The sequence below is a fragment of the Croceicoccus esteveae genome, from assembly GCF_031846435.1.
GTDB lineage: Bacteria > Pseudomonadota > Alphaproteobacteria > Sphingomonadales > Sphingomonadaceae > Croceicoccus > Croceicoccus esteveae.
Genome location: NZ_JAVRHS010000013.1, coordinates 1 through 56463, shown reverse-complemented (window position 1 = coordinate 56463; position 56463 = coordinate 1). Strand labels below are relative to the sequence as shown.

55 protein-coding genes, 2 tRNA genes and 3 pseudogenes (1 of these 60 only partly in view) are annotated in these 56463 nt (G+C 59.8%); 40 read left to right on the top strand and 20 right to left on the bottom strand.

Annotated elements, in window-relative coordinates; translation table 11 throughout:
• Positions 1-551: the 5' portion of an NAD(P)H:quinone oxidoreductase gene (gene wrbA, locus RM533_RS12330; RefSeq protein ID WP_311341527.1), read on the bottom strand. The gene continues 49 nt to the left of window position 1, outside the view; 551 of the gene's 600 nt are visible here — the first part of the coding sequence; it begins with the start codon at positions 549-551; its stop codon lies off the left edge, out of view.
• A gap of 28 nt (positions 552-579) precedes the next feature.
• Positions 580-1308, bottom strand: a complete 729-nt coding sequence (locus RM533_RS12325; RefSeq protein ID WP_311341526.1) for a pirin family protein — start codon at positions 1306-1308, stop codon at positions 580-582.
• Between the two features lie 95 nt (positions 1309-1403).
• On the opposite strand from RM533_RS12325, the gene RM533_RS12320 reads away from it, so the two are divergent.
• The gene (locus RM533_RS12320; protein ID WP_311341525.1) at positions 1404-2303 is read left to right on the top strand and encodes a LysR family transcriptional regulator; all 900 of its coding nucleotides are present in this window, start codon (positions 1404-1406) and stop codon (positions 2301-2303) included.
• Between the two features lie 221 nt (positions 2304-2524).
• Here RM533_RS12320 and RM533_RS12315 read toward each other — a convergent pair whose 3' ends face one another.
• Positions 2525-3352, bottom strand: a complete 828-nt coding sequence (locus RM533_RS12315; RefSeq protein WP_311341524.1) for a M90 family metallopeptidase — start codon at positions 3350-3352, stop codon at positions 2525-2527.
• A gap of 266 nt (positions 3353-3618) precedes the next feature.
• Between RM533_RS12315 and RM533_RS12310 the strand changes: the two are divergent.
• From RM533_RS12310 to RM533_RS12300, 3 genes and pseudogenes are all read left to right on the top strand, one after another.
• Positions 3619-3966 (top strand): annotated as a pseudogene (locus tag RM533_RS12310) (transposase); the annotation flags it as partial.
• A complete protein-coding gene (locus RM533_RS12305; RefSeq protein ID WP_311341537.1) occupies positions 3950-4174 on the top strand; it encodes a hypothetical protein in 225 nt (74 codons plus the stop codon). The pseudogene RM533_RS12310 and the gene RM533_RS12305, both read left to right, overlap by 17 nt.
• Before the next feature lie 396 nt (positions 4175-4570).
• Entirely contained in the window at positions 4571-4807 is a 237-nt protein-coding gene (locus RM533_RS12300; protein WP_311341523.1) for a hypothetical protein, read from the top strand.
• Positions 4808-5171: 364 nt separating this feature from the next.
• Here RM533_RS12300 and RM533_RS12295 read toward each other — a convergent pair whose 3' ends face one another.
• Positions 5172-5669 carry a hypothetical protein gene (locus tag RM533_RS12295; RefSeq protein ID WP_311341522.1) on the bottom strand — a complete coding sequence of 166 codons (498 nt, stop codon included), beginning with the start codon at positions 5667-5669 and terminating at the stop codon, positions 5172-5174.
• Positions 5670-6067: 398 nt separating this feature from the next.
• Here RM533_RS12295 and RM533_RS12290 point away from each other — a divergent pair, with 398 nt between their 5' ends.
• The 6 genes from RM533_RS12290 to RM533_RS12265 all read left to right on the top strand — a co-directional run bounded on the left by RM533_RS12290 (position 6068) and on the right by RM533_RS12265 (position 11615).
• Positions 6068-6505, top strand: a complete 438-nt coding sequence (locus RM533_RS12290; protein ID WP_311341521.1) for a hypothetical protein — start codon at positions 6068-6070, stop codon at positions 6503-6505.
• Positions 6502-7143 (top strand): hypothetical protein, encoded by a 642-nt coding sequence (locus tag RM533_RS12285; RefSeq protein WP_311341520.1) that lies wholly within the window; start codon positions 6502-6504, stop codon positions 7141-7143. Before RM533_RS12290 ends, RM533_RS12285 begins: the two co-directional genes overlap by 4 nt.
• A gap of 210 nt (positions 7144-7353) precedes the next feature.
• On the top strand, positions 7354-7656 hold the full coding sequence (locus RM533_RS12280) for a plasmid mobilization protein (RefSeq protein WP_311341519.1): 303 nt from the start codon (positions 7354-7356) through the stop codon (positions 7654-7656).
• Positions 7653-9356, top strand: a complete 1704-nt coding sequence (locus RM533_RS12275; RefSeq protein ID WP_311341518.1) for a relaxase/mobilization nuclease domain-containing protein — start codon at positions 7653-7655, stop codon at positions 9354-9356. The genes RM533_RS12280 and RM533_RS12275 overlap by 4 nt, the downstream gene beginning before the upstream one ends.
• Positions 9357-9506: 150 nt before the next feature.
• Positions 9507-10415, top strand: coding sequence for a tyrosine-type recombinase/integrase (locus tag RM533_RS12270; RefSeq protein WP_196845874.1), 909 nt, complete (start codon positions 9507-9509; stop codon positions 10413-10415).
• 6 nt (positions 10416-10421) lie between these two features.
• Positions 10422-11615, top strand: coding sequence for an IS91 family transposase (locus tag RM533_RS12265; protein WP_311341517.1), 1194 nt, complete (start codon positions 10422-10424; stop codon positions 11613-11615).
• 393 nt (positions 11616-12008) lie between these two features.
• On the opposite strand, the gene RM533_RS12260 is transcribed toward RM533_RS12265, so the two are convergent.
• Positions 12009-12902, bottom strand: a complete 894-nt coding sequence (locus RM533_RS12260; protein ID WP_311341516.1) for a LysR family transcriptional regulator — start codon at positions 12900-12902, stop codon at positions 12009-12011.
• A 157-nt stretch (positions 12903-13059) separates the two neighbouring features.
• Here RM533_RS12260 and RM533_RS12255 point away from each other — a divergent pair, with 157 nt between their 5' ends.
• From RM533_RS12255 to RM533_RS12230, 6 genes are read left to right on the top strand one after another with little or no spacing between them, the layout of a single operon-like run.
• Positions 13060-14043 (top strand): aldo/keto reductase, encoded by a 984-nt coding sequence (locus RM533_RS12255; RefSeq protein WP_311341515.1) that lies wholly within the window; start codon positions 13060-13062, stop codon positions 14041-14043.
• A gap of 14 nt (positions 14044-14057) precedes the next feature.
• Complete coding sequence (locus tag RM533_RS12250) at positions 14058-14648, top strand: flavodoxin (RefSeq protein ID WP_311341514.1); 591 nt, start codon at positions 14058-14060, stop codon at positions 14646-14648.
• A gap of 36 nt (positions 14649-14684) precedes the next feature.
• Complete coding sequence (locus tag RM533_RS12245; protein ID WP_311341513.1) at positions 14685-15773, top strand: alpha/beta hydrolase; 1089 nt, start codon at positions 14685-14687, stop codon at positions 15771-15773.
• Positions 15770-16915 carry a (R)-mandelonitrile lyase gene (locus RM533_RS12240; protein ID WP_311341512.1) on the top strand — a complete coding sequence of 382 codons (1146 nt, stop codon included), beginning with the start codon at positions 15770-15772 and terminating at the stop codon, positions 16913-16915. Before RM533_RS12245 ends, RM533_RS12240 begins: the two co-directional genes overlap by 4 nt.
• The gene (locus tag RM533_RS12235; protein ID WP_311341511.1) at positions 16912-18072 is read left to right on the top strand and encodes an aldo/keto reductase; all 1161 of its coding nucleotides are present in this window, start codon (positions 16912-16914) and stop codon (positions 18070-18072) included. Before RM533_RS12240 ends, RM533_RS12235 begins: the two co-directional genes overlap by 4 nt.
• 1 nt (position 18073) lies before the next feature.
• A complete protein-coding gene (locus RM533_RS12230; RefSeq protein ID WP_311341510.1) occupies positions 18074-18817 on the top strand; it encodes an SDR family oxidoreductase in 744 nt (247 codons plus the stop codon).
• Positions 18818-18985: 168 nt separating this feature from the next.
• Here the strand turns inward: RM533_RS12230 and arsH are convergent, their stop codons facing one another.
• Genes arsH through RM533_RS12205 form a run of 5 tightly spaced genes read right to left on the bottom strand, consistent with a single transcriptional unit; the run spans position 18986 to position 22126 of the window.
• Positions 18986-19726: an arsenical resistance protein ArsH gene (arsH, locus tag RM533_RS12225; protein ID WP_311341509.1), complete on the bottom strand. Its 741-nt coding sequence runs from the start codon at positions 19724-19726 to the stop codon at positions 18986-18988.
• 13 nt (positions 19727-19739) lie between these two features.
• Positions 19740-20810, bottom strand: coding sequence for an ACR3 family arsenite efflux transporter (gene arsB, locus RM533_RS12220; protein ID WP_311341508.1), 1071 nt, complete (start codon positions 20808-20810; stop codon positions 19740-19742).
• A gap of 21 nt (positions 20811-20831) precedes the next feature.
• Positions 20832-21260, bottom strand: a complete 429-nt coding sequence (gene arsC / locus RM533_RS12215) for an arsenate reductase (glutaredoxin) (RefSeq protein WP_311341507.1) — start codon at positions 21258-21260, stop codon at positions 20832-20834.
• Complete coding sequence (locus tag RM533_RS12210; RefSeq protein WP_311341506.1) at positions 21257-21790, bottom strand: arsenate reductase ArsC; 534 nt, start codon at positions 21788-21790, stop codon at positions 21257-21259. The genes arsC and RM533_RS12210 overlap by 4 nt, the downstream gene beginning before the upstream one ends.
• A 30-nt stretch (positions 21791-21820) precedes the next feature.
• The gene (locus tag RM533_RS12205; protein ID WP_311341535.1) at positions 21821-22126 is read right to left on the bottom strand and encodes an ArsR/SmtB family transcription factor; all 306 of its coding nucleotides are present in this window, start codon (positions 22124-22126) and stop codon (positions 21821-21823) included.
• A 212-nt stretch (positions 22127-22338) separates the two neighbouring features.
• Between RM533_RS12205 and RM533_RS12200 the strand changes: the two genes are divergently transcribed.
• The 11 genes from RM533_RS12200 (at position 22339) to RM533_RS12150 (ending at position 36817) form a co-directional block, all read left to right on the top strand.
• Entirely contained in the window at positions 22339-25782 is a 3444-nt protein-coding gene (locus RM533_RS12200; protein ID WP_432265075.1) for a response regulator, read from the top strand.
• Positions 25782-26606 (top strand): CheR family methyltransferase, encoded by an 825-nt coding sequence (locus RM533_RS12195; protein ID WP_432265074.1) that lies wholly within the window; start codon positions 25782-25784, stop codon positions 26604-26606. The genes RM533_RS12200 and RM533_RS12195 overlap by 1 nt, the downstream gene beginning before the upstream one ends.
• Positions 26603-27166: a chemotaxis protein CheB gene (locus RM533_RS12190; protein ID WP_311341504.1), complete on the top strand. Its 564-nt coding sequence runs from the start codon at positions 26603-26605 to the stop codon at positions 27164-27166. Before RM533_RS12195 ends, RM533_RS12190 begins: the two co-directional genes overlap by 4 nt.
• Positions 27166-28302, top strand: coding sequence for a hybrid sensor histidine kinase/response regulator (locus RM533_RS12185; protein ID WP_311341503.1), 1137 nt, complete (start codon positions 27166-27168; stop codon positions 28300-28302). Before RM533_RS12190 ends, RM533_RS12185 begins: the two co-directional genes overlap by 1 nt.
• A 326-nt stretch (positions 28303-28628) precedes the next feature.
• On the top strand, positions 28629-29594 hold the full coding sequence (locus RM533_RS12180) for an exonuclease domain-containing protein (protein ID WP_311341502.1): 966 nt from the start codon (positions 28629-28631) through the stop codon (positions 29592-29594).
• Between the two features lie 136 nt (positions 29595-29730).
• Positions 29731-30216, top strand: coding sequence for a hypothetical protein (locus RM533_RS12175; RefSeq protein ID WP_311341501.1), 486 nt, complete (start codon positions 29731-29733; stop codon positions 30214-30216).
• Positions 30217-30299: 83 nt separating this feature from the next.
• On the top strand, positions 30300-30884 hold the full coding sequence (locus RM533_RS12170) for a hypothetical protein (protein ID WP_311341500.1): 585 nt from the start codon (positions 30300-30302) through the stop codon (positions 30882-30884).
• 53 nt (positions 30885-30937) lie between these two features.
• The gene (locus tag RM533_RS12165; protein ID WP_311341499.1) at positions 30938-31726 is read left to right on the top strand and encodes a hypothetical protein; all 789 of its coding nucleotides are present in this window, start codon (positions 30938-30940) and stop codon (positions 31724-31726) included.
• A gap of 92 nt (positions 31727-31818) precedes the next feature.
• On the top strand, positions 31819-33429 hold the full coding sequence (locus tag RM533_RS12160; RefSeq protein ID WP_311341498.1) for a site-specific DNA-methyltransferase: 1611 nt from the start codon (positions 31819-31821) through the stop codon (positions 33427-33429).
• Positions 33429-36041 carry a DEAD/DEAH box helicase gene (locus RM533_RS12155; protein WP_311341497.1) on the top strand — a complete coding sequence of 871 codons (2613 nt, stop codon included), beginning with the start codon at positions 33429-33431 and terminating at the stop codon, positions 36039-36041. The genes RM533_RS12160 and RM533_RS12155 overlap by 1 nt, the downstream gene beginning before the upstream one ends.
• Positions 36038-36817, top strand: a complete 780-nt coding sequence (locus RM533_RS12150; protein WP_311341496.1) for a hypothetical protein — start codon at positions 36038-36040, stop codon at positions 36815-36817. Before RM533_RS12155 ends, RM533_RS12150 begins: the two co-directional genes overlap by 4 nt.
• A gap of 7 nt (positions 36818-36824) precedes the next feature.
• Here RM533_RS12150 and RM533_RS12145 read toward each other — a convergent pair whose 3' ends face one another.
• The 3 genes from RM533_RS12145 to RM533_RS12135 all read right to left on the bottom strand — a co-directional run bounded on the left by RM533_RS12145 (position 36825) and on the right by RM533_RS12135 (position 39040).
• The gene (locus RM533_RS12145) at positions 36825-37364 is read right to left on the bottom strand and encodes a site-specific integrase (RefSeq protein ID WP_311341495.1); all 540 of its coding nucleotides are present in this window, start codon (positions 37362-37364) and stop codon (positions 36825-36827) included.
• Complete coding sequence (locus RM533_RS12140; protein ID WP_311341494.1) at positions 37348-38865, bottom strand: hypothetical protein; 1518 nt, start codon at positions 38863-38865, stop codon at positions 37348-37350. Before RM533_RS12140 ends, RM533_RS12145 begins: the two co-directional genes overlap by 17 nt.
• 98 nt (positions 38866-38963) lie before the next feature.
• A tRNA-Pro gene (locus RM533_RS12135) sits at positions 38964-39040 on the bottom strand.
• Between the two features lie 156 nt (positions 39041-39196).
• Here RM533_RS12135 and thyA point away from each other — a divergent pair.
• Positions 39197-40153 (top strand): thymidylate synthase, encoded by a 957-nt coding sequence (thyA, locus tag RM533_RS12130; protein WP_311341493.1) that lies wholly within the window; start codon positions 39197-39199, stop codon positions 40151-40153.
• A gap of 103 nt (positions 40154-40256) precedes the next feature.
• Positions 40257-40333, top strand: a tRNA-Asp gene (locus tag RM533_RS12125).
• A gap of 98 nt (positions 40334-40431) precedes the next feature.
• Here the strand turns inward: RM533_RS12125 and RM533_RS12120 are convergent.
• The 4 genes from RM533_RS12120 to RM533_RS12105 all read right to left on the bottom strand — a co-directional run bounded on the left by RM533_RS12120 (position 40432) and on the right by RM533_RS12105 (position 42004).
• Positions 40432-40653, bottom strand: a complete 222-nt coding sequence (locus RM533_RS12120; RefSeq protein WP_311341492.1) for a DUF2842 domain-containing protein — start codon at positions 40651-40653, stop codon at positions 40432-40434.
• Positions 40650-41252, bottom strand: coding sequence for a 5-formyltetrahydrofolate cyclo-ligase (locus RM533_RS12115; RefSeq protein ID WP_311341491.1), 603 nt, complete (start codon positions 41250-41252; stop codon positions 40650-40652). The genes RM533_RS12120 and RM533_RS12115 overlap by 4 nt, the downstream gene beginning before the upstream one ends.
• Before the next feature lie 198 nt (positions 41253-41450).
• Positions 41451-41783 carry a cell division protein ZapA gene (locus RM533_RS12110; RefSeq protein WP_311341490.1) on the bottom strand — a complete coding sequence of 111 codons (333 nt, stop codon included), beginning with the start codon at positions 41781-41783 and terminating at the stop codon, positions 41451-41453.
• Positions 41780-42004 carry a hypothetical protein gene (locus RM533_RS12105; protein WP_311341489.1) on the bottom strand — a complete coding sequence of 75 codons (225 nt, stop codon included), beginning with the start codon at positions 42002-42004 and terminating at the stop codon, positions 41780-41782. The genes RM533_RS12110 and RM533_RS12105 overlap by 4 nt, the downstream gene beginning before the upstream one ends.
• Before the next feature lie 246 nt (positions 42005-42250).
• Here RM533_RS12105 and tkt point away from each other — a divergent pair, with 246 nt between their 5' ends.
• The 4 genes from tkt to RM533_RS12085 all read left to right on the top strand — a co-directional run bounded on the left by tkt (position 42251) and on the right by RM533_RS12085 (position 47504).
• Positions 42251-44239 (top strand): transketolase, encoded by a 1989-nt coding sequence (gene tkt / locus RM533_RS12100; RefSeq protein ID WP_311341488.1) that lies wholly within the window; start codon positions 42251-42253, stop codon positions 44237-44239.
• Between the two features lie 14 nt (positions 44240-44253).
• Positions 44254-45261, top strand: coding sequence for a type I glyceraldehyde-3-phosphate dehydrogenase (gene gap / locus RM533_RS12095; RefSeq protein ID WP_311341487.1), 1008 nt, complete (start codon positions 44254-44256; stop codon positions 45259-45261).
• Between the two features lie 101 nt (positions 45262-45362).
• Positions 45363-46562, top strand: coding sequence for a phosphoglycerate kinase (locus RM533_RS12090; RefSeq protein ID WP_311341486.1), 1200 nt, complete (start codon positions 45363-45365; stop codon positions 46560-46562).
• 48 nt (positions 46563-46610) lie between these two features.
• Positions 46611-47504 (top strand): fructose bisphosphate aldolase, encoded by an 894-nt coding sequence (locus RM533_RS12085; RefSeq protein WP_311341485.1) that lies wholly within the window; start codon positions 46611-46613, stop codon positions 47502-47504.
• On the opposite strand, the gene RM533_RS12080 is transcribed toward RM533_RS12085, so the two are convergent.
• Positions 47501-47851 carry a hypothetical protein gene (locus tag RM533_RS12080; RefSeq protein WP_311341484.1) on the bottom strand — a complete coding sequence of 117 codons (351 nt, stop codon included), beginning with the start codon at positions 47849-47851 and terminating at the stop codon, positions 47501-47503. The genes RM533_RS12085 and RM533_RS12080 overlap by 4 nt on opposite strands.
• 140 nt (positions 47852-47991) lie before the next feature.
• On the opposite strand from RM533_RS12080, the gene thiE reads away from it, so the two are divergent.
• The 3 genes from thiE to trxB all read left to right on the top strand — a co-directional run bounded on the left by thiE (position 47992) and on the right by trxB (position 51045).
• On the top strand, positions 47992-48645 hold the full coding sequence (gene thiE / locus RM533_RS12075; protein ID WP_311341483.1) for a thiamine phosphate synthase: 654 nt from the start codon (positions 47992-47994) through the stop codon (positions 48643-48645).
• Between the two features lie 219 nt (positions 48646-48864).
• Entirely contained in the window at positions 48865-49935 is a 1071-nt protein-coding gene (locus RM533_RS12070; RefSeq protein ID WP_311341482.1) for a L,D-transpeptidase family protein, read from the top strand.
• A gap of 126 nt (positions 49936-50061) precedes the next feature.
• Entirely contained in the window at positions 50062-51045 is a 984-nt protein-coding gene (gene trxB / locus RM533_RS12065; RefSeq protein WP_311341481.1) for a thioredoxin-disulfide reductase, read from the top strand.
• Here trxB and RM533_RS12060 read toward each other — a convergent pair whose 3' ends face one another.
• On the bottom strand, positions 51046-51330 hold the full coding sequence (locus tag RM533_RS12060) for an acyl carrier protein (protein ID WP_311341480.1): 285 nt from the start codon (positions 51328-51330) through the stop codon (positions 51046-51048).
• Positions 51331-51405: 75 nt separating this feature from the next.
• Here RM533_RS12060 and RM533_RS12055 point away from each other — a divergent pair, with 75 nt between their 5' ends.
• The 4 genes and pseudogenes from RM533_RS12055 to RM533_RS13720 all read left to right on the top strand — a co-directional run.
• A complete protein-coding gene (locus RM533_RS12055) occupies positions 51406-52980 on the top strand; it encodes an AMP-binding protein (protein ID WP_311341479.1) in 1575 nt (524 codons plus the stop codon).
• 3 nt (positions 52981-52983) lie between these two features.
• Complete coding sequence (locus RM533_RS12050) at positions 52984-54213, top strand: pyridoxal-dependent decarboxylase, exosortase A system-associated (protein ID WP_311341478.1); 1230 nt, start codon at positions 52984-52986, stop codon at positions 54211-54213.
• A 147-nt stretch (positions 54214-54360) separates the two neighbouring features.
• A complete protein-coding gene (locus tag RM533_RS12045) occupies positions 54361-55056 on the top strand; it encodes a hypothetical protein (protein WP_311341477.1) in 696 nt (231 codons plus the stop codon).
• 80 nt (positions 55057-55136) lie between these two features.
• Positions 55137-55454, top strand: a pseudogene (locus tag RM533_RS13720) (IS701 family transposase); the annotation flags it as partial.
• A gap of 389 nt (positions 55455-55843) precedes the next feature.
• On the opposite strand, the pseudogene RM533_RS12040 reads toward RM533_RS13720, so the two are convergent.
• A pseudogene (locus tag RM533_RS12040) lies at positions 55844-56251 on the bottom strand (DUF6692 family protein).
• Positions 56252-56463: the final 212 nt, after the last annotated feature.

The following is a 56463-nucleotide window of genomic DNA, read 5'->3' as shown; positions in this document are numbered from 1 at the left end:
CGGGCACCGGCGAGATCTGGATCGGTCGGTTGCAGGCTGCCGTCGCCGCCGGCAATGGTCGATGCACCATATGGCGACCCGCCGCGCACGCTGCTGTTGTCCATCTGCTCCTGGAAGCCATAGTCCAGCCCGACGATGGTCATGCCCATGTGAAGCAGGTTGGTCAGAATTGAGAACTGCGTCGTTTCCTGTCCGCCATGTTGCGTCGCGGTGGAGGTAAAAGACGCGCCAACCTTGCCGATCAGCTTGCCCTGCGCCCACAAACTCCCTGTCTGGTCCCAGAACGCTGCCATCTGGCTGGCCATCCGGCCATAGCGCGTGCCCACTCCGACGACGATCGCGTCATAATCGACAAGTTCGTCGACCGTCGCGATGGGCGCTTTTTGATCGAGCTTGTAGCCCGAAGCCTTGGCAACCTCTTCAGGCACAGTTTCAGGAACGCGCTTGACCACCACATCGACATTCTCGCCGCGCGCGCCTTCTGCCACTGCATGCGCCAGTGTTTCAACATCGCCGTAGGTGGAATGATACAGCACCAGAACTTTTGTCATTGTTTACGTTCCTTGCGTTCGTATGAATTTAGTGAATGAGGCCGAAAGCATCGACAAGCACGAATTCGCTGTCTTCTGTTGCCGTGATCTCGACGACTCCTTCCTTGATGGCGATCCCGTCGCGGGCATTTACCGTGGTACCGTTGACGGTGATCTGCCCCCGCGCGGGGACCAGATAGGCGCGGTTGTTTTCCGCAACCTGGTGCGTGATGCTCTCACCCGCTTTCAAGGTTGCGCCATGGACCCGCGCATCTGCCCGAATCGGCAATGCGTCGTCATCTTCATAACCGGATGCCAGAACCTGCAATTTGCCGGAACGGTCGCCTTTGGGGAACGGCTTTGCGCCCCAGCCCGGTGCACCGCCGCGTTCGCGCGGCATGATCCAGATCTGGAAGATGCGCGTTTCTTCGTCTTCCATGTTGTATTCGGAATGCTGTACGCCAGTTCCGGCACTCATCACCTGCACATCGCCTGCTTCGGTGCGGCCTTCGTTGCCCATGCTGTCCTTGTGGGTGATTGCGCCTGTGCGTACATAGGTGATGATCTCCATGTCGGAATGGGAATGCGGCGGGAAGCCGGTCCTGGGCGCGATCAGATCGTCGTTCCAGACGCGCAGCGGCCCCCAGTTCATCCGCGCGGGATCGTGGTAACCGGCAAAGGAAAAATGGTGATGGGCATCGAGCCAGCCGTGGTTTGCCCCGCCAAGGCTATCGAAGGGGCGCAACTCGGTCCTGGCAAGCTCGGTGGTGGAGGTCATGGCTGTTTTTCCAACTGTCGTTTGAATGCTGGCCCCAAGATAGGCGGCACCTATCCTGCTTGAAATAGAAACCTCGGCAACGTATCGTTTCCTCTATGAGCATCTCGGACGCGCAAGGCTGGATAGTTTTCGCCAAGGTGGCGGAGCTTGGAAGCTTTTCCGAAGCAGCCACGGAGCTGGGAATTGGCAAAGCAACCGTGTCGAAGACAATTGGTCGTCTGGAAACCAATCTTGGCTTGATGTTGATTCACAGAACCTCGCGTGCCGTATCGCTGACCACTTCAGGCGTCGATCTTGCCACCGACGCAAAGCAGCTTGCCGACTTCGCGGAAGCGTTGGACGATCGCGCGCGGGAAGGGAGCGCAACGCCATCGGGAATTGTCAGAATGGCCGTTCCCATGAGCTTCGGCCTACGCTGCCTCGGCGAATTCGCTGCTCATTTCGCAGCCGACTATCCAGAAATCGAACTCGACATCCATCTAAGCGACAGCAAGGCCGATCTGATTGCCGACGGCTTCGATGTAGGGCTGCGGATTGCCGATCTGCCCGACAGCAGCATGATCGCCCGAAAGATCCGCGATGTGGCGCTACATATTGTCGCCTCACCGGAATATCTGCAAGAGCATGGCGAACCAGAACACCCCAGCGATCTGTACCGGCACGCCTGCCTGCGCTACTCCTTGTTGCCACGCCCTACGGCCTGGCGGTTCAAACATGTCACTCTCGGAGAGTATTTTGTCGAACCGCGCGGCCCGATCCTTGCCAACAACAGCGACGTCCTGCGCGAAAGTGTCCGCAGCGGCGTTGGCATTGCCATCATGCCGGATTTCATCGTCGGGGATGATCTCAAGGACGGAACGGTCACGCCGATCCTGACAAACTGGAAGCCGCCCGATGTCGCCCTTCATCTGATCACGCCACCCGGCAGGTTGCGCCCGCTCCGTGTGCAAATCGTCATCGACCGGCTGCGGAACGATCTGTCTACAAGGCAATAATAAGCCCAATTTCACAGCAGGATCGTTAGCAACATGGCGGATATCGACGCATTTGACGCTGAAGGGGTTCGCATCCTTGCCGCAGCGAATTAGAGCGCGATCAATCGTTTTCGCTCAGGCGTCCGCGCACACCCGTCAAGATCAACGTAACTGCTGGTCTCGCGACCGGCGAAGGAGTAAACTCGACCAGCGTCTCAGATGGCAGTCATGAGAGCGTACGTTTACGCCTCGGTAGCATCCCATTGTGCTGGGTCCAACGCCAGTAACCTGGCGAGCTGCGCGTAGAGCGCTGGCTCTTCGCCGCGCAGATCCTCAGGCTTTTCGAAAAAGGTCACAATTGCTTCGGCAAAGAACTCCTGGTGGTTTCTTGCCCCATAAGCGTCCACCAACGTAGGCCGTCCGCTTTCGACCCGTCTTACATGATCCTGAAAAGCGTCCAGCATGGCTTTCTCCCAGCCAGCGAAAGCCTGACCTCTACGCAAAATGGGGACACCGTTGGTGCGACCGCTTAACGCGTCCAGCTGGTGCGCAAATTCATGAATAACCACGTTGTGACCATCTTGCGGGTAAAGTCCGCCTCGGAGCGCATCATCCCATGATAAAACCACCGGTCCCCGCTCCCAGCTTTCGCCCAGCGCTCCAATGTCATTCTCGTGCACGACGATACCATCATGCGTATTGCGGTTTGCGCGGAATGCAGCGGGATAGATCAATACGGTCCTGAGCGCGTCATACCAGACCGGACTGTTCATGACCGGAAGGCAGGCCTGTGCCGAGATCGAAAGTTTCATCCGATCCGTGACCTCCAGACCGTTGTTGCCATGAAACGTGATCTGGTCGAGGAACACGTTCATCTTCCCCTCGAGCTTAAGACGCAGCGATGCCGGCAGCCGCCGCACGATTGGCACCAGCTCCATCACGACCCGTCGCTGTTCTGAAGTCAGGGGAGCGGCTAGCAGTCGTTCCCGCTTCCGCCGCAATGCAGAACGTCGATAAAGAAGGACCGCGACGATGAGCAGGCCAAGAAGAAGGAGCGGCGAATATGTCATCGGTCAGTGATGAGAAATGTCGTGCAATCAGCGACCAAATCAAGACCAAGGCGTTTTCGGGTCATCGGCCAGGATGGGGGCATGTCGCCACGCATGAGCCACTTGGCGGTTTGAAGATATTTCGCACCAGCCACTCGCGACCCGATCGTAGCCTTTTGCCATGCGAACTTTGATCAGCAGCTAGCCACCCTATTGTGTTGAAAATCTCCGCTTTCAGATCAGGTAACCTACTGATTCAGCGATCCTTAAGAGCAGGAGATATGCTGATGATGGGCGAACGGACGGTGATGCAGGAAGCGCTTTTCTACAGCTTCCGCATCAAGGATCATGTGCCGGCAGATCACCTGCTGCGGTCGATTGATCGGTTCGTCGATCTCGATGGCATACGCGAGCACCTGAAGCCGTTCTACAGCGCGATCGGTCGGCCATCGATCGATCCCGAGCTGATGATCCGGATGCTGATATTTGGCTATTGCATGAGCATCCGATCGGAACGGCGGCTGTGTGAGGAGGTGCACTTCAAACTCGCCTGTCGCTGGTTCTGTCGTCTCGATCTCGATGGGGTAGTGCCTGAAGGCGCGGCAGGGCTCGCCGATAGTGCTGGTCACCACAGATCGCCGCTACGCTTTCCGCCTGGACAAGCGATGTGTGCTGATCACGTGTGCGGTGCCGTCGCGCGCGAAGGTGGAGCGCGGCGTCGAACGCGCCTGGGATGACATCCGCGCTGCCATGCGCACCGTCGAGATCGATCCGGCCCACTGGGAAGCCAGTTACTTCGGCCTGTTCACCGATGCGCAGGCATTCGCCGACTTCATGGCCTGAGCGCAGGCACCCCAACCGTCCTCACTACGCAGGCGGCGTCTCCACCCGAAGGCGCTGCCTGTTTGGTTCCAGAAACAGGAATATTCATCATGTCCGATCCCTCCATGCGCCATCCGCACGTGTTGTGCTCGCTCGCCATTATCCCTAATCGCGGCGAGTTAAGCCCAGGGTCCGCCATCCGTTCAACCGCGATATTCACGGTTGCCCGGTCCAGAAACACCGGTGCGCGCTTTTCAGTCGACCACCGTGCCTTCGACCGCACAACCACGCGTGCGGACATTCTGTCCGATCTCGCCACGCGCATACCGTTGGAGGCCACTCTTATGGCGCGCGCCTCGCGCACGCCGCAGCATTATCTGCTGCACCCACTCTGTCGGCATCGCACACAGGCATCGTATGGATGCGCCTCAATATCCGGTAGCCCTGTGGCTGGTTCCGTCCGCGAAGATTGCGGAACAGACGCCGGGCGCGCTCAAGACGCCGAGCCATGGCGAATACACCAGCGTCTATTTTGTCGACAGCAAGGCCGCCAATCTCACCCTGCCGCGCGTGGACGACTTGCGGGCCTACGGGCTGGAAATGGGAGGCCCCTCTTTTGAGAAGGGCAACACGACGCTGGGAGACCGTGATTGACGGGAGGGAGGCAGAGTGAGCCGCTTCCCCGACTTTGTCTACGTGATGACATACGCGGCTTAAGGTGCGCTCCGCTCGAATGAAGGCGTTTAGACTACTTCTTCGTGTGCAGGGCGAGGGCGGCGAAACGAGGCTCCCCGCCCCCGGAAATCCTAGAACGGAGAAGATGGAAAACAACAAGGTAGCGATGGCGAACGGCATAGGGTCATTAGCAATGTGTCCCGCAGCTCGCGTTGCCCAGCGCACCGCCTCAGCGGCAAGTCCGCTACCCAGTGCATCTTCAAATTCCCCCTTTTCTAATGCGCTGATGAGCTCACCCAGAGCTCGATGAAGATTGCGCAAGTCTGCCAAGGCTTCTGCCGCATCATCTAAATTGGGCCCCGTTATGCCCGCCTTGTTCCAACGAAGCCATCAAGTCTTCGATAGCCCTCTGGGCCGCGGGCAATAAGCTGGCCGCTGCATAAGCGCGGTCTTGGGGTGACATTATCCCAGTCCAATCCGCAGGCGAAAAACGCCGGACCGGGTCGGCTGCCGTCTCCCCTTCGTTCCGGATGGTAATTGGCGCGCTCTGCTTTGAGGCCAATTCAAACAGCGAACCGAACTGCTGGCGCAATTGGTGGCGCTGGTGGTCGCGGTCCTTCCCAAAGGGGGAGTCATAAACCAAAGTGACTAGTCTCGGGCAGGAGTCCAGCATTGGCGGCATCGCGTTGCTCAGTTCTAAATCGGCAAACATGTAGCGCCGAATTCTGTCGTATTCCTCGGCGTTTTCAGGAGTGGGCGTCTTTCCTTCGGCCGCGTCTGACGCCAATCGAAAAAAGCGGGTCGCCATTTCAGTCAGATTAGGAAAACCAAGGTCCATCATTTTCGGGTTCTAATCCTCTGCGGCCGTGCGGTTCTACGCGGAGGGGCTTCCCAATCCAACTGCTTAAAACCGGCTCACAAAGCTGGCATACACAGGGCCCCTAAGGAGAACCAAGTCATTGAACAAAAAAGGGAAAAGATAAAATGGTCGGGGAGAGAGGATGCGAGTCCACTTTTTCGACCACCCGGAAGGCCCTGAAAACCGCCGGTGAACACGCACCAAATCGGGCGTGTGAACCATCATGTGTCACGCCATGCGCGGCGTTGCAAGGGCTGGTTTTCGATGGCGAATCGATTCGCGACATTCGTGCAGCAATTGCTGCTGATCGCCCGTTCTTGGCGTGACCTATTCCACGGCAATCCGGTGGATTGCCGTATGGTTGAAGGTCTAAAATCGTGATGAAATATGAAAAGAAGCCCCTGGAGTGCCGGGGCGAGCCGTACGATCCGCCGCGGTCTATCGAAGAGACGGTCGCAATCATAGAAAAGGCGCGCAAGCGATTGGGGCGAACCTTATCCCGCCGAACGACTGCAAGGCGCCTGGTCCTCGATAATCTGCCGATCATCGAAGATCTGCGGGAGCGCGGATATAAGCAGGAAGATGCTGTCCTGCTGATCCTCGAACTGACGAATGATGCTCACAAACCGGACACTATCCGTAAGGCGATAGCTTCCGAATTGGGGCCGTGGAGCATTCTGGCCGATCACGCAGCGGACCCCGTCGCAACACCGGAAGCAAAGGCGGACAGTCCCGCAGATGCGGAAGTTGGCGAGCATGAAACGAGCGCAGGTCAGGTCCGGTACGATAATGATGTCAATGAAGGGGACGTGCTATGAACAAGGGTAAGCCCCAGCTTCATACGATCGTGCTCAACGTCCGCGCCGATGCCGACGTGTACTCGGCGATGCCAATCCGCGTGCTAAAAGCAGTGGCGGACACCGAGGGCTCGTCGGCCGTTCTAGCCAGTATCGAAGCGAAAGGAGGTTATCTGCGCTATGTCGAGGGTTCTGATGTCCGCATCATATCTCCAACGCTCATCGCGGGCCTCGCAGGGCGGGTGGCGAACCTGTGCGATGTCCTGCTCGTCGACGTTCCGGTGGATCCGGACAACCTGGCGGCCAGTGCGCCTACCCTCGAGGCTTTTCAGACCGAAGCTAAAATCTCAGGACTGCGGCTCCGGGTGTTCACCATGGAGAAGGGGGCGCTTGAGCGAGGAGCAGGCTCTCACCATAGCTCATTTCTCATCGGCCGAGTGTTCGTTTACACCATTGGCGCCTTCGACTTCGACGTGATGCAGCTGCGCTCCGAACACCGCTTCCCGTGCGTCATGCGTCGACCTGATGATTTCCTCGATCAACCAGGGCGACCCATTCTGACGTACAGGGATGACGACGAGATTGGATCTTGGCTGCAGACTTTCATCGACCCCGATCCTACGAGCCGGACCATCCGGTCGATACTCGATCGGCCCTGACCGGATTGTTGCCGGTAAAGTCCGGTAGATTGCTGCCACGCAATTTCCAACACATTGCCAATCCGATGACGGCAGGGTCCTAACGGATCCTGCCGTTTCGCATTAAATACTTGAAATTACAGTATTGCTCCAAAAGGTACGCAGGATGATGGTTGTTTACACAACCGATGCTCGGAGGCTTCGCCTTTTCGCATCCCCAGGAGTGTAGGCATGGCTATCAGCAGACCAAACGTCGTTTCCTTCCGGCTTTCCGCAAAGGAATATAGGTTCATCAAGGATAAGGCTGGGGCAATGTCCGTTGGCGATTATGTCCGCCGATCCGCACTGAATCTGGATCCCGCTGATAGGACCGCAGAGCGCGTGGCCATCGGCAAGACTATCCGGGCGATCCATAAAGCAATCGCTGGTGGGCTGCCGGATGACCGCGCTGCCGAGGCGAAGGCTCTGCTTGTCGACGCTCTTCGTATTGTCGAGCCGAGCCAGCCGGCGTTGTCGAAGCAGGTCTCGTCATGACGATCTATCACAAATGCGAGTCACAGGAAGCTTCGCGCGCTACGGATGTCTCGCGCCTGCGCGGGAAGACAAGCGCGCTGATCCATTATGTTTGGCGAGCCGATCTCAAGGCTTTGGCTCTTGCGTCGATGGAAACTGCCATCAACAGCTACCACGAAGACCTCTTGCGCTACGTCCGGCGTGACGAGCATAACGAAGAGGTTGCGGCAACGCTCGTACGCAATGTCCTGACCGACAACCCGGAACTAATGTCGGCCGAGATGGCAGCCCTAATGGAAGAGGCCGATGCTGGCGACGGTGTCGTCGAGCATGTCATCGTGAGTGTACAGCAAGGTGACGACCTTCTCGGAAATTTTGAGGAGGCCGTCGAAATTCTTGTGGAGGCACTTGGCGTCGGTAATTGCCCCGTCATTGGTGCGGTCCACGCTGATACGGACCACATGCATTTTCATCTCGTCATCATTCGCGTCGATGTTGATACTGGCGAAGTTGTTGAATTGCCCAAGTACGACAAGATTCGAGGGCAACAGGCACTGGCGGTCATGGATGATCGCTTCGGTTGGAAGCGCGAGGAGAATTCGCGCTGGGAGGTGGTGGAAGGCAGGCTGGTCTTAGACGGTTCCGCCGACCACGGTCCGGCAGACAATCCGCGCGAATGGCCAGACCGCTACTTTCCGCCTGCCGGTCTGTCGGCGCAGGGAAGGCGGCAAGAGAAGACTTCCGGATTTGTCTCCGCCGAGCATCGAATCCGGGACGTTGTTCCTGACATTATCGCCAGAAATTCTGATCGCGCCTCATTTCTTGCCGAGCTCGCCAGGGAAGGTATTAAATTGGTCAAAGCTCATAGGGGTGCAGCCTACGTTGTGAGCATGAAGGACGAGCGGGGACGGAAACACGAGGAACAGGTCAAAGCGTCGGTAATCAGGGGGTGGGGTGCGAGGGCCCTCGAGCAGCGATACGGTCCAGTTGACGCCGAGGATGGACCTGAAATCCAATCGAAAGCAGCTACGCCGAAAGAAGGTAACTCCGAATGGCCTAAATATGTCCACGCGAAATCCCAATATCGTGAGCGCCTCAATGCGATGTGCCAAAACGTGCGCGCTGCTCTTCCCGGGGGTGGCTCCGCCCGTGATAGCCTCGCAACCGCGCGAGCGGCGTGCGCTTTTCCATCTTTTGAGGAATGGCAGTCTGGAGTGAAGCCGGCGGACATCGGGGCTGCTTTATTCGCGAATTGCGGGGCGCTCGTTCTGGAGGGGAGCAGTGCAAGCCATCGGCATGCCCCCACGCCGGTACCGGATGAAACATTCCGGGCTACCCGTGTCGGAACGAAGGTAACATATACACAGCGCCTCTCGGGTAATGCATCTCGCATCGTAGACTTTGGTGACAGAGTCGTCTTGATCGGCCGTCCAACGGAGGCAGAAATCCATAAGGCCCTCCGGTTGCTTGTAATGCGCGGCGCGAAGGTCGTGAGTGGAACGGGGTTCTCGAAGCATGAGATCCTCCGGGCGCAGAAGGTCGCGAAAGACCTTGGTATCATCGTTATTCCGCAACAGGATGTTTCTCGAACGTCGGCGACCATAAGCGAGACGCGGGAGCCGACTGTTCGCGTTTCTACGACGGACGCCAAAGCGGCTGTCAGGAAACTCGGGCTCAAAAGCGCGCTTGAACGTCATTTCAATCAAGGTTTTGAACGCTAGCGCGCCAATATGAATGACTGCGATGGGGCCGCTGCACGAACCCGCTTCGCGGGAGGGGTGCTGGCGGCGCGGGTGACGTCAGAGCAAGAACGTAGCGAGTAGATCGAACAAGGCCGACCATTCCGGCTCCTTCAACCGAGGAGTCGAGAGATGAACGATCTTGTACCTGTTTCGCCCATCAGCCCGCTGCGCCAGCGGCTGATCGAGGATATGACCATGCGCCGGTTCAGCCCGGAGACGCAGCGCAACTATCTGCGCGATGTCGGGCGGTTCGCGACCTGGCTGGGGCGCTCGCCCCACACCGCGACCGCCGAGGATATCCGCCGCTTCCAGATCGAACAGCAGGAAGCCGGCGTTCCGGCGCCGACCATGAACAGCATTGTCGCGGCGCTGCGGTTCTTCTTCACCCACACCCTCGACCGGCCCGGGCTTGCCCGCAAGCTGGTCCGCACCGCTCATGCTCGCAAGATACCGGTTGTGCTGACCCAGCCCGAGGTGAAGCGGCTCCTCGACGCCACGACCTGCCTCAAGCACCAGGCCGCGCTGTCGGTGGCCTACGGTGCGGGGCTGCGGGTCGGCGAGGTCTCGGCGCTCAAGGTGCGCGATATCGACAGCAAGCGCATGCTGCTCAGGATCGAACGCGGCAAGGGTGGACGCTATCGCAACGCCATGCTGCCCGAAGGTCTGCTTGTGCTGCTGCGGGAGTGGTGGCGCGCGGGGCGGCAACAGGGTGTGCTTCATGCCGATGGCTGGCTCTTCCCAGGTCAGAACGCGACGGTGCCGATCAGCACCCGCCAGCTCTACCGGGTCGTCGTTCAAGCGGCAGAGGCAGCCGATATCGCCAAGCGGGTCGGACCGCACACCCTACGGCACAGTTTTGCGACGCATCTGCTCGAGGACGGCGTCGATATCCGCGTTATTCAGGCACTGCTCGGCCATGCCAAGCTCAACACCACGGCCTTCTACACCAAGGTGGCAACGAAGACGATGCGGGCAGTTGTCAGCCCGCTCGACCGACTGGCCTTGGCGGCACCGGATAACGAGGTGCCGAGCGGCTGAGAGCCGGTGCGCACCTCGCTCGAGGTTGCCGACGTCTTCCGTGCTGCCGGGCCTGCTTATCGGGCCGCCCATGCCGGGCACCTGAGCCTGCATCAGCTCAAGGTCATGTCGGCGATCGAGCACTGTCGCACCGCCGCGCTGGGCGGGCACGTCGAGGCCTGCACCGACTGCGGCCATTGGCGGATCGCCTACAACTCCTGCCGCAACCGCCACTGCCCCAAGTGCCAGGGCGCCGCCGCGCGGACCTGGCTCGCCGCGCGCGAGGCCGACCTGCTGCCGGTCGGCTATTTCCACCTCGTGTTCACGCTGCCCGCCGAGATCGCCGCCATCGCGTTCCACAACAAGGCTCTGCTCTACAACCTGCTGTTCAAGACCGCTTCGCAGACCATGCTGACCATCGCTGCCGATCCCAAGCATCTGGGTGCGCGCATCGGCATCACCGCCGTGCTCCACACCTGGGGCTCGGCCATGACCCATCATCCGCACATCCACATGATCGTGCCGGGCGGCGGTATCGCGCTGGACGGGGACCGATGGATATCGTCCCGCCCGGCCTTCCTCCTGCCGGTGCGCGTGCTGGGCGCTTTGTTCCGCCGTCTGTTCCTGACCCGGCTGCTGGCGCTTCACGATGCCGGCAAGCTCGCCTTCTTCGGTAAGCTGGCGGAGTTGGCCGACCGCCGTGCGTTGCTGCGCCATCTGTCACCGGTGAGGAAGAAGCGCTGGGTGGTATATGCCAAGCCGCCGTTCGCCGGGCCCGAGGCCGTGCTCGCCTATCTCTCGCGCTACACCCACCGGGTCGCGATCTCGAACAGTCGGCTCATCTCCTTCGACGAGGATGGCGTAACGTTCCGCTACAAGGATTATCGTCGCTCTGCCCCAGACCGGCAGCAGATCATGGCGCTCGGCGCCGACGAGTTCATCCGCCGCTTCCTGCTGCACTGCCTGCCTCGTGGCTTCCACCGCATCCGCCACTATGGCCTCCTCGCCGGAAGCACTCGCAAGGCCCGTCTCGAACGCGCCCGCCAGCTGCTCGCGGTCGCACCGCCTGCCGTCGATGAGGCGCCCGTCGAACCGCCCGATCCCCACCCGCCATGCCCTTGCTGCGGCGGGCACATGGTCATCATCGAGACCTTCCAGCGCTGCCATCCGCCACGCGGTCCGCCGAGCGCAGCCGCTCCATCCGGGCAACCTGCGCCGTGACCCGGCTCGGCATGACACTGTTCCACCCCGCCGCAGCCACGCTTCCGGCGGCGATGACGTCCGCATATTACCCGCCCAAAAGCAGTAGTCGCATCACCAAAATCGGACGAACCGGCGTCCTACGGCTGCTTTGTCATCGCAAAATCGGACCGGCTGCTATCGGACCCTTCCGCTTATCGGCACCGTCAGCAGCCGTCGGGATCAGCGCAAAGTCGAAATCCCCATAGCGCACCGCGTGCGGCCCGCGGGTTCGGGCACCGTCGACTTTCCGACGCCTCGCGGCGTCCGAAACTCTAAACGGAAGCTGGCAGTCTGCTTTCAGTGCTTACTTTCGAAAACCGGACCTTCGATAGACAGTCTAAAGAGGGCTTAAACTTAAGGCTCCTTCCTGAACTACTCGCGAAAGCGCAGCGCATTCAGAAGAGCACTGAATGCCGGGGAGTGCTGCCTGCGGTTAGGGTAGTAAAGGTAGTAGCCATCGAACGGCTCGCACCAGTCTTCTAGCACCCTTTCGAGCACGCCCTGCTGCAGTTCATCTGCTACGTGTCCTTCTGTCACGAAGGCGATGCCGTGCCCTGCAACTGCAGCTGAGGTAAGAAGGTCGATATCGTTGAAGGTAAGGTGCCCGTTGACCTTCACGCGCAGATCGTTGCCCTCTTTGCTAAACTCCCAGGCATAAATTCCTCCGCCGGCGATCAACTTGAGGTTGATGCATGTATGCTCGGCCAAGTCATGCGGCGTCTTCGGTTTGCCACGTGCTCTGAAATATTCAGGCGATGCCACTGCAGCCATTCGCATCGCAGGTCCGATACGTGCCGCGATCATGTCTTTCGCCAAGCTTTGCCCGGAGCGGACGCCGGCATCGTAACCTTCGCTTACGATGTCGACGAATCCATCATCCACGTTGAGCTCGACGTGAATGTCCGGGTTTTCGGCTGTGAGCTTATCGATCACGGGCCAGAGCACAGTCCTGGCTGCAAAGGTAGAACTGGAAAGTCGGACCGTCCCGGCCGGTCGGTCTCGCAATTCGGTAAGCGATGAGAGCCTCGAGTCTATATCGTCCAGAGCGGGGCCGACCGTATCCAGAAGACGCTGCCCCGCCTCAGTTGGAGCGACACTTCGAGTGGTTCGGTTGAATAGGCGGATGCCCAGCTTTTCCTCGAGCCTGCGCATCGCGTGACTGAGTGCGGACTGCGACATACCCAGTTTGGCAGCCGCCTTGGTGAAGCTGCGTTCTTCGGCAACCGCAACAAACAGCGCCATGTTTCCCAGTTCGTCACGCTGCACGCCTGATCTCTCTTAAATTCGGTTTCATGACTCAAGGTCATAAGCTTGAGCGATTATATCAGTCTAATCGATTAGCCAGCTATCCGCTATCTCCCTGGTCACAGGATGACTGGCTCCACCTCTCGGCAGCCAGGAGAGTGAACTTTGGAGAACCCGAATGCAGACGCGCGAACTTGGCAAGAGCGGACTGAATGTGTCGGCAATCGGACTGGGCTGCATGGGGCTCAGCTTCGGCTACGGCGCGGCAACTGACCGCCATGATGCGGTGAAACTGATCCGCGCCGCGCACGAGCGCGGCGTGACGTTCTTCGATACGGCTGAGGCATACGGCCCCGGGACCAATGAGGAAGTCGTGGGCGAAGCGCTTACGCCTATTCGCGATGAAGTCGTGATCGCCACCAAGTTCGGTTTCAGGGACGGCATTCCCGCGAACGGGCTCGACAGCCGTCCCGAGCGTATCCGGAAGGTGGCCGATGAATCGCTCCAGCGTCTGGGCACCGATCGCATCGATCTCTTCTACCAGCACCGGGTCGATCCCGCGGTCCCGATCGAGGATGTCGCGGGCGCCGTGAAGGACCTCGTTGCGGAGGGCAAGGTTGCCCACTTCGGGCTTTCGGAAGCGGGCCCTGAGTCCATTCGCCGCGCGCATGCTGTGCAGCCGATTGCCGCGCTGCAAAGCGAATATTCGATGTGGTGGCGCGAGCCGGAAGCTGAAATCCTTCCGCTGCTCGAGGAGCTTGGGATCGGGTTCGTGCCGTTCAGCCCGCTCGGCAAGGGCTTCCTCACCGGCAAGATGGACGCGAACACCACTTTCGGCAGCGATGACTTCCGCTCGACCGTGCCGCGATTCTCGCCCCAAGCCATGCAGGCGAACCAGGATCTGGTCGCCGTGATCGAGCGAATTGCTACTGACAAGGGCGCAACACCTGCTCAGATCGCCATCGCCTGGCTGCTAGCCCAGCGCCCGTGGATCGTGCCCATTCCCGGAACGACGAAGCTCCACCGGCTCGAAGAGAACCTCGGCGCGGCTGACGTCGCGCTCGGTAGCGCCGATTTGGGTCGCATCTCGGAGGCGCTCGCTTCGATCGATGTGCAGGGCGATCGCTATGCGCCGTCGCACCAGCAATTCGTCAATCGCTGAGCGAGGAAATCATCGTGAGCAATGACGGCAATATGACCCGCAGAACGATCCTCGCCGCTCCGATTGCGGCTTCGCTGATCTCCACTTCCGCCTGCGCCCAGGAGAGCAGGACTGCACCTGCATCGAACTCGACCTCTCTGGTTGCCTATTTCACGCGTTCTGGGAACACCCGCGTCATCGCCGAGACCTTGCAGCGCACGCTTGACGCCGCGATTTTCGAAATCCAGCCCGCGCAGCCGTATCCCGCCGACTACGAAGAGAACGTTGAACAGGCACGGCAGGAGCGTGACCGGGATTACGAACCGCCGCTTGCGAAAGTCGTGCCCGATTTTGCTACATTCGATACGGTGTTTCTCGGCTTCCCGATCTGGGGAGAGACGGCACCGCCGGTCATCCGCTCGTTCCTTTCGGCACACGACCTGTCGGGCAAGACCTTGCGGCCCTTCATCACGCATGGCGGCTACGGACCCGGCAGCAGTCTAGACGTTCTGGGCGATCGCGCAGCCGGAGCCGCAATCGTCGCCCCATTTATCCTGGAGGCGGACCAGGAGCGCCGCACAATGAATCAAGTCCGCGGCTGGCTCGATGAAAACCAGCTTCGCTAGCCCCCACTCCGGAGATAAGAAATGATGACCCCGCTCATGAGACGTCCATTGATGCTTTCCCGCCGAGGCTGGAAGCGTGCTTTCGCTGCCGCGCTGCTGCCTCTTGCCGCGCTTTCCCAAGGACCACTTGTGGCTGCCGACTACACCCAGAATCCATTCACGCTGGCCTACGAAGGCGCGATCACGGAAAACCGGCAGGGCGCGGTCAATATTCACCCTGTCCGCTACGACCTCAACGGGATCACGATCTCCGCCAATGTCTACACGCCAGCAGGCTATGACGAGCAGGGCAGCTATCCCACCATCGTCGTCGCGCATCCAAATGGCGGGGTGAAGGAACAGGTCGCCGGTCTCTATGCGCAGCGGCTGGCTGAGCAGGGCTACATCGCGATCGCCGCCAATGCCGTCTATCAGGGCGCGAGCGGCGGAATGCCGCGCAATGTCGATGTTCCGGCCAACCGGATCGAGGACATTCACGGCATGGCCGACTTCATCAGCGGGTTCGCCGGTGTCGATGCCGACCGCATCGGCTTGCTCGGCCTGTGCGGCGGCGGGGGCTACTCGCTGAAGGCTGCGCAGACCGACAAGCGGTTCAAGGCCATCGCCACGGTCAGCATGTTCGATTCGGGCCGCGTTCGCCGCAACGGATTTCGCGACAGCCAGCTCGATACGATCGCCGAGCGTATGCAGCAGGGGTCGGCCGCACGCGCGCAGGAAGCTGCTGGAGGCGAGGTGCTCTATGCCGGCGACGCGCCCATGAGCGACGAGCAAATCGCGGCATTGCCCTTCGATCTCTACCGCGAAGGCTATGCCTATTACTGGGATACGCACGCGCACCCCAATTCGACTTTCCGCTATACGGCCAGCAGCCTGATCAATCTCATGCGGTTCGACGCGACCAGCAACATGGAGCTGATCGACCAGCCCTTGCTGATGATCGCCGGCGACAAGGCCGATACGCTCTACATGACCGAAGACGGGTTCGCGAAGGCTACCGGTGCAGCCGTCAAGGAACTGTTCCTGATCCCGGGCGCGACGCACATCCAGACCTATTATGTGCCGGAATATGTCGACCAGGCGATCGCCAGACTGTCGGACTTTTTCGGCAAGGAGATTGCATCATGATCCGCCGCGTTTCCGTTTCGCTTGCGCTCGCTGCCTCATTGCTGGGGAGCAGCTTGAGTGCGCAGGACAAAACCGAACTCGACGAACGCCAGAGCGCCATCGTGCCCATCGCGGCCCATGCCGCAAGTGGCGACATTGCCAGGCTGCGGCAGGAGCTTGCCGAGGGTCTTGAGGCCGGCCTCACCGTCAACGAGATCAAGGAAATCCTGATCCAGTCCTACGCTTACACGGGCTTCCCCAGAGCGCTCAACGCGATCAATGCTTTCGATGCCGTTCTGCAGGAACGCGAAGCACGCGGCCTTGCCGATCCGGAAGGGCCCGCCGCCAGCCCCGTTCCCGCGGATTTCGATCCGAAGGTGGCTGGCAATCACAATCGGAACACGCTGGTCGGCGCCGATATGTCGAACAGGACAAGCGGCTATGCTGCCTTTACGCCGACCATCGACACTTTCCTCGTCGAACACCTGTTCGCCGATATTTTCCAGCGGGATGTGCTCGACTGGCAGCAGCGCGAACTTGCCACGATCAGCATGCTGGCCGCGCTGGACGGGACCGATGCGCAGCTGAAATCGCATCTCGGCGTCACCCATCGCCAGGGCCTGAGCTGGTCGCAACTGGGGGACTTCGCGGATACCTTACGCAGCGAGGTTGGCGAGCAGAGCGCGCGCCGTGCAGCGACGCTCGTCGCAGAGCTTTCCGGCGAGGCCCCGCAGCTGGACGCTCCGCCGCGGATGTCGGTCGAACGCGGCCAGGAAGTCAGCCGCGGCCCGGCCGAATACTTCACCGGCGAAGTCACAGTCTCATCGCGCTTCGGGTCTGATCCGGCGGGCGCTTATTCAGGCGCGCTGGTGTCGTTCGAGCCGGGAGCGCATTCCGCTTGGCATACCCACCCGCGGGGACAGACGCTGGTCGTCGTGTCTGGTCGCGGCTTCGTCCAGTCCGAAGGCGGACCGGTCGAAGAGATAGGCCCGGGCGACGTCGTCTGGACCCCGGCCGATACTCGCCACTGGCATGGTGCCACGCCGCGAGACGCGATGTCGCATTTCGCTATTTCGGAGCCACTGAACGGCTCGACCGTTTCCTGGGAGCAAAAGCTAACTGCCGAGGAATACCCGCAACACGCGCAGGAGATCGATCAATGACAAATGAAACGCAAAGCGGCCTTGCACGTCGAGGTTTCCTTGGCGTAGCTGGGGGTATTGCTGCTCTCCCGCTCCTTGCCGGAAGTGCCAAGGCACACCCCGCATCGGCCAAGGCGATCGGCACATACTCACCGGTGAAAGTGGATGGTCGGCGCAAGCTTGGCGCGCTCGAAGTCTCGGCAATCGGGCTCGGCGTTCAGAACATGAGCCGGACCTACCAGACGACGATCCCGCGCCGCGCGGAAATGCACAACATCATCCGCACGGCCTATGATCGCGGCGTCACATTCTTCGACGCTGCAGAAGCTTACGGCCCGCACGAAGTCGAACGCATCCTCGGCGAAGCGGTTGCCCCCTTCCGCAACGATGTCGAGATTGCTTCCAAGTTTGGGTGGAACATCGACCTCGAAACCGGCGAACGCGGTCCGGGGCTAATCAGCAGACCCGCCCACATCAAGCTCGCGGTCGAGGGCATGCTGGAGCGCCTCAAGACCGACCGGATCGATATCCTCTACCAGCACAGGGTCGATCCCGAAGTGCCCATCGAAGATGTCGCAGGTGCAATCGCCGACCTCCGGTCCGAGGGCAAGGTCCTGCATTGGGGCCTTTGCGAAATGGGTCTCGACACATTGCGCCGGGCCCATGCAGCGCTGCCCGTCGCTGCGGTTCAGAGCGAATATTCGATGATCTGGCGTGGGCCCGAGGAGGGCCCGCTGCAGGTCTGCGAGGAGCTGGGGATCGGGTTCGTCCCGTGGAGCCCGCTCGGGGTTGGCTTCATGACCGGCGCTATCGATGCCAACACGCGGTTTGCTCCCGGCGACATTCGCGGCGCGGAGACCCGGTTCTCGCCGGAGAACCTGCCGCACAATCTCGCACTCGTGGAGCTTGCGCGGGAATGGGGCGAACGCAAGGAGGCGACTCCCGGCCAGATTGCTCTCGCCTGGCTGATGGCGCAGAAGCCGTGGATCGTGCCGATACCAGGCACGACCCAAATGGCGCACATGCTCGAGAATTCGGGTGCTGTAGATATCTCGTTCACCGGCGAAGAACTGGCCGAGTTGAACCGCGCGGTCGACGCTATCGAGGTGAAAGGGCAGCGCCTTCCGGATGCCGTCCTAGCCTATTCGGGAGTCGAAGCCCCCCTCAAGGAGCAATGAGATGGAGAGCCTGAAAAACAAGGTCGTCGTGATCACCGGGGCGAGTAGCGGGCTTGGCGAAGCTACGGCTCGTCATCTATCCGACAAGGGAGCGATTGTGGTTCTCGGCGCTCGAAGGGTCGAACGGATCGAGGCACTTGCGGAAGAGCTAACCTCGCAAGGCGGACGAGCAAGAGCCGTAACGACCGACGTCACCGTTCGCGAAGATGTTCAGCGATTGGTGGAAATCGCGGTCGAAGAGTTTGGCCGGATCGACGTTATGATCAACAACGCCGGTCTTATGCCGCATTCTCCGCTCGAGCGCCTCAAGGTCGAGGATTGGGACCAGACGATCGATGTGAACCTGAAAGGCGTTCTTTACGGCATCGCTGCGGCATTGCCGCACATGCAGACGCAGAAATCGGGCCACATTATAAACGTCTCCTCTGTGGCCGGTCACAAGGTCAATCCGGGCGGCGCTGTCTACTCTGCGACTAAGACTGCGGTTCGTGTGCTTTCCGAGGGTCTGCGCCAGGAAGTGAAGCCCTACAACATTCGCACCACCATCATCTCTCCGGGGGCAGTCGCGACCGAACTGCCGCAGAGTGCCACCGAAAGCGACGTCTCGGCCAACCTGCAGAAATTCTACGATGAGTTTGCAATTCCAGCTGACAGCTTTGCGCGAGCTGTAGCCTTCGCGATGGAGCAACCGGAAGACGTCGACATAAACGAAATTCTGTTCCGCCCCACGTCGCAGGAGCCTTAGGGCTGAGCAGACGAGATGTCTGCTTTCAGGAAGCTCCATTGAGCGCCGCTACGACCGAATTTAGGGCGCCTTTCTGACCGGCTGAAACTGGGCCGCTAGCGGAATGTCTGTTTTGAAGCGTGGATCCCTACGAAGCAGACTTTCTGCACAAGCCGCCTCCGACATTCGTCAGTCTGCTGCTAATCCGGCTTTCTCGACGTGCGTTTCTACTGGCAAATCCTTGTCCACGCGTTCGGAATACCGATCGACCAGTTGATCTGCATGCGGCCGCAGGAGGACAGTGAAGCGGACCAGTTCCTCCATCACGTCGACGATGCGGTCGTAATAGGCCGACGGCTTCATCCGGCCCGCATTGTCGAACTCTTCATACGCCTTGGCGACCGACGACTGGTTTGGGATTGTGACCATGCGCATCCAGCGACCAAGCACGCGCAACGTATTGACCGTGTTGAAGCTCTGGGAACCGGCGCAGACCTGCATCACCGCGAGCGTGCGGCCCTGCGTCGGGCGCATGCCCTTGTAGGCCAGCGGCAGGTGATCGATCTGCGCTTTCATGATCCCGGTCATCTGGCCGTGCCGCTCGGGACTGCACCAGACTTGCCCCTCGGACCATAGCGAATGCTCGCGCAGTTCGTGAACGGCAGGATGGTCGTCATCCTTCACTTGGCCAGGTAGAGGCAGGTCCGACGGATCGAAAATCCGCGTTTCGCAGCCGAAGAACTGCAACAGACGAGCCGCTTCCTCAGCGGCCAGCCTCGAATAGGATCGCTCTCGCAGCGATCCGTAAAGCAGCAGGATACGCGGCGGCGGGTCCATTACACCGAGCCCCATTGCTGGGTTGCGATGGAGATACTCTGGCCTCAGCGCGGGCAGGTGTTCGGGATCGGACACGGTTCGAAGACTGGACATAGGTTGCTTGAACTCAGGATTGAAGGAAGCGATCGCGCGTGCGGTTAGCGAAGGCGACCAGCGACAGCATCACAGGGACTTCCACCAGCACGCCGACCACGGTTGCCAGCGCAGCGCCGCTGGTTAGCCCGAACAGGCCAATGGCGACGGCCACCGCCAACTCGAAGAAGTTTGACGTTCCGATCAGCGCGCAGGGCGCCGCGATGTTGTGCGGCACTTTCCACGCCTTGGCCGCAGCATAGGCGATGGCGAAAATGCCATAGGACTGGATGATGATCGGGATTGCGATCAGCACAATCAGCAGCGGGTTCGAGATGATTGTGCCTGCCTGAAAGGCGAACAGCAGGACCACGGTCGCCAGCAAGCCGATGATCGACCAAGGCTTGAGCCGCGCGGTAAAAGCATCGACCGCCGCTTCGTCACCGTCATGCGAACGAATGACCTGTCGTCTGGCGATCGCCCCTGCCACCAGCGGAATGACGACATAGAGCACGACCGAGAGGAGCAGCGTCTCCCACGGCACAACGATATCGGTCACGCCCAGCAGCAGCGCCACGATGGGCGCAAAGGCGAAGATCATGACGAGGTCGTTCACCGACACTTGCACCAGCGTGTAGGCCGGATCGCCCCGCGTCAGCTGCGACCAGACGAACACCATGGCGGTGCAAGGTGCTGCGCCCAGGATGATGAGCCCGGCGATATACTGGTCCGCGTCACCTTCCGACATCAGCCCGGCGTAGAGATAATCAAAGAACAGCACCGCCAGCGCCGCCATCGTGAACGGCTTGACAAGCCAGTTGACGACCAGCGTGATGACCAGCCCCTTGGGCTTGCGGCCGATGCCCTTGATGCTGGAAAAATCGACGCCGACCATCATCGGGATGATCATCGCCCAGATCAGCACCGCGACCACGAGATTGACCGAGGCGTATTCGAGATCTGCCAGGAGTCCAATTACACCCGGTGCGACCATGCCAAGTGCCAGACCGGCGAGGATAGACCCGAGAACCCATAATGACAGGAAGCGTTCGAAGGTGCCGAGGGGCGAGACCGCCGGAGCGGGTTCTGCAATGGTTCGGGTCATTTTACCTGTCCTGACGTTCGCTCAGCGCACGCGCACGCCAGCGGCGTTGACCACGTGTTCGCCGTCTTCCTTGGCGAACGCCCCTCGTTGGGCGGCAGGTAGGAGGTCGAGCACTTCTTCCGACGGGCGGCAAAGCTTCACCCCGAGCGTTGAAACCACCAAGGGGCGGTTGATGAGGATGGGATGCTCCATCATCGCGTCGATCAGCTGCACGTCCGACAGGGCAGGGTTGTCGAGCCCAAGCTCGGCGAACGGCGTGCCTTTCTCACGCAACAGCTCGCGAGGGGTGATGCCGGCGCGTGCGATCAGGCCTTCGAGCATTGCGCGCGAAGGTGGCGTCTTGAGATATTCGACGACATGCGGCTCGATCCCGGCGTTGCGGATCATGGCCAGCGCATTGCGCGAGGTCCCGCATTCGGGATTGTGATAGATGACGATGTCGGCGGTCATTGGGCGTCCCCGTCTTTGGCCCGTGCCTTGGTGCTGGCACCTTCCTCGCGCCCGATCTCGCCGAGTTTCCTGCGCATTGCCATCTCGTCGATGGTCTTGATCGGCAGCATCAGGAACAATTCGACGCGGCGCTTGAGATAGCTAAGCGCCTTGAGGAACGCCTTGCGCTGTCCCTCTCCTTCGACGGCAGCAGGGTCCTCAACGCCCCAATGGGCGGTGATTGGTTTGCCGGGGAATACGGGGCAGCTTTCGCCAGCAGCGTTGTCACAAACGGTGATAATGAAATCGAACTTGGGCGCGCCGGGCTTCGTGAATTCATCCCAGCTTTTCGATTGCAGGCCACCGATCGGATAGCCGAAATTGCCCAGCACTTCGATCGCCATCGGATGCACATCACCCTTGGGCTGGCTGCCGGCACTGTAAGCGGCAAACCGTCCTTCGCCCGTCTTGTTCATCAGCGCTTCGCCCAGAATCGAGCGCGCCGAATTCCCGGTGCAGAGAAACAGGACGTTGTAGATTTTCTCAGACATCGAAACCTCGAAAGGAGCGGTGGTTGACGATCAGGGTTTGCAGGCAGCAATTTCAGAGAAATCGGCGCAGAGCAGCGGATCACCCTGGCAGCAATCTTCCATCAGGAAGGCGAGCAGTTGCCGCATGCCGGCGTAATCCGCGCGGTAGCGGATCACCCGGCTCTCGCGCTGCGATGCCGCAAGGCCTGCCCTCTCAAGATTGGCAAGGTGATGCGACATCGTGGAGGATGGAACACCGCAACCCTGCGCTATCTCGCCCGCCATCAGACCATCGGGCCCAGCCTTCACCAGCATACGGAAAACTGACAGCCGTGTTTCGTGCCCAAGTGCCTGCAGGGCATCGACGGCCCAGATCTGATCGCCCTGTGTGATACGAATCTCCGGTTTCTATGAACGTATCATAGAGCGGCTTCAGACCCGCGCAATCGATAATTCGAGAAGAATCGAAATTACGGATTTCTGCTGTATATCCCGTCCGGTAGAAAATCAGTTGCCTGCCGGAATTTGCGTGTATTTAGGGCGGCAGGCTCGTCCTTTGAGGTTGATAGATTTTGCAAGAACTTAAGACGAAACAGGGCATCCGTCTCTCCTCCACCCGGTGGTCGATCATCAGCCTGCTGGTGGGCCTCGGGTTCTTCCTCGTCACGGCATATGCCGCCTACTTCAACGTGATCGGGATGCGGGAGAATGAGGCGCGTATCCGCAACACCCACGAAGTGCTCACTGCGCTTGACGAACTGATGATCGCGACGCTCGATGTGGAGAGCGGCCAGCGCGGCTACGTCATTACTGGTGAAGACGAATATCTTGAACCCTATCGAACGGGAGTGGAAGATGTTCGCCGAAGCCTCTCCTCACTTGAGATGCTGACGCAGGCCAACGAGGTTCAGGGTCAGAGTTTCGGCATACTTCGATCCGCAGTCGAGACCCGGCTCGGCCTCGCAGAACGTTCCATCCAGACTCGGCGTGATGAGGGCTTCGCAACAGCCATAGAGATGATCGACGGCGATCGGGGCCGGATCGCCATGGATGTGATCCGGCAGCAAATCGCGCAGATGAACGTCGAAGAAGCGCAGGAGCGCCAGCAGCGGGTCGAAGAGCTTGCTTCGGCTTCGCGTGCCGCGATCATCAGCGCCATCGTCACCAGCCTGATCGGCATCGCACTGACGATCGCCATCTTCATCATCGTGGCAAGAAGCAACCGAACTCGCGAGCGGCAGAGCTGGCTACAGGCTGCACAGGTGGAATTGGGCGAGGCCATGCGGGGTGAGAAGACGGTGCCCCAAGTTGCTGCCGCAGTGCTTTCGTTTCTTGCCGAAAGGACGGGCGCGAATGCCGGGGCAGTCTTCAAGGGTGAGGGCGGCACATTCAATCGGGCGGCCCTGCTCGGCGTTGCGGACAGCGCCTCCGTGCCGGAGTCATTCGGCCTGAACGAGGGCCTTCTCGGCAAGGTGGCGGCGGATGCGCGGGCAACCACGCTATCGGACATACCCGCCGGTTACCTGAAGATCGGATCGGCGCTGGGCAGCGACGCGCCGAGGCACCTCGTCGTTGCCCCCGTCTTCTACGAAGGGTTGGTCAACGCCGTTATCGAACTCGGCTTCTTCGAAGAGGTGGACGAGCGCACGCTTGAGCTGCTCGACACCGTCGCCGGCTCGATCGGCGTCGCGCTTCGCTCGGCACGCTTCCGCGAACGATTGCAGGAAATGTTGGAGGAAACCCAGCGTCAGGCGGGCGAACTGCAGGCCCAGAGCGAGGAACTGCGGGTCTCCAACGAGGAGCTGGAGGAGCAGGGCAACGCGCTGAAGGAATCCCAGGCGCGCCTTGAACTCCAACAAGTGGAGCTGGAACAGACCAACAGCCAGCTCGAAGAGCAGGCGCAGACCCTTGAAGGACAGCGCGACGAACTCAAGCGCGCTACGGCCGCCCTGCAGCTCAAGGCGCGTGAGCTGGAACAGGCGAGCCAATACAAGTCGGATTTCCTCGCCAACATGAGCCACGAGTTGCGCACACCGCTCAATTCGTTGCTGATCCTGTCCAAGCTGCTCGGAGACAACAGCGACGGCAATCTCACCGCCGACCAGGTCAAGTTCGCCCGCACGATAGAATCGTCCGGCAACGATCTGCTGAACCTCATCAACGACATCCTCGACCTGTCGAAGATCGAGGTTGGCCATGTCGAAATCGAGGCTGGCACGGTTTCGACCGACCGGCTGACCTCCGATCTGCGCAAGGTTTTCGAGCCGCTTGCACAGCAGCGCGGCCTGGAGCTCAGCATCGCACTGGAATCCGGTGCGCCGCGTTCGATCGAGACCGACCGGATGCGGCTGGAGCAGGTGCTGAAAAACCTGCTGTCCAACGCGATCAAGTTTACCGAGGACGGAAGCGTCACCCTGACCATATCGCCAGGCGAGAACGATATGGTCGACTTCGCCGTGGCCGACACCGGCATTGGCATCGACGAAGCACAGCGCGAGGCGATCTTCGAAGCCTTCCGCCAGGCGGACGGCACGATCAGCCGCAAGTTCGGCGGAACGGGACTGGGGCTGTCCATTTCGCGCGAGCTGGTCCGCCTGCTTGGCGGCAGCATCCGTCTCGAAAGCGAAAAGGGCAAGGGCAGCACCTTTATCGTCAGTGTGCCCGCCACATATGACCCCGCAATGGTTGCACCGAGGCAGCTTCCCTCTGCTGGCGAGGTAGCGACGGAGACGGCGCTCGCCCCCTCGCCCGCACCCGCCAGGCCAAAATCCGCAAAAGCGAGTGCGCCCGTGCTGGACGACGACCGCAAGGACCTTTCGGAAGACAAGCGGCTCCTGCTGGTGATCGAGGACGACACGACCTTTGCCGGTATCGTGTGCGACCTGTCGCGCGAGCTGGGCTTCCAGTGCATCATTGCCGGAACGGCGACCGAAGCCATCGAGCTTGCCCGCGAATATCGCCCGAGCGCGATCGTGCTCGATATCGGATTGCCCGATCAGTCCGGCCTGACCGTGCTCGACCGGCTGAAGCACGAGGAAGAAACGCGCCATATCCCGATCCACGTGATATCCGGGACGGACCAGAGCCAGACCGCGCTGGCGCTCGGCGCGATCGGCTTTCTCGAAAAGCCAGCCCCGCGCGAACGTTTGGCCGAAGTGCTCTCGGGCTTGCAGGAGAAACTGGCTTCGCGCGTGCGGCGCGTGCTGATCGTGGAGGATGACAAGGTCCAGCGCGAAGCGGTGGCCAGCCTGCTCGGTTCGCAGGATGTCGAGACCGTGGGTGTCGGCACCGCAGCCGAATGCCTCGAGGAATTGCGCGAAGGGCGATACGACTGCATGGTTCTTGACCTCGCACTGCCCGATGCGTCGGGCTTCTCGCTGCTCGAAACCTTGAGCGAGGATAAGGACGGGCCCCTTCCGCCGGTCATCGTCTATACCGGCCGCGACCTGTCGGCCGACGAGGAGCAGCGCCTGCGCCGCTATTCCAGTTCGATCATCATCAAGGGTGCCAAGTCGCCCGAGCGGCTGCTGGACGAGGTATCGCTGTTCCTCCATCGGGTCGTATCGGACCTTCCACCCGAACAGCGCCAGATGATCGAGAAGGCGCGCCATCGCGACGCCGCGCTGGAAGGACGGCGCATACTGATTGTCGAGGACGACGTGCGCAATGTCTACTCTCTCACCAGCATCCTCGAGCCGCGCGGTGCGCTGACGCAGATCGCGCGCAACGGCCAGGAGGCGCTCGACGCGCTCGGCGAGGCTGCGGACGATCCCGATAAGGCCATCGACCTTGTGCTGATGGACGTGATGATGCCGGTGATGGACGGCCTTACCGCCGCCCGCGCGATCCGCGCCGATGCGCGCTGGAAGAAGCTGCCGATCGTTATGCTTACTGCCAAGGCGATGCCCGACGATCAGCAAAAATGCATCGATGCAGGCGCCAATGATTACATGGCCAAGCCGATCGATGTGGACAAGCTGCTGTCGCTGGTGCGCGTATGGATGCCCCGGTGATGAGCGAAAGTATCGAGGATATCGAGATCCAGCTGCTGCTGGATGCCGTCTATCGCCATTATCACTACGATTTCCGTCATTATGCTCGGGCGTCGATCAAACGGCGGCTGCTTCAGGCCCGTAGCCAGTGGGGATACGACAGCATCTCCGATATCCAGTCGGCCGTTCTCCACGACGAGAGCATCCTCCCGAAGCTGCTGAATTTCCTCACTGTGCAGGTGAGCGAGATGTTCCGCGACCCATCCTATTTTCGTGCGCTGCGCGAAAAGGTGGTGCCGCATTTGCGCACCTATCCCTCGCTCAAGGTATGGGTCGCAGGGTGCAGCCAAGGCGAGGAGCTCTATTCCCTGGCCGTTCTTTTCGCGGAAGAGGGGCTGTTCGAACGAACGATCTTCTATGCTACCGATATCAACCCCGCTGCCCTCCGTGCGGCGCAGGCGGGCATATATCCGCTCGACCGCATCCAACTGTTCACCGAGAACCACCGCCTTTCGGGCGGGCATAGCTCGCTGTCGGACCACTACACCGCGGACTACGACCGGGCCGTGTTCAGCAAATCGCTGCGAGAACGCACTGTTTTTTCGGACCACAGCCTGGTGACCGACGCAGCCTTTGGCGAGATGCACCTGATCTCCTGTCGCAACGTGCTCATTTACTTCGATCGCGAGTTGCAGGACCGGGTCGTGGGCTTGTTCGGCGAGTCGCTCGTGCGCGGCGGTTTTCTCGGCATTGGATCGAAGGAAAGCCTGCGTTTTTCGGAACATGCGGACATGTTCGCGGAATTCGTGCGAGAGGAAAGAATCTATCGGAGGAGTTCGCAATGACCCTCCAGGCCGTCGTGATCGGCACTTCGGCTGGCGGCGTCCAGGCGCTGTCGCAGGTGCTCCCCAGGCTGCCGGCGGATTTTCCCGCCCCGGTTCTCGTGGTTGTCCATGTCCCGCCGAAGCAAAGCAATTCGCTCGTCGACCTGTTCGCCGCGAAGTGTCGGCTCCCGGTCAAAGAAGCGGAGGACAAGGAACCTCTAGCGCCCGGCACGATCTATTTCGCTCCGCCGGATTATCACCTGCTCGTCGAAGCCTGTGGAACCATCGCCCTGTCCTCGGACGAGCCTGTCAATCACTCGCGTCCGGCGATCGATGTGCTGTTCGAAAGCGCAGCCGATGCCTTTGGTCCGGGATTGGCCGGCATCGTCATGACCGGGGCAAACAGCGATGGGGCGCAGGGCCTGCGGGCCGTATACGCCGCCGATGGACAGGCCATCGTGCAAATCCCCGCCACGGCAGAAGTCGCGACCATGCCTGAGGCCGCACTGACCGCCTGTCCCGACGCGCGGACGATGGCATTGGAAAGAATTGTACCCGCTCTGGAGGCGATGATCGCGTGATGACCGATACTGTCAAATTCCTGCTGGTAGACGATCTGGAGGAGAACCTCCTTGCGCTGGAGGCGCTGCTGGCGCGTGAAGATCTTGAACTGCACAAGGCTCACAGCGGGGAGGAAGCTCTCGAACTGATGCTGGGCAACGAATATGCGCTTGCCCTGCTCGACGTGCAGATGCCTGGCATGGATGGCTTCGAATTGGCCGAAATCATGCGCGCAAACGAGCGTTCGCGGCATATTCCAATCATTTTCCTCACCGCAGGCAGCGGGGATGCGGCGCGCAAGTTCCGCGGATACGAGGCAGGCGCGGTCGACTTCATCCAGAAGCCGATCGAAGCCGACATCCTGCGATCCAAGTCGAGCGTCTTCTTCGATATGTTCATCCAGCGTCAGCAGATTATTCTGCAGCGGGACGAGTTGGCAAACTTGACCAAAGCGCTGCAAGCCGCCGACCAGCAAAAGAACCGTTTCCTGGGAGTGCTCGCCCACGAACTGCGCAACCCGCTGGCGGTGCTGGCGGCCGGGCTCAATTTCCTAGAACGTCCGAGAGAGGGTCTGGACCGCGAGACCGTCCACAAATCGATCAGGCAACACCTCGGTCACATGACCCGGCTTGTCGACGATCTGCTCGATATAAACCGTATCGAGCACGGCAAGATATCGCTGCGCAAGGAAAAGCTCTTCCTCGGCGACCTCATGCCGCAAGCACTGGAAATCGCAGGGCCGTCAATCGAGGCGAGAGGTCATGAACTTCTGGTGGATCTTCCCGAAGACCCGATCATGCTCGATGTAGATCCAGCTCGCTTTATCCAGATTGTTGGCAACATCGTCGGCAACGCGGCTCGGTATACACCCAATGGTGGCCGGATCGCTGTCACTGCTGCGAAGTTGAATGATCGCGCGACCCTGACAGTGTCGGATAACGGCGTAGGCATCCCGACCGAGCGGCAAACGCTGATTTTCGAAATGTTCGAACAATCGGATAATGGTCTCGGGATCGTCAGTGATGGACTGGGGATCGGTCTCGCACTGGTGAAACAACTCGTCGAACTGCACAGCGGGGAAATACGCCTTGTCAAGAGCGCTCCGGGAGAAGGCAGCACGTTTGAGGTATGGCTGCCACTAGCTCAGCTAGAGTGAACTCGAACGCAGCCGCTTGCGAGCGATTGAGCTCCTTTCTCCGATCATCCAGGACGAGATGCTCCCGGAATAAGAGACGCCCGCGGCAGGTATTCTCATGCATCCGGACGAAGCTCTTTGAGCGCTCGGCGCCAAGGGCGCGGACTGAAAGGATCCGCATTGAGGACGGCAGCTTTCAGGACAAAAAACCAAACCCCCGAATGACCGGAACTGGGCGCGAAGCAGTCGGCCAATCGCGCAGTTGTGGATCCGCATTAAGAAAATTTCGGCCAATCAGCCTTCGGCAAAAATAGCTTGGAAACGCCGCTGTCGGCGAGGACAGCGGGGTGAAGGAAAAAAGCCCGCGGCTGTCCTCGTCCGACAACGACGAGGAACTAGATATGAATAAGCCAAACATTCCAGCCACAAATATTGGGGGCAACCAGACCCGTGTCCTCCATCGCATCGTGCCACTGAACCAGTGGAAAGCGCCAAAAGGGGCGGGGCCGCTCCATATGAAAGTGGCCGTCCTGGATCTAGAAACGACGGGTCTTGATCCGCAATATGACGAGATTATCGAGATCGCCGTCGCACTCGTCCAGATCGATGCGCAAGGCCGGGTGACTGGGGTCGAAAGCATGCGAACGGGGCTCCAGCAACCGAGCCGGCCCATTGAGCCCTATATCGCGAAGATCACCGGGATCGATGATGCCATGGTTGCGGGCAAGCGCATCTGTGCGAACAGCGTCGCCGAATATCTAGGGCGGGCGCAAGCCTGCCTTAGCTTCAATGCGGAGTTCGACCGGAGGCATCTGGAAATGCTGTTGCCGGAAGTCGCCGAGATGCCCTGGATCTGCGCGATGCGGGACGTGCCGTGGCGGGCTCTCGGTTTCGATGGCCAAAGCCAAGGCTATTGTCTTATGCAAGCTGGAATGTTCAATCCAGTGGCACATCGCGCCGGGGATGATGTGACCGCCCTCATCAATCTTCTCGCGCATGCATGCGATGACGGTCGTACCGTGATGGCCCATGCATTGGCTGGCGCGCGATCGCCAAGCTGGCGCTTCGAAGCCAGCGATCTTCCGCATCGCCTGCAGAAGGACGCTTATCGGCGTGGCTACCGACGTTCTTACAGCGGGGTGTATCACAAGCTCGTGCGAGAGGCGGAGCACGACGCCGAGGTTGCCTGGTACCGCGAACTGGTCGGCCGGGACCCTACGATCGTCCCCGTCGACTGGGTCGAGCGCTACCGCGCCGACTGGACGTGGTCACCGGTGAACCGGAAAGTGGAAGTGGCGCACTGGCGGCGCTGATGGTGGGCCACCCGGTTGAGGGAAAAGGCTCCGGCGGACACGCCGTCATACTAAAATAAGGAACAGATTGATGAACAATACCCAAACTGGTGGGCTCGCAGCCCACCGGGCGAACGCGCTTGCCCTTCGTCTGCAAATGGGTCTGCCGGTCACCGGTACGACCAGCGCCGCAATCACATTCGGCGGTATTCAAAGCGTTACGTGGCCGATCCTCGAAGGGATCGCGCGTAAAGCCGCGGAAGACAGACAAGACGCCATATTCGCTGTCTACAGCGACGAACGCTTTCCAGACGCGCCGGCCTGGTACTTCCTTGTCTATCGCATGCTGGACAGCGTCGCCATGGTGAAGGTCCATCCGGCACACGTCGCCAAGAACGAACCGCTGGTTCTGGTGACGGACGACGGCACCCGCCAGTTCGCGGCCGACGAGCGCGGGGTGCTGCGCGAAGTGCCGGTGCAGAAGAAGGCGACGAAGCAGATGGCCCACGCCAAAGCTGCTATCCGGATCAAGGTCACTGCCGACAATCTGGATCATGTGCTGGAAAGTGGTGCTTGGGAGGCGACCACGTTCGCATTCCATGCCGACGGCACCGCAGTCGAGGTCGACAAAGCCGCGGCCTGACCGCTTCCACCAACAAGACGCAATGGGCGGCGCTTCCAACGGGGAGCGCCGCCCTTTCTCGTTCTACAGCAAGGACCATTTCCATGGCCGAAACTTCCAGGCGACATCCGCAAACCGTGTGCTCGCTCGCCATCATCCGCGACCGCAACGAATTCGCCACACGGTCGGCGATCCGATCGACCGCAATCTTCACCGTCACCCGCTGTCCGGAATCGGTGGCGCGGTTCTCTATCGATCATCGCGCCTTCGACAGGACGGCGACCCGCGCTGAAATTCTCGCCGGTGTCGCCGAACGCATCCCGGCTGGTGCAACACTGATCGCACGCGCCTCGCGCTTCCCACAGCATTATCTCCGGCATTCCTTCAATGCTGGAGGCCCCCTTCCACCGGCCGACCTGCATCTCCTGCAACGAGAACGCCCGGACCTCGATATCCTGCCGCTCCAATGTGCAAACAGCGTGCTGGAAGAGATCGCCGCTGCGTATCGGATCGAGCGGGCAGGCCCCGGTTCGAACATTCTATCGCGGTCGCGCAGGGCGCCGGATGAAGCGCAATGCCTGTGGGCGGCCTTCATGTGGTCTCAGTCTTCCCAGCACGAGCGAACTTCACTCAGCGCGGCGTGGCAAGCGTGGCGCGTCATCGAACGGGCGCGCCCCGTCGGGTTTTAGCCCCCGGAAGTGAAACGGGTTGGCGGGGTCCAACCTGAAGAAGGAAAATTACAATGCTGAAATTGACGTTCATCGATACCGAGTCCGCGTGGGACGAGTATCTCCACGAGGATTACCGCGCCATCGATGCGGCGGGGGTGGCGAAACTGGAGCGGCAAGGTCGCAAGCGCCACAACCAAGCGTGCAAACGAATATTCGCCGCTGCAGCGCTTGACCTTGTCATCAATGATGATCGCACGATGGGTATCGAAGGCCTGACCGCGTGGACGGAAAGGGAATACGGCGATGAGCAGGCTGTGGTCGAAGGTCTGCTCGACCATATCCGATATCGCCCGGATCACCGAGTTGTGACTTACGGTGGCCTCGCCGCGGAACTGCCGCTGCTGACACTATGCGCCATGGAGCATGGTCTGCTCATGCCGGACCAGCTTCGCTCGAACCATCGCGTTCGGTTCGGAGAAATGAGACCGCACATGGACCTTGCCCTCGAATTGAAGGGCCAAGGGCGGGACTGGGCGCATCTATCCGAAATCGGATTGCGGATGGGAATGCCGCGCGAGCTATTCATGGGCAAAACGGAGGTCGAATTGCCGCAAACTGCGGAAGAGTGGATCGACGTGCGCCGTCATGTCAGCTGCGATGTCGTGCTGACGGCCCTGGTGACGCTGGCTTGGCTGCGGGTGCAGGGTCGGATCAGCATCGATATGCCTGCTGCGATCTACAATCTGGCGGATTGGTTCCTGCGCCGGACTGATGATGAAGCCCGTATAGCCGCACCGCTTGCCGAATTGCGCATGCGAATGGCCGAGCAAATGGCAACGGAGTTCGATCTCGCCGCTTAGGCGCGAAGACAGGCTGCCGGTCGGACTTTCTCGGTCTGACCGGCAGGCGACCTTTCCCATACACGTTGAAAATGACGAGGCATTACTGGCGAATGGCGGTCCCGCGCGCTATTGCCAGGCTTCAAGACAAGGGGTGGATTTTGCCGATACTCGACTGGATGAGCCGCAGCGAAGACATCGTCGCCGCGGCGAAGGTGCCATACCGAATGCTGGAGGCATTACCGGAGCTTGACGGGGGCGACGGCGACCCTGCCAATATGCTCATAAAGGGCGACAACCTCGACGCGTTGAAGGCCCTGCTTCCGTTCTATGCGGGGCGCGTGAAGTGCATCTATATCGATCCGCCCTACAATACGCGTAGCGCATTTGGGCATTACGATGACAATCTCGAACACGCGAAGTGGTTGTCGATGGTATATCCGCGATTAGTACTTCTTCGTGAGTTATTGGCGGACGATGGCAGTATATGGGTGTCCATAGACGATCACGAAGGCCATTACCTGAAAGTCATATTGGACGAAATTTTCGGCCGAGCTTCGTACATCACATCTTTCGTATGGCAGAAGGTCGACAGCCCAAACGAAAATCAGAGCCGGATTACTCCGGATCATGAATACGTACACGTGTACGGGAAGGATGTCGCGGTATCTCAATTTGCGCGAAAATCTGATCTCGGATTGCTAAATGCGTATCCTGGTAAAACTGAAGACGGGCGTCGCTACCGAGACCGTCTTCTAAAAAAGAACGGCAAAGCGAGTCTTCGAACTGATCGGCCTTCAATGTATTTCGAAATTGAAGGGCCGGACGGTGAACCCGTTCTCCCTATCCATGATGATGGCCGCGAGGCCCGCTGGTCACTCGGGCGCGCGAAGGTCGAAGCGTTGGTCGCAGAAGGCCAGCTCATATGGAAGCTGAGAGAAAGGCAGGGTACCGAAGTTTGGGTGCCATATACGCGTGAATACGCCCCTGAAAATCCAACGCGGCCCCATGCTACAATCCTACTTGATGTCAAAACATCGCGCCAAGCGAAAGCACACCAAAGATCATTGCTTCCAGATGTGGACGTTTTCGACACTGTGAAGCCAGAGCAATTGATAGAGCGTATTCTCGACATTGCTTCGGAACCTCACGATCTTGTGCTCGATAGCTTTCTTGGCTCCGGCACGACGGCAGCAGTAGCCCATAAAATGGGCCGGCAATGGATCGGCATCGAAACGGGCGACCATGCTGAAACCCACTGTAAACCGCGCCTCGACAACGTGATCGATGGGGAACAGGGTGGCATTTCAGAAGCAGTCGGATGGCAAGGAGGCGGCGGGTATCGCTACTATTGCCTTGGCCCGCCAGCCTTCGACGCAACCGGCCGTATCGAGCCGGACATTGGCTTCGATGCACTCGCTGCGCACATCTGGTTCGCCGAAACCGGCCAGCCTGCCGCCCGTGGCGAGGCTGCGACCTCGCCGGTCTTGGGGCTACATGATGGCACCGCGTATGCGCTGCTCTACAACGGCATCCTCGGCGATCGGCGTCCGGAAGGCGGCAACGTCCTTACTCCGCCCATTCTCGCAGACCTGAAGGCAGAGCTTCCTGATCATGACGGCCCATGGGTAATCTATGGCGAAGCCTGCAAGGTGCCGCCGGCAAGGCTGAAGGCCGGGAACGTCACCTTCAAGCAAACCCCGTACGATGTGAAGGCGCGCTGATGCAGCTCAAGAGATATCAGGAGCGCGCCCTCGACGCCCTCGACGTCTTCCTGTCCGAGGCCGTCACCAAGCCGCACGCGATAGCCTACAATATTGCGTGTCAGGTCGGGGAACCGGGTTTCTACGCCTCCGCCTACGAACCGCTGCAGAGCCTGCCGCGCGTGCCCTATTGCTGCCTTCGCCTGCCGACCGGTGGTGGCAAGACGCTGCTCGGCGCGCATTCCGTCGGCATCGCGCACAAGCATCGTATGGACGCGCCGCAATACCCGGTTGCCCTGTGGCTGGTTCCGTCAGCGAAGATTGCCGAACAGACGCTGGGTGCGCTCAAGACGCCCGGCCATCCATATCGTGCCGCGCTGGAAAAGCCCTTCGGCGGCGCTGTCCGCGTCCTCGGTATCGAAGAGCGACGCCAGATCACGCCGCAGGACGTCGCCACCATGGCGCACGTGATCGTCGCAACGGTCCAGTCCTTCCGCATCGCGCAGGCGGAGCAGCGCAACGTCTACAAGGACGACGAAAATTTCGAGGCGTTCTTCAAGGGCAGGGCGCTTCCGGACGGCCTGATGCGCAATCCCGCCACCGCGGAGAAGCGCCCGGGCGAAATCAGCTGGTCATTCGCCAATGTCATGCGGGTGGTGCGACCCGTGATGATCGTCGACGAGGCGCACAACTTCGTCACCGGCCTGTCCGAAGAGACGGGCGCGCGCCTCGATCCCTCGGCCATTATCGAGTTCACCGCGACGCCGTTGCAGTCGAACGTCATCGTGTCCGCCACCGCCGATGAGCTGAAGGCGGAGCAGATGATTAAACTGCCGATCCACCTGACGCAGCACACCGGGTGGGAATCCGCGATCATCCACGCGCTGCAGCAGCGCGCCGGTCTCGATCGCATTGCAACGGAAGCGAATGAGCCGATCCGTCCCATCGCGCTTTACCAGGCACAGGCGCGCACCGAAGGCGCGGAAGCCACGGTGGATGTCGTGAAGGCCAAGCTGATCGAGCATGGCATAGCCGAGGATGCCATAGCAGTCGCGACGGGCGACCAGCGCGAGCTTGACGGGATCGATCTGTTCGCCCCGGACTGCAAGATCGAGCATGTCATCACGGTCGAAGCGCTGCGCGAAGGGTGGGACTGCTCTTTCGCCTACGTGTTCTGCTCGGTGGCCAATATCCAATCCGCAACGGCGGTGGAGCAATTGCTGGGCCGCGTGCTGCGCATGCCTTTCGCGAAGCGCCGCCCAGTGGAAGAGCTCAATCGCGCCTACGCCCATGTGACGGGTATCGGCTTTCACGCCGCCGCCAACAAACTCAAGGACACGCTGGTCGCGATGGGTTTCGACGAGCGCACGGCGCGCGATGAGATTATCGCCCAGCGAGCTGCCGATGCAGCTGCCGCGGTGCTGCCGATGCCAGGGCGTTCACCGCTTCCGCCGGTGTCGCTTCCCTCCGCCCCGGATGTCGCTGCGATGCCGTTGGAAGTGCGTGATGCCCTGACCATTGTCGGTGAGGGCGAGGGGGTTTCTGTTGTTATCGACCCGGAAGCGAGTGACGAAGTCCTCGACCAGATCGGCGCGATCCTCGCTCCTCTGGCCGGCGACAACGACCCCAGCGCATCAATTGCTGCGCACAAAGAGCGCCGCCAAGCCGCCGCGACGCCTTCTCAGCGCGGCGAAAGCTTCACCATTCCGGGCATGGTGCTCGAGCAGTATGGCGAACTCGACCTGGTCGAGCCCACGACCCTGCTCGATCTCGCCGGATGGACGCTGGACGGTGTCGATCCGTCACTGCCCGGTTTTGCGCTGTCCGAGGCGCCTGACGTCGTGACCGTGGACGTCGCCGATGGACAGGTTCGGATAAGCCGCGAAGCGTCGCAGCAAATTCTCCAGCTTGAAGACGAAACCGCATGGACTGCGGCCGACCTTTCGCGCTGGCTGGATCGGACGACATCGCAGATGGACATCTCGCAGCCGGTATTCCTCGAATACTGCCGGAGGGTGGTGGTCAATCTGGTGGACAGCGAGGGCGTATCCCTCGCAGCCTTGGTGCGGGCGAAGGATGTGCTGCGGCGCGCCATCGCGGACCGCGTGAAGCAGCTCCGTGCCGAAGCCGGGCAAACCGGCATGCAGATGCTGCTCGGCGACATTGCGCCGTCGCTTGGCCTTGGCGAAAACGCATTCCGGTTCGAAGAAGGCCGGTACCAACCCCCGCGGCCCTATTCAGGCAATCACACCTGGAAGAAGCACTTCTATCCTCGCCCTGACGACCTGCGCGACGGCGGCGAGGAGTTTCGCTGCGCTGTCGCACTCGATGATCATCCGGGTGTAAAAAACTGGGTGCGGAATATTGTCCGCGGAGCGCATTCGTACTGGCTTCCTACTTCCACGGACCGGTTTTATCCGGATTTCGTCGCGGAATTGACCGATGGCCGTATGCTCGTCCTCGAATACAAGGGGGCGCATTTGGCGAATAACGAAGACACCGCCGAAAAGGCGAACATCGGCGCTCGCCTCGAAGAGATCAGTGGCGGCAACATCGTGTTCTGGATGGCCGAAAAGGCGAAGGATGCGGATTTTCAGACGCGCCTCGACGAGAAGATTGGGTACGGTGAATGAAGCTCAACCGCAAGCAAATCCACGCCCGCGCTCTTGAAATCCTTGAGGAAGAAGAAGGCGGTATCCGCTGGGGCGAATTGCTGAAGCGCATCCATGCCGATGCGCCGGAAACGCCACAGAACAGCATCCATGGCGCGATCCAGGTCCTCTTCCAGGCGAACGACCAGATCATCAAGGTCGCCCGTGGGACGTATCAGCTTGAAAAATACGTCTCCGCGCAATCCAGCGACGCTCAGGCTGAAGACGCGGCCACGGCGTCCTTACTGGTAAAGGCGAACGGACAGACCCAGATTACCGAGCAGGATTTTTACGACAGCTTCGCCGAGTGGCTCGAGGAAAACGACGAGGCCACTGTTGCCACCGCACTCGGCGGGAGCAGCTTCGGCGGCAAATGGGGCACGCCGGATGTCATCGGCGTCCTGAAACCCCGCGCGCAGGACATCTTCAAATTCGAACCGCAAATCGTCACCGCCGAGATCAAGGCGGTGCCGGGGCAACCGGTGGTCGCGTTCGGACAGGCCGTCGCGTACCGGCTATTCAGCCACAAGAGCTATATCGTTGTGCCCAACAGCACGAGCAGCGACGATATGAACCGGCTCAAATCCCTGTGCAGCATCCACGGGGTAGGGCTGGTGACCTTCACGCTGAACGTCGACCAACCGGATTACGTGGTAGTCGTTCTTCCTGCTGTTGCGTCACCGGATATGTTCTACGTGAACACCATGCTGGACAGGCTGAAATCCAGCGAGCCAGCCCTGCTCAACAAACTGTTCTAGCCATATACTACTGCCCGATACGTTTTCTGATCTTCGGCTTTCCGGTCCGGGAGCGATGGCGCAGAGGCAGCAGCTTCACTCGAAACTGACTGAGCTCGTTCGTAGCGGGGTCGATATGATCAGCCATAAAGTCACGGTATTCACGAAGCACTTGAATAGTTCCGTGCGTTTTCTTGCGCTTCGAATAGTGCAGTGCGTTCGTTCCTGACCTGGCATGGCCCATAATGTCGGCACGGATCAGATCGGGCGCGTTGGCTATGGCATAGAAACTGGAACCCAGCGCACGGATAGAGTGCATATCGCACCCTTTGCCCGTGACCTCATTGGTTGGGATATCCATGTGCAGGCCGATCCACTCGACCATGTGTCGCCAAGCGACATTGCGGAACTGGTGCCCGCCCACTCTTGCAGCGTTTAGGTAAAGCTCGGGAAACAGTTCGCGATGGCCTTCCTCCTTGATCGCATGCACGTAATTGGCAAAGCCGAGGCGCATGATCTCTTCGTGGAGCGGAATTGAGCGGACTCGATTCTTATTTTTTTGCGCCACCGTCAACGCCGTTCTCACCTCGAATATCGTTGTCCTTGATATCGACGTGAGGGACGACATCCCCAGTATGCACTTCGTCCAGCCGAAGGCCGGCGATCTCGTTCACCGTAGCGTGTGTGTAGTAGAGCAAAAGGGGGAGCCAGTAGGCCGCGTCGTGATAGACTTCGTCGCCGGCGTTCCCGTCGAGACGATGAAGGTTGCCTCCACAGCCGTTCCACAGCGGCGCCGAGAACAGGCATTTCATGTGATCGACTGTCCACACGGGACGCTCCGCTTCCGGCGCGGTCTTAGTTCCTTTGGCCAGCTTGGCCTTCGAGAAGTCGAGCGCCTTCACATTGGGGATCTTCGGGCGCCATTCATCTTCCGCCAGAATGTCGTAAGCTGTCGACATATAGGACAGGTCGCGCTTGACGGTGTTGAGCGAGCGAGCATTTTTCTTCGTGAGCGGGAAGGTCTCTGCGATCTCTTCGAAGGACCGGTCGAAATCCTTGGCCGGGCGATAATCGCGCGGCATGCGCAAAAGCCCATTCTTAAACTTTGCAACGTCGGCATGATTGTAGTCGCCGAGAGGCTTGTCACCTGTGATCCAGGCGAAGGTTCGCAGTACGCGCTCATACTGTGCCAGTCCGCGGTTCCATAACTTGGCACCGAATGCAGTACGAATGATCTTAGGGATCACCTCGCTGAAGCGCTGCGAGTGATACTCAACGAAAACGCAGTCCAGCGTTGTATGTTCGTTGTCCTGACAATCAGTCGGAAGCGGCAAGTTGGCAGATGGGAGGGCTGCCGGTCCCGGGTGTGGCACTGCAAACGACAGAGGTGTGCCATTCGATCTCCGTTTCTGGAGCAGCACCTCCTCCGGATCGAAAGCGGCCTGCACATCATCGTCTAGGAAATGGGCAGCGAGCCTATGGGCCTCAGCCTGCGCCTGCAGGTGGATGTGCTTCATCCGGCCGATGATTGCCGGCGTGGGTTCAATGCCGAGACCTTCGGCAATGAGCGCCATGGTTTCGTCATTGATGGTGTCCTTGCCGCAGTATCGGTCGAGATCGCATGCCACCCACTCGATCGCCTCGTCATCATGTCCCGCTTCCGCGAGCATCTTGCGATGCGCGTCAGTCAATTCGGGGATCTGGCCGGGGCGCTGAGCTAGGTCGTAAGCGCTGGCGTGCGTTCGCGCTTGCTCGATCAGCGCTACGGGATCGCAGGACGGGTTATAGAATTGCTCGATCAGCCGGGCGAGGCAGCTGCGCAGTTCGGTCTCGAACAGGCCCTTGAGCATCTCCGGCTCGAGTGTCCGGTCGAGATTGAAATATGCGCCCACTGCCTTCTTCACCTTATCGAAATGCGCGGCGAGTGCCGCCGACCTGCCACGTGCCTCTTGCGCACTGCATGTCGAAAGCGGTATGATTACAGTGAGATCGTTGCCATTTTCCCAACGGGCGCGACGGCGGAAATAATATCTGCCATCGCGTCGGACGGTGAAGGGGATCTTCGGCATTTGCTGGGGCTCCCGAACTGGGTCGGTGAACCGTTATGGGTCACTCCGTTCCACCTAGTTAGTGGAAGCGGTTTCTTTTCAGGGCCTTAAAGGCGATGTGGTCGGGGAGAGAGGATTCGAACCTCCGGCCCCTGCCTCCCGAAGACAGTGCTCTACCAGGCTGAGCTACTCCCCGACGCGATTTGCCGTGAACTTGCGTTACACAGCGAGGCAGGATCGCGCCTATACGGCGATGTCGGTCTGCTGACAAGGGATCATAGAGCCTCGCCATCAGCGCACTTGCCACAATGGCAGATGACTTTGCCGGCACGCCCTTGCTACAGACAAACGTATGGCTTTCATAACTCCCGCAGCAGACCGGACCGCACCGGACCATTTCGAATGGCAATATCTTGACCTCATGCATCGCATCTGGACAGCAGGTGATGAACGGCACGATCGCACCGGGGTTGGCACGAGATCGCTGTTCGGTGAGACGTTGCGGTTTGATCTAGCCGATGGCGCCATGCCACTCATCACGACCAAACGTGTATTCTGGAAAACGGCCACACGTGAGCTGTTGTGGTTCCTGACCGGAGAGACGAACATCCGGCCGCTGGTGCAGCAGGGGGTGGCAATCTGGACCGACTGGCCGCTTGCGCGCTACCGCCGGGAAACGGCGCATGACATTACGAAGGACGATTTCGTCAGCCGGATCATTGATGACGTCGAGTTCGCCCGGCGCTGGGGCGATCTTGGGCCGGTATATGGCCGTCAATGGGTCAACTGGCCAAGCTTTGTTGCAACAGGCGACGGGCTTTACCGCAAAGGCGAAGGGATCAACCAGATTGCGAAGCTGGTCGAGGGGCTGCGCAAAGATCCTTACGGACGCCGCCACATTCTGGAGGGTTGGAATGTGGCCGAACTTGATGCCATGGCTCTGCCGCCATGCCACAAGACTTACCAGTTCCATGTGGCCGCAGGACGTCTCAACAGCCTGCTCTCCCAGCGGAGTTGCGACGTGGCATTGGGATTGCCCTTCAACCTGTGGTCCGCAGCACTGCTCCAGCGGATGATCGCCGCGCAGGTGGGTCTAAAGCCGGGCATCTTCATGTGGGTCGGCGGTGACACGCATCTCTATCTCAATCACGACAGGCTGGTGGAGGAACAGCTGCGCCGACAGCCTGACGGGCACCCCAGGCTTACGATCAACAGCGAGGTCGATGATATCTTTGCCTATTCCTTGCAAGATTTCACGGTTCACGACTACGCGCCGCAACCGCAGATCACCGCACCTGTTGCCGTGTGAATATCGGACGTGGCGGGAGACGAAAAAAAGATGCGCTGACGGGCGCAACTGGCGTTGACAGCGTAGGAGAGCTGGCCTAGTTGCGCGGCTCCCCAAGGGGTGAGCGGGTGTAGCTCAGTTGGTTAGAGCGCCGGCCTGTCACGCCGGAGGTCGCGGGTTCAAGTCCCGTCACTCGCGCCACTTGGGGAGATTACAACAGGGCACTTATATTGTCCTGTTGCTGTCTCGGACGGCGACTGCATGATCAGGCACCTTCGCGATTAGCCTGTCCTCTTTGTTCAGCGCCAGCGACCCGTCTCCATCCAGATGAGAAACGGTTTGAGCGGTAGCAGCCATGCTATGCCAAGCACGAGATAAACCGGAACCTGGAGCAGCGTTGGCCAGGTGGCAATTGGCTCGATCAGGGTTATCACCACACCGCAGTAAAGCAGCATTGCGCCAAGTAGCATCAGCACGCCTGCGGGTTTGCGCCAGGTCGGTTCTGGATCAGGGGTTTTCATCGGCGGCGCTTCTCGAAGGGGCCATAGAGGCGTGTTGGAGTGACGACCGCATCAAGAGGTTGGTCATGAGGCTGCATTGGCAGCGATTGAGTGCACTGAACGTCCCATGCCAGACCAATGGCGACCAGAGCAGGGTGGCGGGCAAGCAGGCGATCGTAGAACCCGCCGCCCTGACCAAGCCGGCAGCCGTCGGGTGTAAACGCGACCAGCGGCAAGAACACAACGTCCGGTTCGATTAAAGCTGCGTTGCCTGAAGGTTGTGCAATGCCAAACGGTCCCGGCGCAAGATCGCTGTTGTCCCATGGATCAGTCCATTCTCGAAACTCCATGACTTGCGCACTATCATCACCGCGCCGCTGATCGAGGTGGGGCAATGCCAGCGCGTGACCCGCCTCGCTAAAATAGCGTGCGTATCCACAGGCGGGCGCTTCGTCGCCGGTAGCATGGTAAAGTCCGATGGCAGCTTTGGGCGGAATGATGCTCAACAGCGGAGCCGGCGGCCTGCGCAGGATCAAGGCTTGTGTATCGACATGCATTTGCGCAACATGCTCGCTCCGTTCCTTGCGGAACCGGCGGCGCAGGATCTGCTTTTCATCCATAACCTGCATCCTCGCGCCAGCGATGGGTGACGGGTCCACCATGGGTCGTTTGCCGTATGAAATCCTCTGACGCCTCGACGTCAGGTGGGAACCGTTTACCCCGGACCAGAGTCCAGGGCAGGGACAGCTCCCTTGGATTGCTTATAGCCTCAGGGATGTTCTGTCGGCTCGTGCCGGGCAGAACCCGTCCGCTGCAATCTAGGCGTGATCAGCCTCTCCCTCAAGGCGTGTTACGATATTTTCAATCCGCTGCGTTACAGCATCAATGGACGTGGCCAGCATTGCATCACGTTCCATGGCGCTTTGGAGGCTCTGCTGTGTGGCGGCAAGGCGCTCTGCGAGATCGTGACGTTCATCTGCAAGCACCAGTGCCGCAAACAGCAGCATGCGTGTTTCGCTTTGATCAACGGCTTTTGCAGCCCGGGCGCTGGCGTCAATCTTTGCAGCGAGAGCCGCGATGTGGTGCTCTTCACCCGGCGTGCAGGACACCTGAAAACGGCGCCCCCCGATGCTTAGCATCACATTCTTCACGTGGCATCTTCCACAAGGTCCAGCGCAGCGACAATTTCGTCGATCTCCTCAAGCGCGGTTCCCACGCGGCCTCGCAAATTTGCATGCTGCACGCGAAGCGTTTCTTGCTGATCGCGCACATGATCAAGTCGCACAGCGGCAGCACCCAGCCGTTCAACCACGCCGGACAATCTGTCGAGCGCGCGTGCGGCCATGCTTATCGGTTCATCGCTGGGTGTCATGCCCGTTTTCCTGTCATCGCCTTATCGTCCAAGCCGCGCTTTGTGCAGCTCTGGCACACCAAGCCGAACCGGCCGGGCGTCATGTCGGCTTTTGCGCTATGGCGGTGCATACCGGACCCGTCACAGCGCGTAAAGAACGGCTCTGCCGACGTGCGGGGCCAAACTTGACGCAGCGCCGCGCCAACCGCAAAGCACCTGCGTCTGCGAATCATCGCAACGGTCGCGCTTTGGAGAACAAGACAGAACATGACCATTGACCAGAGCCGTCTTAGTCAAATGGCCAATGCCATTCGCGTCCTTTCGATGGACGCGGTGCAGGAGGCTAATTCCGGCCATCCGGGAATGCCGATGGGCATGGCCGATGTTGCAACATTGCTGTGGTCCGAATATCTGGTTTTCGACCCCGCTGCGCCAGAGTGGCTTGACCGCGACCGGTTCGTGCTATCGGCCGGGCACGGCTCCATGCTGATTTATGCGCTCTTGCACCTGTCGGGGTACGATCGCCCGACAATGGAGGACATCCGCAATTTTCGTCAGCTCGGCAGTCCATGTGCCGGTCACCCGGAAAACTTTCTCCTGGACGGGGTAGAATGCACCACCGGGCCGCTTGGTCAGGGGTTTGCGATGGCTGTCGGCATGGCTATTGCCGAACGACATCTGAACGCCCGGTTTGGCGACGATCTTGTTGATCACCGGACCTGGACCATTGCGGGAGATGGCTGCCTCATGGAAGGCATCAACCATGAAGCGGTCGGTCTGGCCGGACATCTTGAGCTCGGCAAGTTCAATGTCCTTTGGGACGACAACAACATTACCATCGATGGCAGCACTGCCCTGTCGACGAGTGAGGATATCGGCGCGCGCTTTGCCGCAGCCGGCTGGCACGTCGTTCGTTGCGACGGTCATGATTTCGCAGACATCCGACGTGCCATGGACGAGGCGATTGCCGATGAAAGACCATCGCTGATCGCTTGCAAGACAATCATCGGCAAGGGCTCCCCTGGCAAGCAGGGAACGGCTGCCACGCACGGATCCGCGCTGGGCGAGAGCGAAATTGCCGCCGTGCGCGCAAATCTGGACTGGACCGCGGCCGCATTCGACATTCCGCCGCAGGTCGTCGCTGACTGGCGCAGTACCGGGGACAGGGGCCGCACTGCACGCGAAGCCTGGACTGCAAGGCTGCAAGGCAATCCGGCTGGTCGCGCATATGAAGAGATCATGCGCGGTGCACTACCGGCGCTCGAGGGGTGGGAGGATTACAAGACGCAGCTTGCCAGCGACATGCCTCGGATGGCCACGCGAAAAGCCAGCGAGGCAGCGCTTGGCGTGTTGACTGCCGCAGTGCCTGCGATGGTGGGCGGTTCTGCCGATCTTACCGGTTCCAACAACACCAAGACGGCGGCCACGACACCGCTGACGGCGAAGGATTACAGCGGGCGCTATCTTTATTATGGCATTCGGGAATTCGGCATGGCTGCCGCGATGAATGGCATGGCTTTGCATGGCGGCATCATTCCTTATGGTGGCACTTTCCTCGTCTTTGCCGATTATTGTCGTCCGGCAATCCGGCTTTCGGCGCTGCAGAATGCCCAGGCCATCTACGTGATGACGCATGATTCAATCGGATTGGGCGAGGATGGCCCAACGCACCAGCCGATCGAGCATCTGCAATCCCTGCGCATGATCCCGAACCTGCTGGTGTTCCGCCCTGCCGATGCGATCGAGACGGCCGAATGCTGGGAACTGGCGTTGCAGAACCGCTCACGCCCCTCGCTGCTTGCGCTCAGCCGGCAGGATCTTCCGGCACTGCGTACCGAAGCGCAGGAAAATCGCAGCGCACGGGGTGCATATCGGGTGCGTACGGCGGATGCTGCCCGGCGTGTCGTGCTGATCGCGACCGGTTCCGAAGTGCAGCTTGCGCTCGACGTGGCCGAAGTGCTCGAGGCGCAGGGTGTCGGCACCGACGTGGTCTCGATGGTGTGTACGCAGCTGTTTGACGAACAGGACAAGCTCTATCGCGACGACATCCTTCCGCATGTCAAGCCAAGCGACATCTTGCGCGTGTCGATAGAAGCTGGAACCACATTCGGCTGGGAACGCTACACCATGGTGGACGGCCTCAGCATTGGCATCGATCGGTTCGGCGCTTCAGGACCTGCAACCGCATTGTTTGACAAGTTCGGCTTCACTACAGAAGCCATCGTTCCACAAATCAAGGCCAGATTGGGCATTTAACAGGAGTTGTTTACATGGCGACCAAGGTTGCGATCAACGGTTTCGGACGTATCGGACGTCTGGTGGCACGGGCCCTGCTGGAGCGGGACGATCATGATTTCGAACTGGTTGCCATCAATGATCTGGCAGATGCGAAATCCAACGCTCTTTTGTTCGCCTATGATTCCACCCATGGCCGGTTTCCGGGCGAAGTAACGTCGAGCGATCAGAGCATCACGGTAAACGGTCGGCAGATTGCGGTTACCAAGGAGCGCGACCCGGGCAAGCTGCCGCACGCCAGCATGGGCGTGGACATGGTGCTTGAATGCACCGGCTTCTTCCAGTCCAAGGACGCCGCCAGCCCGCATCTGGACGCAGGCGCCAAGCGCGTGTTGATCTCGGCTCCTGCCAAGGGTGTGGACAAGACGATCGTGTTCGGCGTCAATCAGGACGCGCTGACCGCTGATGACATCATAGTGTCAAACGCCAGCTGCACCACCAATTGCCTCGCGCCTGTTGCCAAGGTGCTGCACGAAACCGTCGGGATTGAACGTGGCTTCATGACGACGATCCACAGCTATACCAATGATCAGCGGATGCTTGACCAGATGCATTCCGACATGCGGCGGGCGAGGGGCGGTGCACAGAACATCATTCCCACCACCACTGGTGCAGCCCGAGCCGTAGGCCTGGTCCTGCCCGAGCTCAACGGCAAGCTTGATGGCAGTTCGCTGCGGGTGCCAACGCCTAACGTCAGCCTCATCGATCTGGTGTTCACGCCTTCTCGCGATACGTCGGTCGAGGAGTTGAACGAGGCGCTGAAAGCAGCGTCGCAAGGAGCGATGAAAGGTGTGCTCGACTATACCGACGAGCCGCTGGTGTCGTCCGACTTCAATCATTATCCGGCAAGCTCGACCGTCGACAGTCTTGAGACAACTGTCCTTGAAGGCAAGCTTGGCCGAGTGGTTTCCTGGTACGATAACGAATGGGGCTTTTCCAACCGCATGATTGATACCGCCGGAGTCATGGCGCGGTTGATCTGAACAGCCGTAGATGAGGAATGCAGATGGCCTGCGAGCAGGGTTGCTCGCAGGCCCATTTTCAAAGGTCCGGCATAGCGTCGGTCGCAGACGGGGTAAGCAGCATGAGCGGGTTTCGCACTCTTGACGATATTGCCGATCCGGCTGGCAAGGTTGCGCTGGTCCGTGTGGATCTGAACCTGCCCATGCAGGACGGGCAGGTCACGGACAGGACTCGCATCTCCGCTTCTGCGCCCACGATACTGGAACTTGCCGATGCAGGCGCCAAGGTGCTGCTGCTGGCACATTTTGGCCGGCCCAAAGGCGCGCGCAGTTCGACACTGAGCCTCAGCATGGTCGTTGATGCGGTGCAGGACGTTTTGGGACGCGAAGTCATGTTCGTTCCCGAAGTGGCGGGCGAAGTGGTTGCCCAGACCATTGGCATATTGCGCAATGGTGACATAGCCGTTCTGGAAAACACGCGTTTCTGGCCAGGGGAAGAAGCAAATAACGCGGGGTTTGCCCATGCAATCGCCGCCAATGGCGATCTCTACGTAAATGACGCCTTTTCTGCCGCGCATCGGGCACATGCCACCACCGAAGCACTGGCGCACATATTGCCTGCTTATGCAGGGCGCTCGATGCAGAAGGAACTGCTTGCACTCGACCGGGCGCTGGGCACGCCGGAAAAGCCGGTGGCAGCCGTCGTTGGCGGAGCCAAGGTGTCAAGCAAGCTTGCCGTGCTGGAGCATCTGGTCGGCATCGTCGACCATCTCGTTATCGGCGGCGGCATGGCCAACACGTTTCTTGCCGCGCGTGGTGTCGACGTCGGCAAATCTTTGTGCGAACATGATCTGACCGGCACCGTCGAACAGATCATGGCAGCTGCGGAAAAATCCGGTTGTACCGTGCACCTGCCTTATGATGTGGTTGTTGCCAAGGAATTTGCTCCTCATCCTGCATCGCTGCGCAAGTGCAATGTGCATGAAGTGGCGGCAGACGAGATGATCCTCGATCTCGGTCCACTGGCCACAGAGGCCTTGGCTGACGTATTGAAGACATGCCGCACGCTGGTCTGGAATGGCCCGCTCGGTGCGTTTGAAACCGCGCCGTTCGACACGGCTACGGTTGCGCTTGCCCGCATTGCCGCTGCCTTGACCAAGGAAGGATCGCTGGTGTCGGTCGCAGGCGGCGGCGACACCGTTGCTGCGCTCAACCATGCCGGTGTCTCGCAGGACTTCAGCTATGTGTCGACAGCTGGCGGTGCCTTTCTCGAGTGGATGGAGGGGCGTGAGCTGCCTGGCGTGGCGGCACTTGCCCGCTGAGTGATCGCGCCTCCGTATTTTCGTTGATTTTATGAAAAAGGATTGAACATGCAGCAGGAAGACATGCTCAGACAGGTAAGCCAGGGAAAAGGCTTTATCGCGGCGCTCGATCAAAGCGGCGGATCAACGCCCAAGGCGCTGCGTGGCTATGGGGTGGAGGATAACACCTGGTCCGGTGATCAGGAAATGTTCGCCATGATCCACCAGATGCGCAGTCGCATCATAACCGCGCCTTCGTTCAATGGCGACAAGGTTCTGGGCGCGATCCTGTTTGAAAAGACCATGGACGGTGAAGCTGACGGCAAGCCGATCCCTGCCATCCTGAAGGAACGGGGCGTGGTTCCTTTCCTCAAGGTGGACAAGGGGCTTGAGGATGAAGCAGATGGCGTGCAGCTGATGAAGCCAATGCCACAGCTTGACAGTCTGCTGGCCCGCGCCAAGGAACGCGGCGTGTTCGGAACCAAGATGAGGTCGGTTATCAACTCGGCCAATCGCGATGGCATTGCAGCAATTGTCGCGCAGCAGTTTGAGGTCGGCAAGCAGATTTATGAAGCTGGCCTGATGCCGATGCTCGAGCCCGAATATACCATCACGGCAGACGACCGTGCGCAGGGTGAAAAGATGCTGCGCGATGAAATCCTGAAGCATCTGGATGCGCTGCCGGACGGCCGCCAGATTATGTTGAAGCTGTCGATCCCGGTCGAAGCGAATACCTACAAGCCGCTGGTCGACCATGCTGCCGTGGCGCGGGTGGTTGCCCTGTCTGGCGGGTTTTCCCGCGACGAGGCTTGCAAGAAGCTGGCGCAAAATGATGGCATGATTGCCAGCTTCAGCAGAGCCTTGCTCGAGGATTTGCGTTATCAGATGGATGATAAGCAGTTTGACGCTGCACTCGGCGCTGCAATCGACCAGATTTATACGGCTTCGGTAAACAAAACCTAAGGCTGAAAACGAAAGATGAAAAGATAGTCGGAGCGGTGGATCAGCCGCTCCGCTTTCTTTGGCGGCAATACGGACACAAGTACGACGTTCACATCGAGGATCTGGTGCTGCTTGCCTGTTTCAAGCTCGATCCGAGCGCGCTGGCTTCCATTTGCCAGATCCGCCAGGACGATCACCTTGCCCGCGTGAATGCATTGTGCATCGACGGGGCAGCGACTGTCTTCGAGCACGGCAAGAGGTGTCAATTGCCAGTCGCCGCTGATTACATGCTCACCCAGCCTTGCCGAAGCTTCTGAACCCGCTATTCGCTGATCAGGAGATGGGGCGGCGGGAGTTTGAGTGCTCATGCGCGAACATCCACTCAGCATGAGGAGGGCAGGCAGGGCCGCACCAGCCATCGCGACCGTCTGGATAAACCTCACTGTCCGTGCGTTCCTTGCGTGATTTCCTGTGGCGCTACCGAAGCGTGGTGGATATCAGGCTTTGCATGAACCATGCTGCACACTCCTTGCGTTCGCAACTTTACCTTATTTCGCCAACGGATGTCTCGGGCAGTTTTCCAGAACGGTTAAGACGGGCGATCGACGCCGGCGAAGGGCTTGTGTCTGCCTTCCAGTTCCGGGTAAAAAACATCGAGCAGCATGAGGCCGCGCGTCTTGCAGCGCCGCTGCAGAAGATCTGCGCCGAGCACGATGTCGGCTTCATCGTCAACGACGACGTTGCGCTTGCCAGGCGGCTCGGGGCTGACGGGGTGCATTTGGGGCAGGGCGACGGATCGGTGCGCGATGCACGCGAACAACTGGGAGAAGGCGCGCAGATCGGCGTGACGTGTCACAATAGCCGGCACCTTGCTATGGAAGCAGGAGATCAGGGCGCTGATTACGTTGCTTTTGGAGCATTCTTTCCCAGTAGTACCAAAGTATCGGAACATCGTGCGGAGGTGGAGCTGCTGGAGTTCTGGCAAAAATTGTTTGAATTGCCCTGCGTGGCAATCGGCGGTATTACCCCTGCCAATTGCGGCCCGCTGGTAGCGTCTGGCGCCGACTTCCTGGCGGTTTCAGGGGCTATCTGGCGAGCAGATGAGGCGGCCGCAGTGCGTGATTTTGCCAAGGCTATTAACGAGGCCAGCAGCGCAGGGTAAACGCGATGATAATCCTTGGCGGCTATACGGACCTGAATGGCCGCTGCTTTACTTTGCCAGCCAGGCGATGTGGCTGACGGGCAATTTGCCTGACGTGCAATGTGCCGGATAAACGGAATGGACATGAGTGTAACAAGATTTCGAATAATGCTTCTACCTGTGTCGATATTGGCGCTGGTTGCGTGCCAAGCCGCAGACGAAGCTGCTGCAACGCAAGAGATGGCAGCCACTGTGGACACTTCGCAGGGTGGCGGCGACACTATGGGCAGCAGGGATCCTGCCGCAGGAGAGGCTAGTTCGACGGACATGCCTGACAGCGAAGAACGGCCCACGATGCAGCTTCAGGTGGTGCTGGACCGGCTCGGCTTCTCGCCGGGTGTGATCGACGGCAAGATGGGAATGTCTACAAGCAACGCAATCAGCGGTTTTCAAAAAGCCAACGATCTGAAGGTATCGGGTGAACTTGACGGCGCAACAAAGCAGGCGCTGAGCCGGCACGACAACATCAACGCCACGCGGGTGGTGACAATTCCCGAAGAGTTCGCGGTCGGCCGCTACGAGAAGATCCCCGACAGCCCTGTCAAGCAAGCCGAGATGAAGCGGCTCGGCTATGAATCGCTTGAGGAAAAACTTGCAGAGCGGTTCCACACCACGGCAGAGACATTGCGCATGCTGAACCCGGGCGGACGCCCGGCTGGCGCAGCTTCGGATCAGAACAGCCGGGCCAGACCAGGTGATGAGGAGGGCGGCGTTTTTGCAGCTGGGCAGCAGATACGCGTGCCAAACGTCGGGCGCGATTTCATTGACCAGTCGGCCAAGATCGATGGTGATTGGAAGCAGACCTTGCGCGATCTTGGCATCGGCACCGATCAGCCGAACGCCCGACGCATCGTAGTGGACAAGTCAGAAAATATCCTGGCGGTTTATGGTGACGATGAGAAGCTGCTTGCGCAGTTCACCGTAACGAGCGGTTCATCACATGACCCGCTGCCGATCGGCGAGTGGCAGATTACAGGCGTCGCGCATAATCCGACGTTCTCCTACAATCCCGAACTGTTCTGGGACGTGCCCGACAGCAATGCAAAACAGCAATTGCCTCCTGGCCCTAACGGCCCGGTCGGAGTGGTATGGATCGACCTTTCAAAGGAGCATTACGGTATCCATGGCACGTCTGCGCCAGAAACGATTGGGCGGGCACAAAGTCATGGCTGCGTGCGGTTGACAAACTGGGATGCGGCCCGCCTTGCGCAGATGGTATCGCAATCGACGAAGGTGGTGTTTCAGAAGTAAGCTTCAGCACTCAGCCTTGCAGCGCGTTCCAGAAGCAGGCAAAAGGCCAAAGCCGTTTGCCGGAAAGCTGGTCGGGGCACGCGGCGGCTGACACAATTCCACCGGACAAACTGGAAGTTTTGCATAATGGCTACCCACACGACACGCATGCTGATCATCGGCTCGGGACCCGCCGGATTGTCGGCCGCGATCTATGCTGCGCGTGCTGGCATGGAGCCGATCGTGGTGCAGGGTCTGCAACCTGGTGGCCAGCTGACGATTACGACGGATGTGGAAAACTATCCAGGTTTCAGGGACGTGATCCAGGGTCCGTGGCTCATGGAGGAAATGCAGGCCCAGGCAGAACATGTCGGCACGCGTATGATGTGGGATACGATAACCTCTGTCGATCTGGAAAACGGCACCCCTTTCAAAGCTTACGGCGATAGCGGGGATGTTTACGAAGGCGCTACGCTGGTGATCGCAACAGGTGCGCAGGCAAGGTGGTTGGGAGTTGAAGGGGAGCAGGAATTCTCCGGCAAGGGTGTTTCAGCCTGCGCCACATGTGACGGCTTTTTCTACAGGGGAAAGAAGGTCGTGGTAATCGGCGGTGGCAATACCGCGGTCGAAGAAGCGCTTTACCTGACAAACCACAGTGATGACGTGACTCTCATCCACCGCCGCGACAGCTTGCGCGCGGAAAAGATCCTTCAGGATCGGTTATTCGCCAGTCCGGCTATCTCGACCCACTGGAACAAGACCGTAATGCGCTTCGTCGGTGAGGAAAGCGGCGGGCTGACCGGTGTGCTGCTGAAGGATACACAGACAGGCGAGGAGAGCGTTCTTGCCACTGACGGAGCCTTTGTGGCAATCGGGCATTCGCCGGCGACTGAATTGTTCAAGGACCAGCTTGATCTTGATGAAGGTGGCTACATCCTGGTTCAGCCCGGCACTCCGATGACGCCGATCCCGGGCGTGTTTGCTTGCGGCGACGTGATCGACCACACCTACCGCCAGGCAGTTACCGCAGCAGGGACAGGTTGCATGGCAGCGCTCGATGCGGAACGCTTCCTTGCCACGCTTGATTTCGCGCGCTCTGAATCCCGTTCTGTTCAAACAGTGAGCGCCTGATCAGCGGCCGGATCGTTTGCGGGAGATGAAATCAAGCAAAGATCCGAAGGTATCGAGCAAGTCTGCATCGACTTCGTCATCCTCAACAATGATGTCCAGCCGATCTTCCATTTCGGTCAACAGCCCTGCGACCGCCTGCGAATCAAGCTCGGGGAGAGCACCGAACAGAGGCGTAGCAGCTTCAAATTGCGCCACACGTGTTACATCGAGCGCGAGCACATCGGCCAGGATGCTTCTCAATTCGGCATCGAGTTTTCTTGTTGCAGACGGGGTGTCGTTGTTCATGATGGCGGATGTCGTAGCGATGCAGGTGTGGCGATGCAACTGGCGCAGCGGCATGCAACCATTGGCAGGCGACACATGATGCAACTGCCGGAACGCTGCCCGCTGGATCATTTGCCGCTATGCGGACGGCCCGATGATGTTGCGTTGGTGCTGAAAAACACGACGCTTACTTTTGCCGAGATGAACCACGAAGTTGGGGTGCTTGCCGCACGCTTGCGTCATTTCGGTCAGCTTCGCGGGTGGGCTCCCGGTACCCGGATCGCAAGCTGGGCAGCGAAAGGCATGGCAACCTGCCTGCTGCCGCTGGCCGCCCCGCGGGCAGGGTTCGTGCATGTGCCGATAAATCTGGTATTGAAGCGGGCGCAGGTTGCACACATTCTGCGCGATAGCGGCGCCCGCCTCCTGATTGCGAATGCAGGTCGGCTCAACAGCCTTCTTGATGGCGATGTTCCTGATGCCTGCGCTACATGGCACGAAGAGCAGGCGTTCGTCGCGGCAGCCGACAATCCGACGTTCGATCCGCTGCCGCCATCCACGGCCGGCGGCGATGAACTGGCAGCAATTCTGTACACGAGCGGATCGACCGGCCTGCCCAAGGGCGTGATGCTGAGCCACGACAATCTCTGGCTGGGCGCAGCGGCGGTGGCTCAATTCCTGCAACTTGACCATCAGGATCGTACCTTGTGCGTCTTGCCGCTCGCGTTTGATTATGGACAGAACCAGCTTTTTTCCGCCTGGTTTGCCGGTGGAACCGCTGTGCCTGTCGATCATCTCATCCCACGCGACGTGGTAACTGCGGTGGCGAAACACGGTATAACCACGCTTGCGGGAGTGCCGCCCTTGTGGACCGAGCTTGTGGATCAGGAGTGGACGCAGGAAGCCATCCGTCCGCTGCTGCGTCTCACCAACAGCGGCGGTGCGTTGTCTGAAAACCTGATCAAGCGATTGCGTGCCAAGTTTCCCGATGCCAGGCTTTTTGCCATGTACGGACTTACCGAGGCGTTCCGCTCCACCTTCCTTGATCCTGCACTGATCGATGAAAAGCCCGGCAGTATCGGCAGGCCGATACCTTTTGCAGAAATTTACGTGGTGAAGGATGATGGGCAGCTTGCTCGCGAGGGCGAAGAGGGTGAACTGGTGCATGCTGGCCCGCTGGTAGCGCAGGGGTATTGGCGCGACGAAGAAGCCACCGCGCAGCGCTTCAGATCCGCTCCGACTGGCGCAGGTGTTGCAAACAAGGCAGTCTGGTCGGGCGATAGCGTCAGGATTGGCGATGACGGGCTGATGTACTTTGTGGGGCGCCGCGATGCGATGATCAAATCCTATGGGCAGCGCATCAGCCCACAAGAAATAGAAGATGCGGCACAGGCAACTGGCCTTGTGCGGGAATGTGCCGCCTTTGGCGTGGCTGACGCTGCGGCCGGTCAGACCGTGCACCTGGTTGCCAGCGCGGCGCGGACGGAGTGTGCTGACAAGGCGCAGGCAGAGCTTCCTGCGATGCTGGCCAGGATCTTGCCGCGTTATATGCAGCCTCGCCAGATTCACTGGCGCGATCATCTGCCAAGAGGTGCGACCGGAAAACTGGATCGCGCAACAATGAAAGCCGAGCTCGAGAGCTGGCACTCTGCGCACAGATCAGGATCCACCTAGACCATGACGAACCTCGGCCCGATCCCCCCGGACTTCGTGAGCCGAGATGGCGAATTGTGCATCGGCGGCAAGACAGCATCGCATGTTGTTGCGGAGGCAGGACGGACACCATTGTTCGCTTACGACATGGCAGTGGTGGAGCGGCGCCTGCGGGAATTGCGTGCGGTCATGCCGCAACGGCTCGCCATCCATTATGCGCTGAAAGCCAACCCTTTTGCGCCTCTGCTGCGCCACATGCGCGGTCTCGTAGACGGGTTCGACGTTGCATCGGGAGGGGAACTGGCAGCCGCGCTGAACGCCGGAATGGATGCTGCCTGCATCAGCTTTGCAGGGCCCGGCAAGGACGATGCAGAGCTTGCCGCTGCGATTGAAGCGGGCGTTACGATCAACCTTGAATCGCACAACGAAGCTCGCCGGGCAATTGCCATCGCAGGTAAGCTCGCCATCCGACCAAGACTGGCGGTTCGCGTTAATCCGGCATTTGACTTGCGCGGTTCGGGCATGAAAATGGGCGGCGGCGCGCGCCAGTTCGGTGTGGATGCTCCACTTGTGCCCGCTCTGGTTCAGGAAATAATTGGCAGCGGAGCCGAGTGGCGCGGCTATCATGTGTACGCGGGCAGTCAATCACTCGATGCCGCAGCCATTGTGGACGCGCAGAGCGCGACACTTGATATGGTGGCCGGTCTTGCCGAAGCGACCAAAGCGCCTGTACCGCATTGCAATCTGGGCGGCGGCTTTGGCATACCCTATTTCTCTGGCGATGCGTCTTTGAATATAGCAACTATAGGTGCTGCTCTAAGGCGGCAGTTGAGTCAGCTCAACAATGCATTGCGTGACACGTCCTTCGCGATTGAACTCGGGCGTTGGCTGGTCGGCGAGGCAGGGGTATATCTGACGCGCGTCATCGACGTGAAAAGCAGCCACGGAGAGACATTCGTGATCACCGATGGCGGCTTGCACCACCAGCTCGCCGCATCGGGTAATTTCGGAACTGTGGTAAAGCGCAACTACCCCCTCGCGATTGCCAACAAGTTTGGCGCAGCTACTGCATCTGATCCGCAGCATATCGTCGGACGCCTTTGCACGCCGCTTGATCGACTTGCACACAAGGCGATGCTGCCGCTCGTCGCCGTTGGTGATCTCGTCGCGGTATTCTGTGCAGGAGCATATGGCGCCACGGCAAGTCCTGAAAACTTCCTCGGGCATGGCCCTGCCGTTGAGCTGCTCGTTTAATACAGACTGGTATCTGATCCGTTCTGGAAGGAGTTAACGGAAAAAAGCCAGCGAGCGGGCAATACAATCCATTCTCGATCGACCTTCGCTGTCCCGGCCGCGTTGCTTCGGCAATAGATCTGGTCAGAATGCAACAGGACATGCGAGATGTATCAGGACAATCAGGAACAGTTTGCCGGCAGAAGTGTGGCCCAAGAACAAGGTTTCGTGCAACTTGCGCTGCGTGCTGCTAACGCGTCGGTCCAGCTCGCCAAAGCGGTACAAACAGGCAGCCGAGTGTTGGTCCTCAGCGGTTCAGATGGAACAGAGCGCAGGAGTGTTCTGGCATCGTTCAACCGGACCGTTGAGAGCGATGGATTTCAGGTCAAGCGGATTGACGGTGCATGTGACGAAGGAGTTCTGACCAAACTGCTTTCTTCCAAAGCCGATCAACATGACGACGGGCAGATAGCCCCGGGTCTGCAATCGGATCCTTCCAAACACCGCGAACTTGGTCTGGCGGGGCAGTTGATCGTTATTGATAATGCCGACCTGCTGCCACTTGCTTCCCTGTCACGCCTCCATGCTCTTATGCATAATGAAGCAGACGACGTACGTTTGCTCGTCAGTGGCGGCGCAATATTGATCCCGCGGCTTTGCACCCCCGATTGCAGACCCTTGTGGCAATCCACCGCGCTGGTGGTCCAGCTTGACCCGCCTGCTGGCGAGGAGAGGCACAGCAACATCCTCGTTGAGCGCCTGCAAGCGGAGATCGCCAGGACTGAAGCAAAACTTGCCACACAACGACGGATGCTACGCATATTCACCGATACCGGTTCATTTGAAGACAGTGGTATTGGATGATCGCCCCAAGCCGAATAGGTCAGAAGGATTATTGACCTTTTAATTTTTATTGAGCGAAAATGATATGATTTTTGATAAACTGGCTGGTGGCGGCGCATCGCTCGGATGGCGAACGCAAATACTGTCTCTTGAACCTGCCTGGCGACACCCCGATCAAGTCCCTCGCCGGCGCGATCAAGGCTGGCCAGGTCTGCGAACAAGCGCATCAGCAACGCAAGCAGGAACCGGGACTGGATCACTTCGAACGACGACCCTGCAACAGACTTCACCGCCATGCCTTGAGGTCGATGATGGCCTGCGCCGTCCTGCAATCCCGAAGCCTCGCTCAGGCAGGGCGGAAAACACTCCGCTCCGCCTCCTCACCCCACCTTGCCAGCAGTGCGCCAGCTCATCCTTGACCAACTGTCACCACCACCGCCGGAGCATTGCCCTCACCGCCGATGTAGCCTCATCAGACATCCCGACAAACTTCTGCCAAAGTAGTGGGAGAATAGCGCGACAATATCGTGCAAGTCACTGAAGTGATCGCATCGATCCATAATCATAGCGGCGTCGAAAGCGGCAGCGTAACGATGGAGAACGTAAATTGACGTCCGAGGTAAAACAGATCAAGCGCCGGAGAGTGGTCTTCCACTGACAAACTGGTCGAGTTCATCAGCACAAGCAGAAGCTGCCAGGAGAAAATGCGGGAGCGCGGCGGTCCTGAGCGCCTTAGCTTCCATCACATCTGCACGCGGGTTCGACGGTTCGGATTGAGCCGGTCCGTCGCGGCGCCAATATAGCGCGATCAGGACAACCAGCAGCGTGATGAGGACGAGCTGCAGAAGCGTGCCGATTGGGCCGATGATGATGCTATTATGGCCGCGCTCATGCCTCCACCGAAACACTGGACGTAGTCCTTGTAGCCGATCTTGTCTGCGGCGTCGGGCGAAACATGGATCATCTTTATCGCGGGCAGTCCGGCAGCGCCTTTCTCATCACGAGACCGAAGCGTGACACGTAGATCGCCGTCGGCGAAGTGCCTTTCGCCCGTTCCTCACACGACGATGAGCTTGCCATCGAGCTTTGCCGCGCCTGACATCCGCGGAAGGTAAACAAAGGATGGGAACGCCACTGCGGTCAGCGACAAGGCGCAGCGGGCCTGCTTGCCGCTCAGTGCCTCAATGTCGGCATTGCTCATTGTCTCGGATTTCATGATCGCAGTGGCGACATTTTGCAGGACGGCGCGGACGCGCACGACGGAGATGCTGGCGCGGACGCGAGTTCGACCCGCGCTTCGCGATCACTACCAACAGAAGTGATCTGATTGCAGGCCGACGCGGTCAGCGCCACGGAGGCGGGAATCAGGGTTGATCGGAGGAGGCGCTTCATTGTTCCACCTTCTTTGACAGGCGTTCTCCCATACGC

Bases quoted from the DNA above. Each gene is read 5' to 3' on its own strand.
- RM533_RS12325 (WP_311341526.1), bottom strand. From the start codon at position 1,308: ATGACCTCCACCACCGAGCTTGCCAGGACCGAGTTGCGCCCCTTCGAT.
- RM533_RS12320 (WP_311341525.1), top strand. From the start codon at position 1,404: ATGAGCATCTCGGACGCGCAAGGCTGGATAGTTTTCGCCAAGGTGGCG.
- RM533_RS12315 (WP_311341524.1), bottom strand. From the start codon at position 3,352: ATGACATATTCGCCGCTCCTTCTTCTTGGCCTGCTCATCGTCGCGGTC.
- RM533_RS12300 (WP_311341523.1), top strand. From the start codon at position 4,571: ATGGATGCGCCTCAATATCCGGTAGCCCTGTGGCTGGTTCCGTCCGCG.
- RM533_RS12295 (WP_311341522.1), bottom strand. From the start codon at position 5,669: ATGATGGACCTTGGTTTTCCTAATCTGACTGAAATGGCGACCCGCTTT.
- RM533_RS12290 (WP_311341521.1), top strand. From the start codon at position 6,068: ATGAAATATGAAAAGAAGCCCCTGGAGTGCCGGGGCGAGCCGTACGAT.
- RM533_RS12285 (WP_311341520.1), top strand. From the start codon at position 6,502: ATGAACAAGGGTAAGCCCCAGCTTCATACGATCGTGCTCAACGTCCGC.
- RM533_RS12280 (WP_311341519.1), top strand. From the start codon at position 7,354: ATGGCTATCAGCAGACCAAACGTCGTTTCCTTCCGGCTTTCCGCAAAG.
- RM533_RS12275 (WP_311341518.1), top strand. From the start codon at position 7,653: ATGACGATCTATCACAAATGCGAGTCACAGGAAGCTTCGCGCGCTACG.
- RM533_RS12270 (WP_196845874.1), top strand. From the start codon at position 9,507: ATGAACGATCTTGTACCTGTTTCGCCCATCAGCCCGCTGCGCCAGCGG.
- RM533_RS12255 (WP_311341515.1), top strand. From the start codon at position 13,060: ATGCAGACGCGCGAACTTGGCAAGAGCGGACTGAATGTGTCGGCAATC.
- RM533_RS12245 (WP_311341513.1), top strand. From the start codon at position 14,685: ATGAGACGTCCATTGATGCTTTCCCGCCGAGGCTGGAAGCGTGCTTTC.
- RM533_RS12240 (WP_311341512.1), top strand. From the start codon at position 15,770: ATGATCCGCCGCGTTTCCGTTTCGCTTGCGCTCGCTGCCTCATTGCTG.
- RM533_RS12235 (WP_311341511.1), top strand. From the start codon at position 16,912: ATGACAAATGAAACGCAAAGCGGCCTTGCACGTCGAGGTTTCCTTGGC.
- RM533_RS12230 (WP_311341510.1), top strand. From the start codon at position 18,074: ATGGAGAGCCTGAAAAACAAGGTCGTCGTGATCACCGGGGCGAGTAGC.
- arsH (WP_311341509.1), bottom strand. From the start codon at position 19,726: ATGTCCAGTCTTCGAACCGTGTCCGATCCCGAACACCTGCCCGCGCTG.
- arsB (WP_311341508.1), bottom strand. From the start codon at position 20,810: ATGACCCGAACCATTGCAGAACCCGCTCCGGCGGTCTCGCCCCTCGGC.
- arsC (WP_311341507.1), bottom strand. From the start codon at position 21,260: ATGACCGCCGACATCGTCATCTATCACAATCCCGAATGCGGGACCTCG.
- RM533_RS12210 (WP_311341506.1), bottom strand. From the start codon at position 21,790: ATGTCTGAGAAAATCTACAACGTCCTGTTTCTCTGCACCGGGAATTCG.
- RM533_RS12195 (WP_432265074.1), top strand. From the start codon at position 25,782: ATGAGCGAAAGTATCGAGGATATCGAGATCCAGCTGCTGCTGGATGCC.
- RM533_RS12190 (WP_311341504.1), top strand. From the start codon at position 26,603: ATGACCCTCCAGGCCGTCGTGATCGGCACTTCGGCTGGCGGCGTCCAG.
- RM533_RS12185 (WP_311341503.1), top strand. From the start codon at position 27,166: ATGACCGATACTGTCAAATTCCTGCTGGTAGACGATCTGGAGGAGAAC.
- RM533_RS12175 (WP_311341501.1), top strand. From the start codon at position 29,731: ATGGGTCTGCCGGTCACCGGTACGACCAGCGCCGCAATCACATTCGGC.
- RM533_RS12170 (WP_311341500.1), top strand. From the start codon at position 30,300: ATGGCCGAAACTTCCAGGCGACATCCGCAAACCGTGTGCTCGCTCGCC.
- RM533_RS12165 (WP_311341499.1), top strand. From the start codon at position 30,938: ATGCTGAAATTGACGTTCATCGATACCGAGTCCGCGTGGGACGAGTAT.
- RM533_RS12160 (WP_311341498.1), top strand. From the start codon at position 31,819: ATGGCGGTCCCGCGCGCTATTGCCAGGCTTCAAGACAAGGGGTGGATT.
- RM533_RS12155 (WP_311341497.1), top strand. From the start codon at position 33,429: ATGCAGCTCAAGAGATATCAGGAGCGCGCCCTCGACGCCCTCGACGTC.
- RM533_RS12150 (WP_311341496.1), top strand. From the start codon at position 36,038: ATGAAGCTCAACCGCAAGCAAATCCACGCCCGCGCTCTTGAAATCCTT.
- RM533_RS12140 (WP_311341494.1), bottom strand. From the start codon at position 38,865: ATGCCGAAGATCCCCTTCACCGTCCGACGCGATGGCAGATATTATTTC.
- thyA (WP_311341493.1), top strand. From the start codon at position 39,197: ATGGCTTTCATAACTCCCGCAGCAGACCGGACCGCACCGGACCATTTC.
- RM533_RS12120 (WP_311341492.1), bottom strand. From the start codon at position 40,653: ATGAAAACCCCTGATCCAGAACCGACCTGGCGCAAACCCGCAGGCGTG.
- RM533_RS12115 (WP_311341491.1), bottom strand. From the start codon at position 41,252: ATGGATGAAAAGCAGATCCTGCGCCGCCGGTTCCGCAAGGAACGGAGC.
- RM533_RS12105 (WP_311341489.1), bottom strand. From the start codon at position 42,004: ATGACACCCAGCGATGAACCGATAAGCATGGCCGCACGCGCGCTCGAC.
- tkt (WP_311341488.1), top strand. From the start codon at position 42,251: ATGACCATTGACCAGAGCCGTCTTAGTCAAATGGCCAATGCCATTCGC.
- gap (WP_311341487.1), top strand. From the start codon at position 44,254: ATGGCGACCAAGGTTGCGATCAACGGTTTCGGACGTATCGGACGTCTG.
- RM533_RS12090 (WP_311341486.1), top strand. From the start codon at position 45,363: ATGAGCGGGTTTCGCACTCTTGACGATATTGCCGATCCGGCTGGCAAG.
- RM533_RS12085 (WP_311341485.1), top strand. From the start codon at position 46,611: ATGCAGCAGGAAGACATGCTCAGACAGGTAAGCCAGGGAAAAGGCTTT.
- RM533_RS12080 (WP_311341484.1), bottom strand. From the start codon at position 47,851: ATGAGCACTCAAACTCCCGCCGCCCCATCTCCTGATCAGCGAATAGCG.
- thiE (WP_311341483.1), top strand. From the start codon at position 47,992: ATGAACCATGCTGCACACTCCTTGCGTTCGCAACTTTACCTTATTTCG.
- RM533_RS12070 (WP_311341482.1), top strand. From the start codon at position 48,865: ATGGCAGCCACTGTGGACACTTCGCAGGGTGGCGGCGACACTATGGGC.
- trxB (WP_311341481.1), top strand. From the start codon at position 50,062: ATGGCTACCCACACGACACGCATGCTGATCATCGGCTCGGGACCCGCC.
- RM533_RS12060 (WP_311341480.1), bottom strand. From the start codon at position 51,330: ATGAACAACGACACCCCGTCTGCAACAAGAAAACTCGATGCCGAATTG.
- RM533_RS12055 (WP_311341479.1), top strand. From the start codon at position 51,406: ATGATGCAACTGCCGGAACGCTGCCCGCTGGATCATTTGCCGCTATGC.
- RM533_RS12050 (WP_311341478.1), top strand. From the start codon at position 52,984: ATGACGAACCTCGGCCCGATCCCCCCGGACTTCGTGAGCCGAGATGGC.
- RM533_RS12045 (WP_311341477.1), top strand. From the start codon at position 54,361: ATGTATCAGGACAATCAGGAACAGTTTGCCGGCAGAAGTGTGGCCCAA.